The sequence below is a fragment of the Ruegeria sp. ABV4_181 genome (assembly GCF_056158465.1).
Map to the genome: position 1 here is coordinate 210,398 of NZ_JBSWTI010000002.1, position 53,771 is coordinate 264,168.

The window sequence follows — 53,771 nt, forward strand, 5'->3', positions numbered from 1 at the left end:
AATGCGCTATCGGTCCGATTTCAGCAATGGCCGCAGCGCCCGAATACCGGATGATCAGGTCGAACACATAACGCTCTGACGTCATGAATTTGTGAACGGGCGCCAGCGCCCGGATCATCTGGGGCACGGTGTTGGCCGGGCCGTTCGCTTCGGCCACATCCAGGCACGCGTTCAGCTTTTCACCGATCAGAATCTCCATCAGCGCATCCTTGTCACGGAAATGCGCAAAGAACGTGCCTTTGGCGACACCGGCGGCCTGAACGACTTCTTCAACCCTCAGCGCCTCATACCCGCCTATGGCAATCACCTCTTCGGACGCGGCCAACATGCGCGCCCGGGTCTTCAGCGTTCGTTTTTGAATGGTCTTGGCCATAGCTCTAAATTGCACAGTTTTTGACCGCGGTCAAATTTTTTATTGACCGTGGTCATTTTTTTGCCCTATAAACTGACCACGGTCAATTTTGGAGATTCCCGATGCAACAACCCAAGAAGATTCTCATCCTCGACGGACACCCTGCCGAAAGCAGCCTGTCACGTACCTTCGCCCAGACTTATGGAGACGCGGCCCGCAAGAAGGGGCACGAGGTCCGGATGGTGCACCTGAGCGAATTGCAGTTCGATCATGATTTCGGCCAGGGCAATTATCACGACTTCAAACCGCTGGAGCCCGTTCTGGAACAAGTGCTGCAGGATTTCGAATGGAGCGACCATCTGGTCCTGACGACGCCCATGTGGTGGGGCGGCCTGCCCGCCAAGCTCAAAGGGTTGATCGACCGGATGTTCATCCCCGGCCGCACCTTCGACACCCGCAACACCACGATGGCCGGCCTGCCCGCGCCGTTGCTGTCCGGGCGTACCGCGCGGGTCATCCTGACATCGGATACGCCGGGCTGGTTCATGCGGCTGTTCTATCGGCAGGCACTGATCCGTCAGATCCGGGGCCAGATTCTGGGGTTCGTCGGCTTCAAGCCGACCCGCTTCACCTATTTCGCCGGGGCCAGCACACCGAAAGCCGGCCATGTCGAGCGCTGGATCACGCAGGTGTCAAAGATCGGCGCAGCGGCGGTCTGACCGCTGCAGCTACCACATTGTTCTGGCCGCGCGCGCGCCCCATTCGTCATCATAGCGCGCGCCGCCTTCTTCGCCCCCGGTCATTTCGGCAAGTATGTCGCCTGCCGAGGGCAAGCCCGCGCTTTCATCCCCGCAGGTCCAGGTCCGGGCCCGCATCAGCGCGCGGGCGCATTGGGTATAGACCTCGGTTATTTCGATGACGATGACAGTCGCCGGGCGTTTGCCATGCTTTTCAAACCGGTCCCGCAGGGCGTCGTCCGTTGTCAGCCGCGCCGTTCCGTTCAGGCGCACGACATTGTTTGACCCCGGCACCAGGAACATCACCGAAACACGGGGGTCGCGCACGATGTTGCGCAGGCTGTCCAGACGGTTGTTGCCACGCCAGTCCGGCATGGCCAGGGTCTGCGGATCAAGCTCGGCCACCACCGGGCCGTCATCGCCGCGCGGGCTGCCGTCGACACCTTCTGACCCAACCGTGCTGAGGATGCAGAACCGCGAGGCCATGATCCACTTGCGGTAAAGCGGCGTCAGCCTTCGTGCCACTTTGCGCAGCGACGGTGCACCGGGCGTGCCATAGAGCCCTTCGAGCGTGGCGATGTCTTCAATGAACTCCATCCGGATCAAACCCCACTTCCCTCATCAGCGCATTGGACCGCGTTTCGATCACATCCTCCAGCCGACCCAGAAACGCGTCCCGCGCCACGCCCGGTTCGATCGGATCGAGGAAATCGACGATTGCCAGACCGGGCTTGCGCATAACGCCCGTGCGCGGCCAGAACACCCCGGCATTGGTGGCGACCGGCACACAAGGAAAGCCCAGGCCTTCATACAGAACAGCGGTTCCGACTTTGTAAGGTTTATGCACGCCCGGAGCGACCCGTGTGCCCTGCGGATAGATCACCAGTTGGCCGGGTTCCGTGAATTCCTTGGCCACGTCCTTGACCATCTTGGCCACCGCCGCGCCCTTCTTGCCGCGATTGACCGGGATACAGCCCAACCGGCGTGCATAAAGGCCGATGATCGGGGTCCACAGCAATTCGCGTTTCATGATGAACTTGCCGTGGGGTATGGCGTTGAAGATGATGATGATATCCAGAAAAGACTGGTGTTTGGCACCGATGACAACCTCGTCTACCGGGACCTCTCCGCGGACTTCGCTGCGGATGCCGACCATCCGGTGAGCAAGCCACAAAGTGCTGCGGGCATAGGTTTTGCACGCTTGCAGCGCACCGCGTTTTGTAAACAGGGCGTAAGGCGCGAACACGATACCCAGGATCAGCATCCATGCGTAGATCACGATCATGAAGATCAATGAGCGGGTCCACTGAAACGCAGTAGCCATCACGAAAGCTCCTTTAATTTACGGCTGGCGGCCGTCCAGGTGGCCAGAAACGCAACCGTCGCACCCAGGAAGGGTATCAGCGCCGGCAGCAGCCAGCCAAATCCCTGAAAACCAAGGCCGGTCAGAAATCCGCCCGCATCCGATGCTTCGGGCAGCAGTAGCACACCGGTCATCCCCAGCAGAACCCCCACAACCGCGCCAAAGAACGCCCGGTAGGTGAACCGCCGCACAAAGGCGCGGGCGATAAAACGGTCGCGGGCACCGACCAGGCGCAGGACTTCGATAATCTGCGCGTTGGCGGCCAGTGACGCATTCGCGGCCAGCGTGATCATTGCCGCCGTCGCGCCACCGATCAGCAGGATCGAGACCCAGCCCAACCGCCGCAGCGATTTTGCCGCATCCACCAGAGGTTCGCGCCAGCGGGTGTGATCGTCCAGTACTGCGCCCGGCACCTCGGCCCCCAGCCGCAGGCGCAACCCCGCAGCATCAAGCCCCGGTTCACCTTCGACGATTTCGATCAGTTGCGGAACGGGCAGCGTATCCAGCGGCAGGTCTGACCCGAACCAGGGGGACAGCAGCGCCGCCTGTTCCTCGGCGCTCAGCGCGCGGGCCGAGGCGACGCCGGGCGTCTGGCTCAGCACGGTCAGGGCGGCCTCGGTCTGGGCGGCACGCTGTTCGGCGGGGGCGTTTATGCGCAGTGTGGCCGCCCCGGCCAGTTCGGTGGCCCAGCGATCCGCCAGCCGCCCCGAAGCCAGCGACAAGGCGAGCGCGAACACGGCCAGAAAGGCCATCGCGCCAGATACGAACAGGGTCAGGTGCGCGGTATAGCCTGTCGGCGGAACAACCCGGTCGGCGCGCGTATCCCGTTGCAGCAGGTTGCGGATGGTTCCGGCGCTCATAGATCCGCCCCCGCCAGTTGGATCTGACGCTGTGAGATGCGCAGGACGCGGGCCTGAACCTGGCTTTTGGCGGCACGGATCAGGCTCAGGTCATGGGTGGCGATCAGGACGGTTTTGCCCATCCGGTTCAGTTCCAGCAGCAGGCGCAGCAGGCGCTGGGACATGTCCCAGTCCACATTGCCCGTCGGCTCATCGGCCAGAACGACGTCCGGCGACAGGATCACGGCCCGCGCCACGGCGGCGCGCTGGCGCTCCCCACCCGACAGTTCAGGTGGATGGGAATCCAGCCGCGTGCCCAGGCCGACCCAGTTCAGCAGTTCAGTCAGGTCTTCGCGCTGCGCGGGCTCGGCACGGCCCGACACCATCAGCGGCAGGGACACGTTTTCGGCCAGCGTCATGTGGTCCAGAAACCGGCAATCCTGATGCACCACACCGATGCGCCGGCGCAGCAGCGCCATCTGATCCCGGTCCAGCCCTGCAACATCCTGCCCGAACGCGCTCAGCCGTCCTTCGGTCGGCAACAGCGCGCCGTAACACAGCTTGAGCAGCGTCGTCTTGCCGGCACCGGACGGGCCGGTCAGAAAGTGGAATGAACCCGGTTGCAACTGAAGCGACACGTTGCTCAGCAACGCGCCACCGCCATAGGTGTAGCTGACGTTTTCCAGCTCGATCACAGGGGCCCCCGTTATTGTTGCCGCTCTTCTTGCCCGAGCGCGGTCATGGTTTCAATGCCTGCACCGGGTCGAATTGGTGACATTTGTGCCGCGAAACCGAAAACACCCTTTGCTGTCAGGTCTTAACGGAATATCATCCCTGAAAAAACTATTATCGGGTCGACATCCCGAACGGGAGGCAGCATGCGTCTTACTTGTCCGAATTGCAGTGCCCAATATGAGGTTCCAGACGAGGTCATTCCCGAGGAAGGCCGGGACGTTCAGTGTTCGAATTGCGAGAAGACCTGGTTCCAGCCCAAACACCCGGACGAGGCCGCGACCGGGGCGACAGATTCCCCGCAAGACGAGGTCCAGGCGGCTCCGGCCGAACCGGACCCTGCGCCTGCGCCGGAGACCACGGCGGAACCCGAACCAGCCCCCGCCGCAGAGGCCGAGACAGACGCACCCGACCAGCCCGCGCCACCACCCGAACCCGATCCTGAGGCGGAACCTGAGTCAGAACCTGAACCCGAGACGCCCGGGACCGAGCCTGCGGCCAGCGGAAATGTCGATCCGGCCGTTGCCAGCATCCTTAAGGAAGAAGCGGCCAGAGAACTGGAACTGCGCGCCCAGGAAGGCGGCGGGTTGGAAACCCAGCCCGATCTGGCGCTGGACAGCTCGCCCGAACCCGATCCCGAACAGGCCATCAAGGAACTGACGGCCAGCGAAACGTCGGCCGATGCGGGGCAGAAAGATGCCCTGCCGGATGTGGAGGCGATCAACTCGACCTTGCGCGGCGATGACGCGGCGGGACAGGCCGCGGCCGAGCAACCCGTTCCCGTCAAATCCGGCGGCGGTTTTCTGCGCGGGTTTGCCCTGATCGTGATTGTCGGCATCATCCTGCTGTTGCTTTACAGCAATGCCCGGCAAATCGGCGAGGCGGTGCCGCAGGCCGATCCGATCCTGAATTCCTATGTGTCCTTCGTGGATCAGGCGCGCGTGTGGCTCGAAGCGCAGACCTCGGGCGCGGCGCAGAACTGATACTTTTCGGGAACGGGCCTAGAACCGCTCAAGCAGGCGCTTGAGATATTCCAGTTCGATCTGGGGGCGTTCCGATTCACCGGTACGACGGCGGATTTCATCCAGCAATTCGCGCGCGCGCCGATAGACGTCCTCACCCTGCAACAGGTTGTCATCGGTCGAGATTGATCCGTTCGCCCCCGGGCTCCGGCCCAGCGGATCGCGGTTGTTGGCCTCCATGTTGCCATCCTGCGTGCCCTGACCCGGCTGGTTCTGCTGGTTCTGGGCCAAAGCCTCGCCCAGCGACCGCATCCCTTCGCGCAGGGCTTCCATCGCTTCGGACTGGCGGTCGATGGCTTCGGCCAGATCGTTGCCGCGCAGCGCGTCTTCGGCATCATCCATCGCACGGCCCGCGCGGCCCAGAGCGTCACGCGCGGCTTCGCCTTCGGGCGTCCCTGCACCCGGCAGATTCTGTTGCTGACGGCCCAACTCGTTGCGAAGGGCCTGCTGACGATCGGCCAGCGATCCCTGACCCTGCTGACCGTCACCCGCCTGATCCTGACCCTGTCCCTGACCGCCCTGTCCTTCGTGGCTCTGGCCGCGACCCAGACCGCCGCTGCGGCCCTCGTTGCCCTGACTTTCACCGGATTGCGCACCGGGGTTGAACTGTTCCTGCAGATCCCGGAACGCCTGATCGCTCAGGCCCTGTTGTTCCCGCAGGGTTTCCGCCAAACCTTCCATCGCCTGCTGGCCTTCGGATTGCTGACCCTGACCCTGGCCCTGGGTGACGCGCATGTTCTCCATCATCTGCTGGAATTCCTCCAGCGCCTGCTGCGCCTCGGCCATGCGGCCCTGTTCCATCAGTTCCTGAATGCGGTCCATCATCCGCTGCAGGTCGTCCTGTGTCATCTGCAGGGATTCACCATTCTGACCCTGCTGATTTTCGTCGAACTCGCCGTTTTCCTGCGCCAGACGCTGCAACTGGCGCATGTAGTCCTGCGTCGCTTCGCGCAGCTCTTGCATAAGCTCTGCGATCTCTTCATCCGTGGCGCCGTTCTGCATCGCCTCGGTCAGACGCTCCTGTGCCCGGCGCATACGCTCCAGCGCGTCGGCCAGAGTACCGTCTTCGATCCGGACCGCCAGATCCCAGAGGGCCTGTGCAATTTCTTCCTGCTGCTCCGGCTTCAGCCCATAGTCGGTGAACGTCTCCAACCGGCGCAATGCCACGCGCAGCCGCAGGTAGTTGGTGTCCGAGCGGAAGAAGTCCTCGGGCAGGTGCGATATCGCGCGCAAAAGCTGGGCCACCCGCGGTGCGTTTTCGCGGGTCCACAACAGATCGCGGCGCTGTTCGATCACGGCAGCGGCCAGAGGATCAAAGAATCGGCGGGCGGGCAAGGATGTTGCATAGGGTTCAGACCGTGCTTCCTGATCGGCCGCATCCCGCGCCATCAGGGTTATGGTGACCGGAAGATGCGCCCAGGGATGTTGCGAAAAGTTCTCGATCAGGTCCTCAGAGAAATCCGCACGGTCACCGGTGATCGGCATCGGCAGTTCGATTTCGATAACCTCGCGCTGTTCGGGCTTGGCAACCAGACCATAGCGGCGATCAACCGCCGACAGGTCCAGTTCGATCACGGCGGACCCGGACACCACCCCGTAATCATCGCTGGCGGCAAAGGGCAGCTTCATATGCCCGCCGGCCTCGGATTCGGCCGCGCCCGTGACAGCGATGCGGGGCACCGTGTCCTGAATGACCTGCAGCGCCCAGCTTTGACCGGACGGCCCGTCAATACTGAGCTGACCGGACCGTTCGACAACAACGTCCTGTTCTGGTGCGGTCGCGCCCTCGGACCCCAGCGGGGTTGTCGTTTCGGTAAGGCTGTGCGCGCCAACCTCGCCGTAGAACCGCAGCGTGATGCGGCTGCCTTGCGGCACGGCAAGCACCGGATCGGTCTGATCCGCCAGATACAGCGTCGGCAGGCCGGTATAACGGGGCGGCTCGACCCAGCCTTCCCAACTTGGGCCCTGCCCGGCCACGGCGGCACCGGGGGCCATCTCGGCCACGGAACCGATGCGCCAGAAAGACCCGAACAGAACCGCGACGACCAGCGCCAGCAAGGCCGAATAGCGCAGGGCGTAGGGATCACGTTCGGCCAGCCGCAGGTTGGGCCTGACCGGTTCCGCCGTTGCCACGCGCCGGGCCATGCGATCCTGATGCGCCTGCCACAACGCAACGGAATCAGCATCCAGCGCCCCGATGGCCTGATCGTCCATAAGGGCCTGAATCGGCCGTCCCGGCAGGGCGGCATCCAGCCGCATCAGCGCCTCGGCCCGCAACGGCAGGTGGAATCGCCGTGCCCCCAGGAACAGCGCCCCCAGCAATGCCAGCAGGGCGGCCGCGCCCACAGCCCAGACGATCTCAACCCGGACCAGATCCTGAAGGCCCAGCATCAAAGCGGCCAGAATCGCCATGGAAATCGAGAAAAACGGCCAAAACGCGCGCAAAACCTGCTCAGCCAGCATCCCCGCATGCGTCAGCCACAGGGACAGTCTTGGGATCGGCAGGGTCGGTCTTGCGGTCAAGGCGGGCCTCCTGAGCGGGCCCGCACGGTTATCGCGTCAGAGCCACACGGGTATGGTATCGCGGTTTATGATTTCGTCAAAGCTTGGGCGTTCACGAATAACTGCAAATTGATCCCCGTGGACCAGAACTTCGGGGATCAGAGGGCGGGTGTTGTATTCGCTGGACATCACGGCCCCATAGGCGCCGGCGCTGCGAAACGCGACCAGATCGCCCGGCGAAAGCGGCGGCATGTTGCGCTGCTTGGCGAAGGTGTCGCCGGTTTCGCAGACCGGGCCGACAATGTCATAGGGCTGCCGTGCCACCCCCGGTGCAGGTTCTTTGACGGCGATGATGTCGTGATAAGCCTCGTACATCGCGGGGCGGATCAGGTCATTCATCGCGCCGTCGAGGATCAGAAAGTCGCGCCCCTCGCCGGATTTCACATAGATCACCTTGCTGACCATCAGGCCCGCATTGCCCGCGATCAGACGGCCCGGCTCAATCTCGATTTCACAGCCCAGATGTCCCAGCGTTTTCCGGACCATTGCGCCATATTCAACCGGCAGCGGCGGCGCATCGTTCGAGCGGGTATAGGGAATGCCCAGGCCCCCGCCCAGATCGAGACGCCGGATATTGTGGCCTTCCGACCGCAAACGCTCAGTCAATTCTGCGACCTTGGTATAGGCCAGTTCAAACGGCTCCAGCTCGGTCAGTTGCGAGCCGATATGCACGTCGATGCCGATTACGTCGAGCCCCGGCAGGCTGGCGGCGCGGGCATAAACCTCGGAGGCGCGGGCGATCGGAATGCCGAATTTGTTCTCGGATTTTCCGGTGGCGATCTTGGCATGGGTCTTGGCGTCCACGTCCGGATTCACCCGCACGGTGATCGGTGCGATCATGCCCAGTTCCAGCGCGATAGCGTTGATCACTTCCATCTCGGGCTCTGATTCCACGTTGAACTGGCGGATACCGCCGGTCAGCGCGGTGCGGATTTCGTCCGCGGTCTTGCCGACGCCGGAAAACACGATCTTGTCGCCGGGCACGCCGGCGGCCTTGGCGCGCAGATATTCGCCGCCCGAGACCACATCCATTCCCGCGCCCGCCTGCGCCAGCGTCTTCAGGATCGCCTGATTGCTGGCCGCCTTCATCGCATAGCAGACAAGGTGGTCGGTGCCTTCCAGCGCGTCATCAAACAGCTGGAAATGCCGCAACAGAGTCGCCGTCGAATAGACATAGAACGGGGTTCCGACCCTCGCGGCGATTTCGGAGATCGGGACATCCTCGGCGTAAAGCGCGCCGTCGCGGTAGAGAAAGTGATCCATGCCTGCGCGCTTAGACCAAAAACGCCCGGCGGATCAATGGATTCTCAACGGGCCGCGATGATCCGTCAATTGCTTGTGGACACGCCCACCCGGCCGTAACCCGAGATCGATATGCCCGAGCCGCCCGTATCCGGTGCCGGTTCGGACCGCGGCTTATAGGACGGATCGCAGGCCGCAAGCACGGCAAGGGACAGGATAAGACCGATAATTTTCATAGTGATATCTTTTCAGGCTGCGGCGCAGGGCCGGGTATACGCTGCACATGGGCACAGCGCTGGCAAATTGCAAATGTTTTCAGGTTCATATCCCCAGGTAAACACCCAGACCACCGCGGCGGAGGCCAACCCCGCCGCCGACATGGGTGCCGCTGCTGCCGACACCGACATTGGCGCTCATCGTTGGCTGGATCGGTTCACCATCGGCACCGCAGGCCGCCAGCGCAAATCCGGCCGCAATCAGAAGAACCACTCGAAGTATCTGCATCACACCAGCGCCTTCCACCGCTTGATCTGGGCCCGGACCTGATCCGGGGCCGTGCCGCCATAAGACTGACGCGAGTTTACAGAATTTTCGACGGTAAGCACAGAATAGACGTCATCGGTGATATCGGCATGCACCGATTGCATGTCCTCCAGCGTCAGGTCAGGCAGGTCGCAGCCCTTGCTCTCGGCCATCGCAACCAACGACCCGGTAACATGGTGCGCGTCGCGGAACGGCAGACCCGGAACGCGCACCAGCCAGTCGGCCAGATCGGTCGCGGTCGAAAAGCCCGAGCCCGCAGCGGCAGCAAGGCTGTCGCGGTTTGCGCTCATGTCTTTGACCATGCCCTCCATCGCGGCCAGCGCCAGCATCCAGTTATCGGCGGCGTCAAACACCTGTTCCTTGTCTTCCTGCATGTCCTTGGAATAGGTCAGCGGCAGCCCCTTCATCACCATCATCAGGCCGGTATTGGCACCGAAGATCCGGCCCACCTTGGCGCGGATCAGTTCGGCGGCATCGGGGTTCTTCTTCTGCGGCATGATCGAAGAGCCGGTCGAGAACCGATCGGACAGAGACACAAAGCGGAACTGGGCCGAGGACCAGATCACCAGCTCTTCGGCAAACCGGCTGAGGTGCATGGCACTGATCGAGGCGGTGGACAGAAACTCAAGCGCAAAGTCACGGTCGCTGACGGCATCCAGCGAATTCGCGGCGGGGCGGTCAAAGCCCAGCGCTTCGGCGGTCATGGCCCGGTCGATGGGAAAGGACGTTCCGGCCAGCGCCGCCGCCCCCAGGGGGGATTCATTCATCCGCGCGCGCGCATCGCGGACACGGGACAGATCACGGCCAAACATCTCGACATAGGCCATCATGTGGTGGCCCCATGTCACCGGCTGCGCGGTTTGCAGATGGGTAAAACCCGGCATGACCCAATCGGCCCCGGCTTCGGCCTGCGCCAAAAGCGCGCGGATCAGGGCCAGCAGGCCGGTTTCCGCCGCGTCCAGTTGATCACGCACCCAGAGTTTGAAATCGGTTGCCACCTGATCGTTCCGACTGCGGCCTGTGTGCAAACGGCCCGCGGGCTCGCCGATGATCTCTTTCAGGCGTGCCTCGACATTCATGTGGATGTCTTCCAGCGCGATCGAGAACTGAAATTCTCCGTTCTGGATTTCTGACAAAACGGTGAGCAGCCCTTCCCGAATGGCCTGCGCATCACTATCAGTTATAACGCCTGTGGCAGCCAGCATGGCGGCATGGGCGCGCGAGCCTGCGATGTCCTGGGCTGCCATCCGCTGATCGAACCCGATCGAGGCGTTGATCGCCTCCATGATCGCGTCTGGACCGGCGGCAAAGCGGCCGCCCCACATCTGGTTCGAGGATTGATCGGTCATGTAAGAAAACCCGGAGTTGATATGCGCCTATTTCGTCTGATCCCCCTTTATATGGCCCTTGCGCTGGGTGCAAACGCGGCTTTGGCTGCGGATGTCGAAACTCTGAAGCCATTGCGCGACGGCACGCTGAAGCGGCTGATCCTGCACAAGGAACCCAAGCCCGTCACACCGGTTGAATTTCAGCTTGAGGACGATGGCGGCGTCGGATCGATTGAAGATTACAGGGGCAAATACGTGCTGCTGAACTTCTGGGCCACATGGTGTGCGCCGTGCCGCAAGGAAATGCCCCAGATCGCCGAATTGCAGGAAGAGTTCGGCGGTGACAAGTTCGAAGTCCTGACCCTGGCCACCGGTCGCAACACGCCCGCCGGCATCAAGAAGTTCTTCGAAGAAAACGGCATCGACAACCTGCCCCGCCATCAGGATCCCAGTTCTGCCGTCGCCCGTGAAATGGGTGTGATCGCCCTGCCGATCACCGTCATTCTGGACCCTGCCGGAAACGAAATCGCCCGCCTGATCGGGGATGCCGAGTGGAACTCGGACAGCGCCAAGGCGATTGTTTCGGCGCTGGTGGGTGGTTCCGGCTAATTCGGGGCAACTAAAACTCGCCGTAGCTTCGGCGTCATAACGTCGATCAATTCCGGCGACATGTATTCAAGTCGATCAGGGATACCCAGAACGATAACCTTTGTATCCCTGATACAGTCCCCAAACTGGTCGGATAAGCGTTTCTTTTGACGACCGTCCATTACAATGATCGCATCGGCCCATTCGATGTGCTCGGTTGAGATTTTTTCATCGGCATCCTGGCTGAGACCTGCAAAATCCGTGCGATAGCCAGGCCATTCCGCCACAATATCGGCGGCCGTGGGGCTACGCATCCGTGCCTTGCCACAAACAAATAGAATATTCTTCACGGATGCGTTCCTGGTCATTGGTTTTGCTACTTCAAAACCATATTCGTCAATCTCGTGCTATACTTGTCTCACCCTTAGTAAAAGCCCTCAACCGGGTTCAATTGAGAGGAGACTGCGATGAAACCGGTGGTTCTGCTGATCGGAAAGCTGCCAAATGTCATAGGCGACGTGGCGCGGCGTCTGGACCATATGCCGATTCAATGGCTGGGCGCGCATGATCCGGACGAGGTCCGGCGGCAACTGGATGCCGAGCCCCGCATCGTCTGCGCCATCATGGGCGCAGGTCTGGATGACAAGGTGCGCGGCGAACTGGTCGGTATCATTGCGGCGCGCAGACCGGATATCTGCATCCACCTCAAGGACAGGGCGTCCGGCCCCGACGGGCTGGTGCCATTTGTCGAACGCGTGGTGCAGCACCAAATCCTGGAACCGCTTGAAACAGGCTGACGCAACGCAACCTTTGACAGTGTCCCGACCGCTTTGCACTGTGCCGGGCGGGAGGACGGAATGCCGCTTGAAATTCTGCTGATTCTGGTGGTCGGAGGCATCGTCGGGATAACGGTGATGCTGCACCTGTCGGGAAAATCCGATTTGCGCAGCCTGACACCTGAATCGGCGCGCTCGGAATGGCTGCGCCACGCGCCTGACGACACCATCATCGACGTGACCGTCGCTCATGACGGGCATTCTGCGCTGATCCGGACGGAGACCGGCAACGGGCTGTTATGGTCGTTTGGCGCGGACACGGTGGCCCGGCACCTGCTGGATTTCGACTGGCTTGAACATCCGCAGGGCTTTGAAATTCAGTTCCACGATTTCGGTACGCCGCGGGTAATCGTCCACCTCGACGAATTCGAACGCCGCCACTGGCGGCACCTGCTGGAGCCCGCATGACCGATCAAGTTAGCTTTCCCGATGCCGTGCAATGGGCGGTTCCCTTTTTCATTGCTGCAATCCTTGCCGAGTTTCTGTGGATCGCCATCAAGGGCAAGGGCGGGCGGTATGAGACACGCGATGCGGTGACCTCGCTGGTGATGGGGGCCGGGAATATCGCCTCGGGCTTTTTGCTGGGGTTCATCGCCTATGCCTTCTTCATGTGGCTGTGGCAGATCACGCCGCTGAATCTCGGCACCTCGATCCCGGTGATCATCCTGTGCTTTGTGCTGGACGATCTGCGGTATTACTGGGTGCACCGGTTCGGCCATCGCATCCGCTGGGTCTGGGCCAGCCATGTGAACCACCACAGTTCACAACACTACAACCTGACCACGGCATTGCGGCAGACCTGGACCTACACCTTCACCTTCATGATGGTTGTGCGCGCGCCACTGATCCTGCTGGGCTTCCACCCGGCCATGGTGCTGTTCGTCGGTGGTCTGAACCTGATCTACCAGTTCTGGATTCATACCGAAGCCATCGGCAAGATGCCCCGCTGGTTCGAAGCGGTGATGAACACGCCCAGCCACCACCGCGCTCATCACGGTCGAAACGCGCGCTATCTGGACTGCAACTATGCCGGTGTCTTCATCATTTGGGACAAGATGTTCGGCACCTTCGTCCCCGAACAGGAACATGACCGCGTCGATTACGGGCTGGTCCACAACATTGGAACCTTCAACCCGCTGCGCGTTGCCTTTCACGAATGGGTCGGCATCTGGCGCGACGCAACGCAACCGGGTCTGAGCCTGCGGCAGCGTCTGGCTTATTGCTTTGCGCCGCCGGGCTACAGCCATGACGGCAGCCGGGACAGTTCCGAAGAGATCAAGGCCAAGCATCTGGCCCGCCACCCCGAAGATCGCGGATCGCCCGGATTCGAGCAATTCGGAGCCGAAGCGCCTAACCCGCAGGCAAAACAGGCCTGATTTCGCCGATCCGCCACCGGGCACGCCTTGAAAGCCGGATTTCACATTCCATATTCAGCGGGTGTGTAACGTGCGAGTAGCCGGAGGCCGACATGACCCGTTTGACAATTCTGTCCACCGTTCTTGGACTCGCGGGTGTGGTGCTGGCGATGCTGACCGCCCTGGCTGGTGGCGCTCCCGGCGTCGTGGCATTGGGTTTCGGCATGATGGCGCTGGGCTTCATGGGTGCAGTTGTCGGCGCTGCGGCGGCGTTGGGCCGCGTCTGGGAAACCGTGCGCTGAACCGGATCTGATCCGCTTTTCTTAACCGCAGATTCATAAGTTTGCCGTGAAATCTGTCCCTGACCGGCGGTGTAAGGGGCTTGGCAATCACATGCGGGACAGAAAACTGGCAGATGTGCCTGAAGGCGCGGAAAACCCGCTGAATGCGGCTGTTGCTTCCCGCGACACATCCACCGTGCAAATGGCGACCGAGGCGGTCAAACACAAGCAATGCAAACTGGCGTTCCAGCCGGTGATGCAGGCCCATCCGCCGCATGGCGTCGCCTTTTACGAAGGCTTCATCCGGGTGCTGGACGAAACCGGGCGGGTAATCCCCGCGCGGGAATTCATGCCGCAGCTGGAAAACACGCCCATCGGCCGCGAACTGGACTGCATCGCGCTTGAGATGGGGTTGCGCACGCTGGTCAGAAACCCAGATATTCGCCTCTCCATCAACATGTCCGCGCGGTCGATCGGGTATGCGCGGTGGTCCCGCGTGCTGGACCGGTTTCTGAAAAAGGATGCCGGGCTCGGCGAAAGGCTGATTCTGGAAATCTCGGAAAGCTCGGCGATGACGGTGCCCGAACTGGTGATGGATTTCATGGACCGCCTGCAACCGCGCGGCATCGCCTTTGCGCTGGATGATTTTGGTGCCAGCAATTTCAGCTTCCGCCATTTTCGCGAGTTTCTTTTTGACGCCGCCAAGATCGACGGCCAGTTCGTCCGGGGGGTCAGCGAAAACCCCGACAATCAGGCTTTGGTGCGGGCCTTGGTGGCCGTCGCGCGCGAGTTTGAAATTCTAGTCACCGCCGAATCGGTGGAAACACAGGCGGATGCTGCGTTCCTCGTGGCCAGCGGTGTGGATTGCCTGCAGGGCTTTTTGTTCGGCGCGCCCACGGTCTCGGCCCCGTGGAAAGAGGAAAAACAAAGGAAAACAGGCAGCTAATCGCGCGCGGCTTGGCGGCGCCACGCCTGAGACAAGCTGACCGTTGCTGCAAGTGCAGCGTTGCGATATTCCATGAACAGTTGGAGCGGGGGATCACGGGGCGCTCTGGTTGGGGGGTTCTGCTTTGACCTTCCGCGCCGCCACGGTTCCCACAGGACCTTGACGGTAAAGGATTGTCTAAATGACCAACGTAGTAATCGCATCCGCAGCACGAACCGGCGTCGGCAGCTTTGGCGGCTCGTTCGCAAATACGCCCGCGCATGATCTGGGCACCGCCGTTCTGGAAGCGGTTGTCGAACGCGCCGGGATCGAAAAAGGCGAGGTGAGCGAAACGATCATGGGTCAGGTCCTGACGGCCGCTCAGGGTCAGAACCCGGCCCGTCAGGCCCATATCAACGCCGGTCTGCCGCAGGAGAGCGCGGCCTGGGGCATCAACCAGGTCTGCGGCTCGGGCCTGCGCGCTGTCGCTCTGGGTGCGCAGCACATCCAGCTGGGCGATGCTGATATCGTCGCCGCAGGCGGGCAGGAGAACATGACCTTGTCGCCCCACGCCGCCGCGCTGCGCGCCGGTCACAAGATGGGTGACATGAAATATATCGACACGATGATCCGCGATGGTCTGTGGGATGCGTTCAACGGCTATCACATGGGTCAGACCGCGGAAAACGTCGCCGAGAAATGGCAGATCAGCCGCGACATGCAGGATGAATTCGCCGTCGCCAGCCAGAACAAGGCCGAAGCCGCGCAAAAAGCCGGCAAGTTCGCTGATGAGGTCATTCCGTTCACGATCAAGACCCGCAAGGGAGATATCGTGATGGATAGCGACGAATACATCCGTCACGGTGCCACCATGGAAGCAATGGCCAAACTGCGCCCGGCCTTCGCCAAGGACGGTTCGGTCACCGCGGCCAATGCCTCGGGCCTGAATGACGGTGCTGCCGCAACCCTGCTGATGTCGGCCGAGAACGCCGAAAAACGCGGGATCGAGCCTCTGGCCCGCATCGCCTCCTACGCCACTGCCGGTCTGGACCCGTCCATCATGGGCGTCGGCCCGATCTACGCCTCTCGCAAGGCGCTGGAAAAGGCGGGCTGGTCGGTTGACGACCTGGATCTGGTGGAGGCCAACGAAGCCTTCGCCGCGCAGGCCTGCGCCGTGAACAAGGACATGGGCTGGGACCCGTCGATCGTGAACGTCAACGGCGGCGCGATTGCCATCGGCCACCCGATCGGCGCATCCGGCTGCCGGGTCCTGAACACGCTTCTGTTCGAGATGAAGCGCCGCGACGCCAAAAAGGGTCTGGCGACCCTGTGTATCGGCGGCGGCATGGGCGTCGCCCTGTGTGTGGAGCGCGACTAAGTGCTTTGACAACCGCATAGAAAAGGGCGTCCGCTGGGCGCCCTTTTTTGTTACAAAGGGCCTGAACCCTAAGATGCGACGATATTGCCATCCGGAATATCAAGATTCATGACGAAACAATATTGCGCAAGACCACCTCGCAAAGTAACAGCATTACCAAGACGACTAAAATTGGAGGATTCCTAAATGGCACGTACAGCACTCGTTACCGGCGGTTCACGCGGCATCGGCGCAGCAATTTCCAAGGCGCTCAAGGCCGAAGGGTACAATGTTGCGGCCACCTATGCAGGCAATGACGAAGCCGCCGCCAAGTTCAGCGAAGAAACCGGCATCGCCACCTATAAGTGGAACGTGGGAGATTACGAAGAGTCCAAGGCGGGCATCGAAAAGGTCGAGGCCGAGGTCGGCCCCATCGACATCGTGGTGGCCAACGCCGGCATTACGCGGGACGCACCGTTTCACAAGATGACCCCGGAACAGTGGCATCAGGTGATCGACACAAACCTGACCGGCGTGTTCAACACCGTCCACCCTGTCTGGCCCGGCATGCGCGAACGGAAATTTGGCCGTGTCATCGTTATCAGCTCGATCAACGGTCAGAAGGGCCAGTTCGCGCAGGTGAACTATGCCGCCACCAAGGCGGGCGATCTGGGCATCGTGAAATCGCTGGCACAGGAAGGCGCGCGCGCCGGTATCACCGCCAACGCCATCTGCCCCGGCTATATCGCGACTGAGATGGTCATGGCGGTTCCGGAAAAGGTCCGCGAGGCCATCATCGGCCAGATTCCGGCCGGCCGCCTCGGCGAGCCCGAAGAAATCGCCCGTTGCGTTGCTTTCCTGGCCTCTGATGAGTCGCAGTTTATCAACGGCTCGACAATTTCGGCCAACGGTGCACAGTTCTTCGCCTGATACGGGTCTTCTGCAAAATAATCGGGCCGGTCCTTTCGGGGCCGGCCCTTCTTTATCCCGTAAGAACGCGCGCGCAGCGCTCAGCGGGAACCGAATAACCAGTTCAGGGCATGCTTGAAGATTTTGCCGCGCTCGGCATGGGCCCGCTGAAAGGCGCGGGCGGCTGCGGGGTTGGTCGTCATCTCGATCATGGCAGTCATCCTTTCAGTTCAGCTTTGTTTGACTTGTCTCCAATATGTGTCTTATTTCTTAAGCCGACAAACGAGCATTCTTTGGGACTCAGTTAAGAATTTCTTGTGTATAAATGAGCGACTACCTCCCGCCCCTGACCGCTTTGCGCGCCTTTGACGCAGCCGCGCGCCATATGTCCTTTGCGCGGGCGGCAGAGGAGTTGCACGTGACCCCGGCCGCGCTGTCCTTTCAGATCAAGTCGCTGGAGGAACATCTGGGCCGCCCCCTGTTTCACCGCCTGAACCGGGCGGTGGAACTGACCGAAGCGGGCCGCGCCCTGGCTCCCGGGGCAGCCGAGGGCTTTGCGGCATTGCAGGCCGCGTGGCAGGCCGCGCGGCGGCAGGGCAACGACACCAGCCTGACCGTCACTGCCGGGCCTGCGCTGACGGCCAAGTGGCTGGCTCCGCGCCTTTATGAGTTTGCGCGGGCATACCCCGAGATCGACCTGAAATTTTCGGCCACGTTGCGGAACATGGATCTGGAACGGGATGATGTGGATGTCGCCATCCGGTTCGGATACGGGCCGGATGACGGGCTATATTCCCTGCCCGTTCGCAAGGAATGGCTGACCCCCGTGATGACCCCGGACCTGGCGGAACAGTTTCCGACGCCCGACAGTCTGAGACATGCGCCTCTGATTTTTGATGACTCGATTGCGTTTTTGCAGCCGCCCAGCGACTGGCCGACATGGTTTCGCGCCGTCGGTGTCGATTTCACCCCCACGCATGGCGCGCATTTCTCGAACGCGGATCACGCGATTGATGCTGCCGTGGCGGGGGTCGGGGTGGTGCTGGGCCGGCGCGCGATGATCATCAAGGACCTGACCGAAGGGCGTCTGGTTGCACCTTTCAAGGTCGCCATCGAAACCAAAGGGCGCTTCCGCTTTCTCTGCCTGCCCGGTGCCGAAAGCAGGCCCCCGATCGCGGCGTTTCGCGACTGGTTCATGGCCGAGATCGAAAAGACGGCGCATATCTCGGACGAATTCAGGATCATCCCGGTGGAAGAGGTCCCTGCCCCATGACACGGCGCCGCGCAACGGCGATCGGCTTCGTCGCGGTTCTGTTGTGGTCCCTGCTTGCCCTGTTTACCGTCGGTTCGGCACCGACGCCGCCCCTGTTGCTGAACGCGATCTGCTTTTCGATCGGAGGCGCGCTGGGGCTGGTCTGGACCTGGGCGAGCGGCGGTCTGCGCCAGTTGCTCGCGGTGCGCTGGACCACCTATTTGTTTGGCACCGTTGGCTTGTTTGGCTATCACGCGCTGTATTTCTCGGCCCTGCGCATGGCACCGGCGGCGCAGGCCGGGCTGATCGCCTATCTGTGGCCGCTGCTGATCGTGCTGTTTTCCGGGCTGCTACCGGGCGAGCGTCTGCGGATCGGTCACATGTTCGGCGCGTGTCTGGGATTTGCAGGTGCTGCCGTGATTATCGGCGGCGGCGGCAGCGCCGGGTTTCAGGCCGATCACATTCCGGGCTATGCGCTGGCGCTGCTGTGCGCGCTGACGTGGTCAGGGTATTCTGTTTTGTCGCGCCGATTGGGGGGCACGCCAACCAGTTCAGTCGCTGTCTTCTGTATTGCGTCAGCTGTGGCCTCGGCCCTGCTGCATCTGGCGGTTGAAGATACCGTCTGGCCCAACAGCGCCTTTGGCTGGACCTCGGTCGCCGCCCTGGGGCTGGGGCCGGTGGGGCTGGCGTTTTATGTCTGGGATATCGGGGTGAAACAGGGCGACATTCAGATTCTGGGCACGGCGTCCTATGCGGCACCCTTGTTGTCGACGCTGGCATTGGTTGTGGCCGGGATCGCCGTCCCGTCCTGGGGTCTGGCGATCGCGGCCGTGTTGATCACAGGCGGCGCGGCCATCGCCGCGCGGGCCAGTATGAGCCGTTAGTTTGACAGGCGCTCGATCTCTTCCTTCAGCTTGAGCTTTTGCTTTTTGAGTTGAGCGATATGGAGATCATCGATGCCTGGCGAGCGTTGGGCTTCTTCAACTTCAAGACCGAGAGATTCGTGCTTTTTCTTCAGTTCGGTCAGATGTGCGCTCACGCTCATGGCGATACTCCTTTGTTGGTGACTGAGTTTCACGTAAGAATTTGACCACATCGTTTCCACCCTGTCACGCTGCAGACGCACAGAATCTGACATAAATCCGACAATTTCGGCTGGTTAATGCCTATTGGTTGAAAAACCCGCACAGCGCGGCCCCGTCACGCAATACGGACGAGACCTGCTGTGTGTAGTTTTCACCGTCCTTTTCGTGACGATCTCCGGCGTGCAAAATCAGCGGTGCATGCAGCTGAAACGCCGCCCGCCCGCCTTTTCTGGCGCGCAAAATCACCAGTTCGGCCTTGCGCCCGACCCGGGCGGCAAGGGGCAGAACCTCGACCGATCCCAACTGTTCGGAACAGGCCGTAATCATGTCGGGCAGACGGTCGGCTTTTTGGATCATATGCAGATAGCCGCGCGGCGCGAGACGTTTGGCCGCAGTGTCGAACCACGCGTCCAAAGATGTGTGTTCGCTCAGCGCGACACTGCGCCCCCTGTCACGGGCCGGGCTGTGGGCGCCGGCGCGGTAATAGGGGGGGTTCGCGATGACGTGATCGAATTGCCGCTGCTTCAGATCGGCTGGCAGGGCGGTAAGATCAGCCTCGATGACCTCAAGCGGGGCCTCGTTTGCGGCGGCATTTCGGCGCGCCAGATTGGCATAGGGCGCCTGCAATTCGACCCCCGCCGCACGCAATCCGGGAACGCGCGCCATCAGGCACAGGATCGCGGCCCCCGCCCCGCAGCCCAGTTCCAGCACGGTGTGACCACGTGTCGCCGGTACCGATGCCGCCAGCAACACCGGGTCCACCCCGGCGCGATAACCTGACCGCGGTTGCAACAGGCGCACGCGACCTCCAAGAAAATCGTTGCAGGTCAGGTCGCTATCAGAAAACGAATTCATCTGCCCAGCGGAATGTCGTTATCCCGCATCACCCGTTCCGCGCGGATCAGGTCGTCGGTCCGCACCATCAACCTGCGCGGGAAGATTCCGATGCCGCCTTCGAGGATGCTCATATTTACGTCCATCTGAAAGCAGTCTATATCCTCGCCTTCAAGAAGGGCGGTTGCAAAGGCCAGGATCGTCGGATCGGTGCTGCGCAAAAGTTCTTTCATGAGCAAGGATGTAAGGGCAAGGTGCGCCGGAAGTCGAGCCTTGTATCAGGGGTGTGATGGAAATCGGCACAATCTCGAAACCGCATGAACGACTGGCAGAGCTTCTGGCCGGTGAAATGGACGCGGTCAACACGCTGATCCGCACCCGCATGGCGTCGGACCACGCGCCACGCATTCCCGAAGTAACGGCGCATCTGGTTGAAGCAGGCGGCAAACGCCTGCGCCCGATGCTGACGCTGGCGGCGGCGCGACTGTTTGATTACCCGGGCGACCATCATGTGCGACTGGCCGCGACGGTCGAGTTTATCCATACCGCAACCCTGCTGCATGACGATGTGGTGGATGAAAGCGCCCAGCGCCGCGGGCGGCCAACGGCCAACCTGCTGTGGGACAATAAATCCAGCGTTCTGGTGGGCGATTACCTGTTTTCGCGCAGCTTCCAGTTGATGGTCGAGACCGAATCGCTGCGGGTGCTGGATATTCTGGCCAATGCCTCGGCCACGATTGCCGAAGGTGAGGTGCTGCAAATGACAGCGGCCACCGATCTGAGCACCAACGAGGCGATTTACCTGCAGGTCGTGCGCGGCAAGACCGCAGCCCTGTTTTCGGCCGCCACCGAAGTCGGCGGCGTGATCGCCGGTGCCTCGGAGGAACAGGTCAAAGCCCTGTTCGATTATGGCGACGCCCTTGGTATCGCGTTCCAGATTGCCGATGACCTGCTGGATTATCAGGGCGACAGCAAGGCAACCGGAAAGAACATCGGTGATGATTTCCGCGAACGCAAACTGACCCTGCCGGTGATCAAGGCGGTGGCGCGGGCGACACCGGAAGAACATGCGTTCTGGGAGCGTACAATCGGCCGGGGCCGCCAGGAAGACGGCGATCTGGAACACGCGCTAGAGTTGATGACCAGGTACGGAACCTTTGACGCCACGCGGTCGGACGCCTTCGGCTGGGCTGCAAAAGCCAAGGCGTCGCTTGAGGCGCTGCCCGATCATGAAATCCGCACTCTGCTGCGCGATCTGGCAGATTACGTGGTCTCTCGCCTCAATTGAGCTGCGTCGCGCGGCACCACCAGCCGGGATGCGCCGCTCCGATCTCATAGGCCGCAAAATGGGCCGCCTTCATCGTTGGGTAAAGCGCGAAACAGGTCGACCCTGAGCCCGACATGCGGGCCAGCAGAACCTCTTTGGTCCCGGACAACTCATCCAGTACGCGCGTGACTTCTGGCGCGAGCCCTTTGGTCGGCGGTTCCAGATCGTTGCGCTGTTGCTTCAGCCACTCGGCGCACGCGAGGGGCGTGTCGAACACCGGAAGATGCGTGGGCATCGGAGGGTTATCGCACCGCTTCAGGGCAGCAAAGACCGCGCCTGTGGGCACTTCGACACCGGGATTGACCAGCAAGGCCGGCAATGACGGCAGGCTGACCTGCTCCAATTGCTCGCCGATCCCGCGCATACGTGTTGCTTTCGCCGCCATACAAACCGGCACGTCAGCGCCCAGAGACAGCGCCGCGCCGTGCACAACATCCGCCCCCTGATCCGCAACCATGCGGAGCGTCGCGGCGGCGTCAGATGACCCGCCGCCGATACCGCCGCCATGAGGCAGCACCTTGTCCAGATTGATATGCCCGGTCCACCCGGCGGCCTCCGCGGCCTTCCAGACGAGGTTTCGGTTGTCTGCGGGAACGCCCCCCGCATGTTCACCGGAAACGGTCATCGACAGTTCAGAGCCCGACGTGAATTCCAGCCGGTCACCGACATCCGCAAATACCACAAGGGAATCCAGCAGGTGATACCCGTCGGCCCGCCTACCGGTGACATGCAGTGTCAGGTTGATCTTGGCGGGCGCGAAGGCCTCAACCTTCATTGGCAACCTTCAGGGGTTCGGCCCCTTCTTCCGCCAGAACCGCGTCCAGCCCGATCTCCAGCTTGCGGCGGATGCGGTCGGGATCTGCCTCGCCGTCAGTATCTTCGGGGTCGATGAACGACAGGGCGCGTTTCCACTGGAACTCCGCTTCGCGCGCCCGGCCCACAGCCCAGTAGACATCGCCCAGATGGTCGTTGACCACCGGATCGACCGGCATCAGCTCGACAGCGCGCTCCATATGAGCGACCGCCTCGTCATACCGGCCCAGACGGAACAGCACCCACCCCAGGCTGTCCACGATATAGCCGCTGTCAGGACGGGCCGCGACGGCGCGTTCGATCATGTCCAGCGCTTCGTCCAGCTTTTCGCGCCGTTCGACCAGCGAATAGCCCAGATAGTTCAGCACCTGCGGCTGATCGGGGTTCAGTTCCAGCGCGCGGCGGAAATCAGCCTCGGCCTGTTCCCAGTTCTTGAGCCGTTCGTGCGAGATGCCGCGCGCATAATGCAGGAACCAGTTCCCAGACGAACTGCGCTCGTTCAACTCGATCGCCCTGTCATACGAAAGGACGGCGTCCGAATAATCCTCTTCCTGGCGCTGCAGATCAGCCAATGCGACATGGACGCTGGGCAGGTCCGGGTTCTGACTGGCCAGCGTCTGCAAGACCTCTGCCGCGGCGTCCTTTTTGCCCGACCGGCTCAGGACCTCGGCACGGCCCAGTTCAGCGGCGTGATAATCGCTGCTGGTGGCCGGTACTTTGCGATAAGCCTCAACCGCCAGATCATACTGCTCCAGCTCTTCCAGCAACTCGGCGCTCAGCAGGATCGCATCGACGTGGTCCGGACGCAGGAACGCCGCGATACGGGCGTAAAGCAGAACGTAACTCTGTGCCGCTTCGCTGCTCAGCGCTGCGCCAACGGAAAAGAACACTTCGGCCATACCATCCTGCGCGGACCCGACATGGGTAAAGGGCAGGGTTTCACCAGCGGTCAGTCGGGCAACATAGCCCTCAATCGTCGGATCGCTGCCTGCGGCAAATACGTTTTCCAGAAATTGCAGCGCATCGTCGTTTCGGTCCAGTTGCGACAGAACCTCGGTCCGGGCCAAGGCCGCGCGGCGGGAAAACCGGGCTACGGCGTCGTCATTGGCGGCAAAGATCGCCTCGGCACCTTCGAAATCTCCAACAGACGCCAAGGCCAGCGCCTTGTGGTAAAGCGAGAATTCCCGCAACCCTTCCTGCGTGGCAACATCGTCGAACTGTTCCATCGCGCTGGTCATGGCACCCTGACCCATATGCGCCCATGCCAGCATCAGCCCATCGACCAGCGGCCCGACGCCCTGCGATTCCGGGTCGCGGGCAAGCAGGTCATCCAGCTTGCCTTCTGCGATCAGATTGGCGGCGATCACCATTTTCGCGGCCTGACTCGGCAGGCCCAGTTCCTCGATGGCCTGCGCCACCGGCAAGGCCCGCTGCACATCCCCCAGCGACAGCCGGGCAACAACGACGCTTTCCAGCAGCTTGTTGTTTTCGGGATCGGCGCGCAACGCCTGCGCATAATATCCTTCGGCCGCGCGATAGTCGTTCTGGTAAATTGCCTGACGTCCGGCCAGGTAGGCACCGGACCCGGTATCCGCATGAAGCGGAAGCGCAACAGACGATGTGAACAGCACAGCCAATGCCGCGCGACGAACAAGAGAAGCCACCAGAAAACTGCCCTGCTATTGTTGACTGCAGAACAAGCTAGGGCTTCGGGCAGAAAGAGGCAATGGCAGAGCCTTCACGACCCTGCCAGTGCCCGTGTTTTTGCTTACATGTTGGGATAGTTCGGCCCATCCCCGCCCTGCGGCGTGGTCCAGGTGATATTCTGGCTGGGATCCTTGATGTCGCAGGTCTTGCAGTGGACGCAGTTCTGGAAGTTGATCACGAATCGTGGACCGTCTTCATCTTCAACCATTTCGTACACACCGGCCGGGCAATAGCGCTGCGCCGGTTCATCGAACTTCGGCAGGTTCACTTTGACCGGGATATCCGGATCGGCCAGCTTCAGATGGCAGGGCTGGCTTTCTTCGTGATTGGTCATCGCAAAGGACACGTTGGTCAGGCGATCGAAGGACAGCGTGCCATCGGGTTTGGGATAGTCGATAGGCTTGTGCTTGCTGGCGTCTTCCGTCGCTTCGGCATCGTTCTTGCCGTGGCCCATGGTGCCCAGCAGCGAGAAACCCAGCGTGTTGGTCCACATGTCCATGCCGCCCAGCACGAGGCTGGCGGTCAGGCCGTATTTCGACCACAGCGGCTTGACGTTGCGCACCTTTTTCAGGTCGTCGCCAATTGCGCCTTCGCGCACATCGGTCTCATAGGTGGTCAGCTCGTCGCCCGAACGGTCGGCCTTGATGGCGTCACAGGCGGCCTCAGCCGCGGCTTTGCCTGACAGCATGGCGTTGTGGTTGCCCTTGATGCGCGGCACGTTGACCATGCCCGCCGAGCAGCCCAGCAACGCCACGCCGGGCGCGACAAGCTTGGGCATCGACTGAAGACCACCCTCGGTGATCGCACGCGCGCCGTAAGCGACGCGCTTGCCGCCTTTCAGCAGATCGGCCACCATCGGGTGATGCTTGAAGCGCTGGAATTCCATGTAGGGATACAGGTGCGGGTTCTTGTAGTTCAGGTGAACCACGAAACCGACATAGACCTGATTGTTTTCAAGGTGATAGATGAAGGACCCGCCACCCGCGTTGCTGCCCAGCGGCCAGCCCATCGTGTGGGTGACACTGCCTTCCTTGTGCTTGGCCGGGTCGATCTCCCAGATCTCTTTCATGCCGACGCCGTATTTCTGCGGCTCTTTGCCGGCGGACAGGTCGTATTTGGCGATCACTTCCTTGGACAGCGAGCCGCGCACGCCTTCCGACAGGAAGACGTATTTGCCGTGCAGTTCCATCCCCGGTTCGGTCTGCGGACCGTAGGAACCATCCGGTTCCAGGCCAAAGACACCGGCAACCACGCCCTTGACCTCGCCATTGTCGCCATAGACCAGTTCCGAACATGCCATGCCGGGGAAGATTTCCACGCCCAGTTCTTCGGCCTGTTCTGCCATCCAGCGGCAGACATTGCCCATCGAGACGATGTAATTGCCGTGGTTGTTCATCAGCGGCGGCATCGGGAAGTTGGGGATGCGGATTTTACCGGCCTCACCCAGCATAAAGAAGTTGTCTTCGTTGACCGGCGTGTTCAGAGGCGCGCCCTTTTCCTTCCAGTCCGGGATCAGCGCGTCCAGCCCGCAAGGATCCAGCACCGCGCCAGACAGGATATGCGCACCCACTTCCGAGCCCTTTTCCAGAACAACGACGTTCAGGTCGGCATCCAGCTGTTTCAGACGGATGGCCGCTGACAGGCCCGCGGGGCCTGCGCCCACGATCACCACGTCATATTCCATCGCTTCGCGTTCAATCTCGGCCATCGCGGGCTCCTTAGCTAACTTTCCGAATTGGCGCTTTCTTCATGCGGTCGGCGCAATATTGTTTCACGGCTGATTACATGGTCACAAAGACCTTGGTCAATCGAAACACGGCGTAACTACGCCGCAATGCGGCAAATCAGCTGTCCGGAGCGTCGCCCATCAGGTATCTGGGACCGCTTCCCTTGGATTTAGCCCGGTCGTCGGGGTTGTATAGCGCGCATTTCGGCAGGCTCAGGCAACCGCAGCCGATGCAGCCGTCCAGATTGTCGCGCAACCGTGTCAGGGTTTCGATTCGCTGATCCAGATGCGCCCGCAACCCGACGCTGATGTTCCGCCAGTCCTGCGGCGTTGGGGTCCGGTTTCCCGGCAGTCCCGAAAGGACATCGCGGATTTCCGGCAGGGACAGACCGAATTGCTGGGCGATCATGATGAAGCTCAGACGCCGGATATCCGCGCGCTGATACCGCCGCTGCCCGCCAGCATTGCGCCAGGGCGCGATCAAACCCTGCGCCTCATAATACCGGATGGCTGACACTGCCAGCCCGGTGCGCCGCGCCAGAGCACCAATTGCCAGCCCCTCGGATACCGCCATGTTCACCTCGTAAAAAATCTCTTGACCTAAAGTTAGGTTTAGAAATTACGGTGAGTCGGGACAAGCCTCAAATCAGAAAAGGAGATCCCATGATGGCAACACTTGAACACACCAATTTCACGGTCCGCGACCCCAAGGCGTCGGCGGCCTGGATGCAAAAGGTCTTTGGCTGGAAAACCCGCTGGGAAGGTCCGGCCATCGCCGGGGGGTACACGGTGCATGTGGGCAGCGCGCATACCTATCTGGCGCTGTACGCCCCAAGCAACCCGAAGCCGTCCGGTGAAAGCAGTTATGACATCGTCGGCGGGCTGAACCATGTGGGCGTTCTGGTCGAAGACATAGACGCCACCGAAGAGAAAGTGATCAAGGCCGGGTTCACTCCCAAATCGCACGCGGATTACGAACCGGGCAAGCGGTTCTACTTTGACGATGACAATGGCATCGAGTTTGAAGTGATCAGTTACGACTAGGCCGTAATCCGCGCGTCGCGCGGCCAAGCCCTCTTGCAATTCACGCCTCATTTGGGTCAGGTATTTGCCAACCCATCAATCGCCCCGACGCTGTCCCATGCGGCGGGGCGCATCAATTTATGCGTGGACGACAAGAATATGGAAAAGATTCCAATGACGCCTGCGGGCAATGCCTCGCTTGAGGCAGAGCTGAAGAACCTGAAATCCGTTGAACGCCCGGCCATCATCGAAGCCATTGCTTCGGCGCGGGAACTGGGCGACCTGAAGGAAAACGCCGAATACCACTCGGCGCGCGAAAAGCAGGGTTTTATCGAGGGCCGCATCAAGGAACTGGAAGGTATCCTGTCGCTGGCCGACGTGATCGACCCGGCCAAACTGTCCGGCGCGATCAAGTTCGGCGCCAGGGTCACGCTGGTCGATGAAGACACTGATGAGGAAAAGACCTGGCAGATCGTCGGGGAGTATGAGGCCAATATCGAAAATGGCCTGCTCAACATCAAATCGCCCATCGCCCGCGCCCTGATCGGCAAGGACGAAGGCGACAGTGTCGAGGTGCGCACCCCCGGCGGCGTGCGGTCCTATGAAGTCCTGAGCATCGAATACGCCTGACCGGAGCGTTTCCCATGTCCGAGCCTACGCCAGAGCCGGAAACCGAGCGACCGACTTCGCTGGGCATTTACGACAAGCCTGCGCGGCCGTCGGTGACCGGGATTGAGATCGCCGCGGTTGCGCTCAGCCTGATCTGGCTGGTGGTATCGGTCGTCTTTCTGGTCCTGCCGGATAATGTTGACGGCGGCGGGTTCATCGTCACGCTGCTGGCGGTCTTCATGCCGGTGGCGATGATCTGGGTTGCCGCCACGGCCATGCGCGCCAGCCGGATCATGCGCGAAGAAAGCGAACGTCTGCAGACCGCGATCGACGCAATCCGGCAGGCCTATGTTATCCAGCAGCAACGCGCGGCCAGCGCCTCAGAACCGGCCGTCAGCAAGAAGCTGGACGAAATCGCCCAAGCCGCGAAAAAGACCGAAAACGCGCTGGCCACATTTTCCACGAAGCGCACCGAACCCGCCCGCAACGCGGCGCAGAAGGGAACCGGCGACCAGACTCTGCTGGAACTGGGCACCCCGGCCGAAGACATCGCCCCGCCGCTGAGTACCGATGTCTTCATCCGCGCGCTGAACTTTCCCGAAACGCAGGATGACGCCGCGGGGTTCGACGCCCTGCGCCTGGCCCTGAAAGACCGCAAGACCGCGCAGCTGGTTCAGGCCTCGCAGGATGTTCTGACTCTGCTCAGCCAGGAAGGCATCTATATGGATGACCTGCGCCCGGACATGGCCCGCCCCGAGATCTGGCGGCAATTCGCGCAGGGCGCGCGGGGCCGTGCGGTCGCGGCGCTTGGCGGAATCCGGGATCGCTCGTCCCTGGCATTGACCGCGGCCAGGATGAAGCAGGACCCGATCTTCCGCGACGCCGCGCATCACTTCCTGCGCCGCTTCGATCACATGATTGTCGAGTTTGAATCCGGGGCCAGCGACGCCGACCTGACCGCATTGGGCGATACCCGCACAGCGCGGGCATTCATGCTGCTGGGTCGCGTGGCCGGGACTTTCGACTAAATCCCGAAACTGCCATAGGGCAGGAACCGGACCATGTCGCCCGGCCTTATATGGCGGGCGCCGTCCTCGATCTCAACCAGTCCTTCGGCCCAGCTGAGGCCGCTGATCCGGCCCGACCCTTCCGAGGCAAACACCTCGGCCCTGCCATCGCGGATACGGGCGCGCAGATATTCGCGGCGACCGGGTTTCTTGCGTTTTTCAAACGCGGCAGGCAGGTCGAAGCCCTGCGGTGTCTGCCATCCCTCCCCGGCCAGCAGGCCCAGCGCGGGACGGCCAAAGATCAGCGTGCACACCAGCGCCGCCACTGGATTTCCGGGCAGACCGAAGACCGGCTTACCATCCCACAGGCCCAGCGCCAGCGGCCGCCCGGGTTTCAGGGCAATCCGCCATTCCTGCATCGCGCCGGCCTGCCGCAACAATGCCGAAACATGGTCCTCGTCCCCGGCCGAAGCGCCGCCACTGGTCAGGATCACATCCGCCTTTTCCGCCGCACGGTTCAACCGGTCACGCAGGTCTTCGCGGTCATCGCCCACGCGGCCCATATCCACCGGCTGGAAACCCATTCGGCGTACCAGCGACAACAGCATCGGGCGGTTGGCGTCATAAATCTGCCCCGGCCCCGCGGGGTTCCCGGGTTCGACCAGTTCGTCCCCTGTCGACAACACGGCAACACGCAGCACCTTGCGCACCGGGACTTCGGCGATCCCTGTCGCCGAAAGCAGGGCAAGATCTGCCGGTGTCAGCCTGCGCCCGGCGGGCAGAACCAGATCGCCCTCGGCCACATCCTCGCCCGCGCGGCGAGTGTTGGCCCCCTGTTTCAGCGGGCCGTGAAAGGCGATATGCCCATCCCGCTTGGTCACGTCCTCTTCCAGTATGACCGTGTCGACGCCGGTTGGCAGCGCAGCGCCGGTCAGAACGCGCAGGGCATACCCGGCAGGCACCACACCGTCGAACGGGATCCCTGCCGCCGCCCGCCCCTCATGCAAGGGCATCACCTGTGCACCCTCCGGGGCCTGTCCGGCGAACCCGTACCCATCCACCGCCGTATTCGCCTGCGGCGGATAGGATCGCAGCGCGAGGATATCCTTGGCAAGTATTCGGTCCGCGGCCTGCATCACCGCGGCGGTTTCAACGGGTGCAACCACCGCCAGACGGTTCCGCATCAGCGCCAGCGCGTCATCCACAGGCGTCCAGTTCACCCCGGCGGGCAGGGCAAAACAATCGTTGCGCAGGGGCGGCGGCGCGATGTCCGGTTTGCTCATAATCCGACCTCCTGCAGAATGAAGTCCGCGATGGAGGCGGTGTCGTCCAGATCGAAGACCGGAACGTTCAGATCCATCGGCGTGTCGCTGGCCACTGCGCGGACCGTTTCGTTGTCCGACGCGATCAAAGGGTTTCCGGCCGCGGCGCGAAATGCCTCGATCTTGGGGTGGTCTGCGCGTTTGAACCCCTCGACCAAAACCAGATCAACGGGGGAGAGACGCGACAACAACTGCGCAAGCGACGGCTCGGGCGCGCCGCGCAACTCCTGCATCAGGGCCACGCGCTGGCCCGAGGCCAGCAGCACCTCGGACGCGCCAGCCATCCGGTGGCGATAGCTGTCGGTACCCGGCTGGTCGACATCGCCCCCGTGATGGGCATGTTTGACGGTCGAGACAGTGAACCCGCGCCCGGCGATCTCGGTCACCAGCCGTTCGACCAGACCGGTCTTGCCCGCGTTCTTCCAGCCGGTGACGCCGTAGACCCTCATGCCTGCTCCAGCAGTTTCTGCGCCCGCGCCAGATCGTCGGGCGTGTTGACGTTGAAGAACGGGTCGAACGGTTCCGCCGGAAACAGCGCCTCGCGCCCTCCGTGCCTGTCGGTCCAGAGCACCACCTTGCGCAGCCCACCGTTCAGTGCATCCCGCAGATCGTCGCGCAGCGCGACGGGCCAGAGGCCGAAGGTCGGGTGCCGGTTGACCTTACCGCCCGATTTCAACTCCGCCCCCGTGCGCGGAGTGGTGGCCAGCACCAGTGGATGGGTCTGCCCTTCGGCGGCGTCAACCAGACGCGTGACCAGATCACGAGGAAAGAACGGCGTGTCCGCAGCGGCAGTGACAATCGCATCGGCCCCCTGTTCCGCCGCCCAGTCGAGCCCGGCCAGAACACCTGCCAGAGGCCCGGCATATCCTTCTATGGTGTCAGGTAAGATGGGCAGGTTCAGGTCGGCGAACCGCTTTGGGTCGCCATTGGCGTTCAGCGCCAGCCCATCGACCTGCGGGGTGAGACGGTCGATCACACGGGATAGCAAGCTCCGCTCACCAATCTGCATCAGCCCCTTGTCACCGCCGCCCATCCGGGTGGCGAGACCACCGGCGAGGATCGTGCCAAGAGGGCGGGTCATGCGCGTTCCTCGATTTCCGGCCATTTTCTGAATTTTTCTGCCGGCAAAATGATCAAGGAACCGATACCGAAGCAGAACAGAACGCCCCAAATGGCTGTCGGAATCCCTGTAAACTCTGCAATCGAGCGGCTTAAACCGATGAGGAATGGTACAAGACAAGCCACCGCAAACAGAGTGAATGCCGATAAATAGCACCGGTACCTGAGAGCCGACTTTCTGGTTTCGTCGGGTATCTCGACGGGTTTCGGCAAGCCATGCAACAGGACCCGGTGAAGCGCAGCGTTTTGCTGTTGCGACATCAGTCTCCAAGCCTGCCAACCCGACCGAACGGGACCACGCAAATCAAATAGAGCTATATAGCCCTTCGGCATCCAGCCCAGTTGACGGAGCGTTGCAGCATCCAGTTGCGCCATCCCGTCAATGACGCCCCGTTTGCTGCGTGCGAAGTCTCGAAGCGCTAAAAAACAAAGCGGCAGAATAGCGGCAGCCAATACGAATAGCCCAAAGATTTTGAGGGTTTCCAAAATCATCCCGCACTCTTCCTGCGATGTTTCTTGTCTTCAACCGGCACCTTCGCCGGGTCCGCATCCCGCACCAGCCGGTCCTCGCCCGAGAGGCACACGAAGCGCTGCCCGCGCATCCGGCCGATCAGCGTCAGGCCGACCTCGCGCGCGATCTCGACGCCCCAGGCGGTAAAGCCCGAGCGTGACGCCAGCACCGGGATGCCCATCATCGCCGTCTTGATCACCATCTCGGATGTCAGCCGGCCGGTGGTGTAGAGGATTTTGTCCCCGGCCCCGACCCGCTCGGACAGCATCCAGCCCGCGATCTTGTCGACTGCGTTGTGGCGGCCCACATCCTCCATATAGACCAGCGGGCGATTTTGGTGACACAGAACAGTGCCATGGATCGCCCCGGCTTCAAGATAGAGCGACGGGGTGCGGTTGATCCTGGCCGCAAGGTCATAAAGCCATGAGGTACGGACCGCGACCTGTGGCAGGCGCACGCCCTCCAGCCCCTCCATCATGTCGCCGAACACGGTGCCCACGGCGCAGCCGCTGGTGCGTGTCTTTTTCTTCAACTTGTCCTCATAAGACGTCTCGCGCGCAGTGCGCACCACCACGGTTTCCAGATCGTCATCGTAGTCGACCCCGGTGATCGCGTCGTCGTCGCGCAGCATGCCCTGATTGCGCAGAAAGCCCAGCGCCAGATATTCGGGATAGTCGCCGATTGTCATCGCGGTCACGATTTCCTGAGCGTTCAGGAAAATCGTAAGCGGCCGCTCCTCGACCACCGAGATCCGGCTGACTTCACCGTTCTGATCCACGCCCTCGACCGCGCGGGTCAGCCGCGCCGCGCCGGGATCCGGGGCGATGATGTAATCCGATACGTCCGGTTTCGTGGCCAATTGCAACCCTTTCCCAAGACCGCTACTGCTGCTGCCGACACCATAGGATCTAGCCATGGCAGACACCACATCCAAGTCATACTTCTGGAAGGGTTTTCGGGACGGAACCCCGTTCATCTTCGTGGCGATCCCTTTCGGCACGCTCTTTGGCGTTTTCGCGACCGAGGCGGGGCTGGACATCGTCCAGACCATTGCTTTTTCCGCAACCGTCTTTGCGGGGGCGGCGCAGTTCACCGCGCTGCAACTGTTGCAGGACAACACCCCCACGGCGATCGTGCTGGCCTCGGCGCTGGCGGTAAACCTGCGGGTGGCGATGTATTCGGCCTCGCTGACGCCTTATCTGGGCGCCGCACCGATATGGCAAAGAGCCTGTGCGGCTTATCTGACGGTTGATCAATCTTATGCTTGCGGGATCGTCCAGTTCGAAAAAGAGCCGAAGATGACCGTGCCGCAGCGCATGTCTTATTTCTTCGGCTCGGTCACACCGATCACGCCGCTTTGGATTCTGGCAACCTATCTGGGGGCGGTGCTGGGGGCGCAGATCCCCGAAAGCTGGGCGCTGGACTTTGCGCTGCCGATTACCTTTCTGGCCATGATCGGCCCGATGATGCGCACGCTGGCGCATGTGATCGCGGCCTTTGTCGCAATCGTTGTCGCCCTGCTGACCGTGGCGGTGCCGTTCAATCTGGGGCTGCTGATCGCCGGAGCGGCGGGGATGGTGGCCGGGGCGCAGGCCGAGCTGATGCTGGAGCGGAGAAAGACATGACCCAGATCGACCCGACAACCATGTGGATCGTCATCGTCGGCCTCGCCATCGGCAGCTTTGCCCTGCGGTTCACCTTCATCGGTCTTGTCGGGGACCGGCCGATGCCGCCCTGGCTGCTGCGGCATCTGCGGTATACCGCTGTGGCCATCATTCCGGCTCTTATCGCGCCGCTGGTGGTGTGGCCGACCGCGACCGAAGGTCAGCCCGACGTGCCGCGTATGGCCGCAGCGGCGGTTGCCCTGTCGGTCGGGGTTATCACCAGGAACGTAATCGCCGCCATCTTCACGGGTGCCGCGACCCTGTACGGTCTGCTGTATCTATTGGGTTAGGCCCGCATCCAGCTGGTTCAGCCGGGCATTGTTCGTCGCCAGCCCCTTTTGCAGGTCGGCATCGTCGTTCTCGCGGTACTCAGAGGTCGCAACCCCCGGAATCTGACCGAATTGCTCGGACAGTTTGACGGGGTAAAAGGTGGTGGTAATGCCCTCGAATCCCGGCACCTGCTGCAACAGCCGTGCAGTCGAATTGGCGCAATACGCCCCGGGCACAGGGCCCATCTGCTTGGCCAGTTGCAGGGCGATCTCGGCCTGTTGGGGAGAGACTTCTATTGTCTGAATGCGCGCATAATGCGTCTCGCGCGCGTGGCTGCTGCGATAGGCGCGTTCAACATTGGGCGTGATCCCATACAGCACATCATCCCTGATCGGCACCACATCGGCACGGAACGAACCCGCAGGGTCGAATATCACCCGTTCACTGCCGCTGATCATCAGCGACGTGTGAGCACCCGAACCGGTCCGGGTGCTGATCATTGTGTAAAGTGTCAGGGTGGATGGGCCGGGGTCCCGATAGGACCGGGCCACGATTTCGGCCTGATCCGCCTGAGGTCGCTGCGATCCGGTGCAGCCTGCGACAAGCGCTGCCAGCAGGCAGGCAAACAGAATCCTGATCACGGCCGACCCCGATTATGGATTAAGAGGCAAAGACCGCCAGAAACAGGCAAAGAAAGGCGATGGCGACCACACACCAGGTGGTGGCCTTGATGAACCCTTCGAAGGTTTTGGTTTGAACGGTGATGTCCATGTCGCCGTGCTTATGTTCAGCCATGTTGCAAAGATTCCCAATTCGCGTGTTTGAGATGTTGGATAATCGAAAATAGGGGGCCTGTCACCACGTCATTCGCGCGCAGGGGGCGTTGTCTGAAACACCGAGCATCCCGGATAACCGAACCCCCAGCGCCAGGGCAGGCCGGAACAGGGGCCGCCACCCAGGCGCACGGCGGCGAACATGGCCTCGGCAGTGACAGAGTGGGCCGTTCGAATCTGATCGGGTGTCATGTCATAGCGATCGGCATCTTCTTCGGCATGATCGTCACCATGTTGTCTGACGCAGGCGCGCAGGGCTTCGTCCGCGGACAGGCGCGCGTCATAGCTGTCGTCGGCGCGCGATGCACCGCCCGCGTCATGGTAGGCGCGGTCGTGGGTCACGCAGCAATATTCCCAGGGTGGGTGTGCGTCATAGAGCGCGCGGAATTTCGGGAAATTGTCCGCCACAAAGCGCCAGCTGGCCGACAGCCCGCCGGAACATCCGTCTGTTTCGAACGGGGTCAGCGCGGCCTCGCCCTTTTGCGCGATCAATGCGCGATGGGCCGGCATTTCGATATTGCGCATGAAATCCTGCGCCATGGCCGGGAATGCCGTCAGCACAAGGACAACCGCCAGATTACGGGCTTTCATCGCGCATAGCCTCAGTGTCGACGGACATCCCGAAGGTGGTCGCCAGCCACAACAGTAACCGTTCCGCCGGGCCCATTTCCGCGCGCACGCGCAGCACTTCGTTCGCCATCGCCGGTCGGTCGGTGATCAACCCGTCGACCCCCATCGAGGCCATCGCCGACATCTGCAGCGGGTCATTCACCGTCCAGACATAGAAATCCTTGCCCGCCGCCTGCACCGAACGCACCAGACCCGGCGTCGCCATGGCTGCGTTGACGGCGACGAAATCGCCCTCAAGCCCCGACAGATCGCCCACGGCCGTCGCCGCCAGCACTCCGGCCCGCCAATCGGGGCGCAATGCCTTCATCTTCTGCACCGCGGGGTATTTCAGCGACATGGTGGCGATATCGTCCTGCATCGCCATCTCTTCGACAATCGCTGCGACCCGGTTTTCCAGATCGACGTCATGGCCGTAATATTTCAGTTCGATGATGACCCTGGCCCTGCCCTTCGCGGCCTCAAGCACATCGCGCAGCGTCGGTGTGCGTTCATCGGCATATTCGGGCGCGAACCAGCCGCCGATATCGATCTCGGCCACGTCCGCCATCGTGGCATCCCAGACTTTCAGATCGACACCTGCCAGTTTCATGAAATCGCTGTCATGGGCGACGATCACAACGTCATCCGCGGTTTCCTGCACGTCGATCTCGACCCAGTCCGCGCCGTCCTCAATCGCCTTGAGCACCGAGGCCATGGTATTTTCCGGCCGCAAGGCCGCCGCGCCACGGTGACCGATCACCTCGGCCCGGTCCGGGGCCTGCACCCGCTCCAGCAGATGCTGCCCGAACCACAGCCCCGCAAGCACGACGGCCACAGCAAGCGTGACCGCGGTGAACAGAGGTATGCGCAGACCGCCCGGTTCGGGATGTGGCGGGTCGGAGGTGCGGATCACGAAAAACCCGTCCAGCAACACGGCCAGCGCCCCCAGCGCCGTGGCCGCCAGCACCAGACCTGCCAGAGACCAGAGGCCCGCGACCAGCAGGCTGTAGATCAGCGCCAGCCGCAGATGTTCAGCCCCCTGAAGGGGCACAAGCGCAAACAAAATCCCGGCCACCCAGCCGATCGCGGCCGCGATAACCAGACGCAGGCCCAGCCAAAACGCCAGCTGGATCTTGAGACGCGCGCGGTTGCCCTCCATCCGGCTGGCGCTGACATTGAACGCATGGGCCGGATGCACGCCTTCGAACAGCACCAGATGCAGCGACAGTGCCCAGGCCGACAGCCGACGGATCAGCACCCAGGCCATGACCAGGCCCAGTGCCCCGATCAGCGCCACCGCGACCCAGAAGGACGGCGGGTGGAACGTCAGATAGTAATTGATGTCATACTCGGTCAGCGTCCACCACGCGATCACTGCGGACACCACCGCAAAGGGCAGGATCAGCAGCAGAACGCGCAGGACAAAGCGCACCGCGAACCCAAAAAGCGCGGGCAGGCGCGACAGGATCAACCCGATGGCCGCACTGCCCGCGCGCCACGGATCGCTCTCTCCCATCCGCAGAGACCCCGCCATGACAGAAAACACAAACACCTCGGCCAATAGAAACAGGCTGAGCACAACTATTGCAGCGACAAACCCCGCAGGTGACAGGATGAAAGCCGCAATGTCCTGATCGGTCAGCGCCGTCTGGTTGGAGAGCGACACCGCGAGATTCACCGACAGCGCAACGCCCGGCGCGATCACCGCGATCAGCAGCAGCCTTACGGCGACATAGATCGGCACAAAAACACGGCGGCGCGCCCATGCGCCTTTATAAGCTTTAGCAACGGCTGCAAAACTGAACACGCAACGCCCCCCGGATAATGCAGGTATTCAAGGCTGCGCAGACGTGAATTGCAAGCCGGGCGGTCAGTTCTCTTCCAGATCGGCCGCCAGCCGGAAGCCGATGCGGTTGGCGGGCTTGTCCTCGACCGATTTTGGCAGCGCGCGCAACATCACGTTCAGCTGGCTCACATGCTGCACCAGCTGGGTCCGGGCGCCGGTCGCGTCCGAACCATAGAAGGTGATGATGTCAGGATCGAAATAGCCCATGCCCTCGATCCGCATGACGCCCGCGTCGCCGCCGGTAAAGCCCATGGCGACCTCCTGATCGCCATCCAGCGCCTTTTCGAAGTTCTGGATATAGAGGATCAGCCGCTCATAGGCCCATTGCGCCGGGCTTTTCGTCTCGACCGGTTTTTGCAAAGGACCCGGCAATTCTTTTGCGCCGGACTGCGCATTCGGGTTCGCGTGCACCTCGTAGCATCTGGGCAAAGCTGCCGCTTCTGCCGCCTCAGCCGACGTTTCGATCTGGTCCTGCATGCCTTACCCCTTGCGCTGAAACTCCCATGCCCCGTCCGCGCGGCGCGTCCGGGTGACAGCTCCAATGTGGTAAAGATGGTTCAGGTGTGCAACCGCTTCGACCAGCGCCAGGCCATATTCACCCGCGCCGATCTGACGCTTGAACAGGGGAACAAAGCACTCGGCGGCGGATTTGGGTTGGTCCAGATAATCCTGCAACCGGTCCAGCGCGCCGTGGTGATTGTCGATCAACTGCTTCATCCGCAGAGGCAATCCGGCAAAGGGCAGTTTGTGCCCGCCCAGAGCGATGTGATCGGGCCGGGCCAGCCCCTGAAGCCGCTCGCAGGCCTCCAGCCATTCAGCAACCGGGTCCGCCAGCGGTTCGGTGACGTAGACGCCCAGATTGGGGCTGATCGAGCTGAGGATCTGATCGCCGGTCAGCACCAGATTGTCGTCGCGGCTCCAGAAGGTGGCGTGTTCCGGGGCGTGGCCATTGCCCATGTGCACGTCCCAGTCGCGCCCGCCCATGCGGATCACGCTGCCCTGTTTGATCCGGGTAAAGCCCAGTGGCATCGGATACACCGTGTCGCAGAAATTGAAGGGCCGTTCGGTCATCCTTTTGGCCAGAAAGGCGGCGTCCATCCCGGCGCTGCGGTAATAGTCCAGCGTTTCCTGCGGCCAGGTTTCCTGAACATCCAGTTGCAGCATCCGCGCGAACAGCCAGGCGGTGCGCGATGTCACCAGTTCCGCGCCGTGTTCTGACTGGAACCAACCCGCATTGCCGACGTGATCGGGATGGTGATGGGTCACCACCACGCGATGGACCGGCTTGCCGCCCAAAGGCCCCGCCATCAGCGTTTCCCAGATGCGCCGGGTCTTGTTCGACGACAGACCCGTGTCGATCACCGTCCACCCGTCACCGTCATCCAGCGCATAGATGTTGACGTGATCCAGCGCCATGGGCAGCGGCAGCCGCATCCACAGCACCCCTTCGGCGACTTCAACTGCCTGACCCGGCGCCGGAGGTTCGGGCCAGGGATAGCGGATGGTCAAAGGGGTGTCGCCGTCCATCAGGCCGCCAGTTCCTCGGCGCTGAGGGCATAGATGTCCTCGGCCCCGTTCTGCGCCTGCGCCAGCAGACCGGCATATTCCGGCAGCAGCGCGTTGATGTAATAGCGCGCGAGCCTGGACTGGGGTCCATCCGGTGCCGCCAGCGCAGCCTTGAGGTGGTAATGCGCGCCCAGAACACGTGCAAATGCGTGCAGATAGGGTACGGCCCCGGCGAAACGGTCATTCATGTCGGTCTGCGCCACGATCCATTCGGTTGTCTCACGCAAGCTTTCCGTCGCCTCCCAGACCGGACCGGCCAGATCCGGCATGGCCGAACGGGCCTCTTCCGCGTGATCCTCGATCTCGTCCAGCAGACGCGAGGCCGCCTCGCCGCCATCCAACATCTTGCGCGCGACAAGGTCCATGGCCTGAATGCCGTTGGTGCCTTCGTAAATCGCGGTCACCCGGACGTCGCGGTAATACTGTGCCGCGCCGGTTTCTTCGATGAACCCCATGCCGCCGTGAACCTGAACACCGGTCTCGGAGACGCGCATGCCGGTCTCGGTGCCGAAAGCCTTGCAGATCGGGGTCAGCAGGGCCGCCCGAGATACCCATTCGGCGTCGCCGGTGGCGTTCGCCATGTCGATGGCGGCCGAGTTGGCCAGCATGATGGCGCGCGCGGCAAAGGTATCGGCGCGCATGCCCATCAGCATCCGGCGCACATCCGCGTGGTCTATGATCGTCCCCGAAGGCGTCCTGCCCTGCTTGCGTTCCAGCGCATAGGCCAGCGCGTGCTGATAGGCGCCTTCGGCTGCGCCGACGCCCTGCCCACCGACACCCAGACGGGCATTGTTCATCATGGTGAACATCGCGGCCATACCGCCATGTTCCCTGCCCACAAGCCAGCCTTTTGCGCCGTCATACTGCATCACGCAGGTGGGCGAGCCGTGCAGGCCCATCTTGTGCTCCAGCGACACGACCTTCAGATCGTTGGCCACACCGGGATTGCCGTTGTCATCGGGCAGGTATTTGGGCACCAGGAACAGCGAAATGCCCTTGGTTCCGGGAACGCCGTCCGGCAGGCGCGCCAGCACCAGATGGCAGACGTTCTCGGTGAAATCATTGTCGCCCCACGAGATGAAAATCTTCTGCCCGGTCACCGAATAGGTTCCGTCGCCATTGGGTTCGGCCTTGGATGTCAGCGCGCCGACATCCGATCCGGCCTGCGGTTCGGTCAGGTTCATGGTGCCCGACCATTCGCCCGCCATCATCTTCGGAAGGTAGAGCGCCTTCAGCTCGTCGCTGGCGTGATGTTCCAGCGCTTCGATCTGGCCCTGCGTCATCAGCGGAGCCAGTTGCAACGACAGGCAGGCCGCCGACATCATCTCGTTCACGGCCGTTGTCAGGGTCATCGGCAGGCCCATGCCACCATATTCAGGATCACCGCTCATCCCGATCCAGCCGCCTTCGGCAATCGCCTTCCAGCCGTCGCCGTAACCCGGCGATGTGCGCAGGACGCCGTTTTCCAGACGTGGCGGCTCCAGATCGCCGGGGCGTTGCAGCGGGGCCATGACCTCTTCGCACATCTTGCCCGCTTCCGTCAGGATCGCGCTGACGACGTCCGCGCTGGCCTCCGAAAATTTCTCGGTCGCCGCGATCTGATCGAACCCGATCACATGGCGGAACAGAAGTTCATAATCGGAAATTGGCGCGCGGTATGGCATATCTACCCTCAGGGTTGTCTGTTCGGTTTTTCGCGGGTGGGGTTGGAAATTTCAATGCCCACCTTTATGCATCCTTGATTATTCGATTACCTAGCCAGCCAAATGTTACAAGCAATCAAAACGCGGCGTCACCACATATGATCCCTAACGGCACACAGGAGTTATCTGCCGATCCCGGTGGAATCGCGCAGGCGGCGGATCTGCTGCGGCAGGGGCTTTTGGTCGCGTTTGCCACCGAAACCGTCTATGGGCTGGGCGGCGACGCCTGCAACGGCAATGCGGTGGCCGGGATTTACGAGGCCAAGGGACGCCCCAGTTTCAACCCCCTGATCGCCCATGTCGCGTCCATCGAAGCCGCGCAGAGATTTGTCGAATGGTCAGACCGGGCCGAGGCGCTGGCCGCCGCCTTCTGGCCGGGGCCATTGACTCTGGTTCTGCCCTTGCGCGCCGGCCACGGCATTTCACCGCTGGTCACCGCCGGGCTGGACACGCTGGCCGTCCGGGTGCCCGCACATGGCACTGCCCGCGCCTTGCTGGCCGCGTTTGACGGGCCGGTCGCGGCCCCGTCGGCCAACCCTTCGGGCCAGATCAGCCCGACAACCGCCGAACATGTGCGCAGGGGGCTGAACGGGCGCATCGCCGCCATTCTGGATGACGGTCCCTGCGGCGTCGGGCTGGAATCCACCATTGTCGGACTGGCCGGAGAGCCCGCCCTGTTGCGCCCCGGCGGCGTTTCGCTGGAACAGATCGAACGCGTTCTGAACACCCGCCTGCATCATCATCAGCCCGGAGACCTGCTGACGGCGCCGGGTCAGCTGCAATCGCATTACGCCCCGGATGCGCCGGTGCGCCTGAACGCCGCAGGCCCGCAAGGCGATGAGGTTCTGCTGGGTTTCGGACCCGTCGCGTGTGACCTGAACCTGTCGGAAGACGGCGATCTGGCCGAGGCGGCGGCCAACCTGTTTTCGGCCCTGCACAGGCTAAATGGTACCGGACGCCCGATTGCGGTGTCACCGATCCCCGTTCACGGGCTGGGTGCTGCGATCAACGACCGCCTGCGCCGCGCTGCCGCGCCCCGTGACAGCTGATCAGGCCCGCCCGGCGCTGGCCGACAGGGTCAGCGGATCAACGCCCAGCGTGGCCAGCGCGGCCTCCCACTTCCCGTCGTCGGGCACGTCGAAAACCAGTTTCGAGGACGCCTCGGTCGTCAACCAGCCATTCATCGCGATCTCATCTTCCAGCTGCCCAGGCCCCCAGCCGGAATAGCCCAGCGCCAGCGTCGAGTTCAGGGGCCCGCGCCCCGAGGCCAGGTCTTCGAGCACATCCAGCGTCGCGGTCATGCTGAAATCATCCGAGATTCGCATCGAATGCAGGTTGGCATCGTAATCCGCGCTGTGCAGGACAAACCCGCGCGACATCTCGACCGGGCCGCCGAAATGGACCAGACGCTCGCCCACCACCGGGATGCGGCATGCGATGTTCAGCTGTCCCAACAGGGTTTTTATCCGCAGATCCGACGGTTTGTTCACGATCAGACCCATCGCCCCGTCATCCCCGTGGCTGCAGATGTAAACCACCGAATGGTCGAAGCGCGGATCACCCATGCCAGGCATCGCAATCAACAGTTTTCCGGTCAGGTCCATAGATTTACATCTCTTGCTGAGTCCCCCTCAACAATGACCTTGGGGCGCAGGGATTGGCAAGGGATCAGCGCATATTTCCGCAGATTTCATCCGGGTGACCGGAACGTGACTTGGAATCCCAGCCCGTACCGCGCATTTATGGGGTATGAACCGCCGTTTTAAATCCGCTGCGATTGCGCTGACCGCCTGCGTCGCCCTGACCGCCCCCGCCTGTGCGCAGGGTGTCGATGGGGTTGTCCAACTGGATATTCTCGACGGTGGGCGTACCGCTGACGGAACCTATCTGGGTGCCGTGCGGCTGACGCTGAAAGAGGGGTGGAAAACCTATTGGCGCGCACCCGGAGATGCCGGTATCCCGCCGCAGTTCGACTGGACCGGCTCTGACAATGTCGGCGAGGTGTCGATCACCTGGCCTGCCCCGGACGTATTTGTGCAGAACGGTCTGCAATCGATCGGTTACGAAGGGCAACTGGTGCTGCCGGTGGAAATCACTCCAGACAACCCCGCCAAACCCGTACGGCTGCGCGGCGACATGGATCTGGGTGTTTGCAAGGATGTCTGCATCCCCGAACGGCTGGATTTCGACCATACGCTGGACGCTGACGCGGCACGCAACCCGGCCATCGCCGCAGCGCTGGCCCAGCGCCCCTATTCCGCGAAAGAGGCCCGCGTGACACAGGCGCGCTGCCATCTGACGCCCACTTCGGACGGTATGCGGATCGAGGCCCGCGTCACCATGCCATCAGCCGGCGGGCGCGAGGTTGCGGTGATCGAACCGGGCAATCCCGCGCTCTGGGCGTCGCAGTCCGAAACCCGGCGCAAGGGCGACACGCTGATTGCCACATCCGAGGTGATCAGTGCCTCGGGCGGGCCTTTTGCGCTGGACCGGTCGGAAATTCGGATCACCGTTCTGGGCGCGAATCACGCCGTCGACATTCAGGGCTGCAGCGCGGGCTGACCCCATGATTCAAACCCCAAAGATCGGCGCGCTGGCCGTAGTTCTTCATCGGGGCCAGGTCCTGCTGGTGCAACGCGGCAAACAACCCGATGCCGGGCTGTGGGGGTTTCCCGGCGGTCATGTGGAATGGGGCGAGACGGTTCTGGACGCCGCGCGGCGGGAACTGCACGAAGAAACCTCGGTCCTTGCCGAGCCACTGCATTATCTGGACAATCTTGACCTGTTGCGGCGCGACGCACAGGGGGTTGTCCTGGCGCACTACCTTTTGGTCGGTGTGGCCTGTCAGTACCAGTCAGGCTCACCGGTGGCCGGCGATGATGCGCTGGACGCCCGGTGGTTTCCCGTCGATCAGATACGCCGCGGCGATCTGGGGATGAGCGACCGGGTCCCCGACCTGCTGGAAACCGCATTGCGCCGGGGTTAAACCGCCCGACCCTTGAGGCGCGCATAAAGCAGCCCCGATAGCGTCACGCTCAGCACCAGAATCGGAACCGCGCCCGCGACAAACGCCCCCAGACCCATCTGCAGGGCGGCAATCCCGTCTTCGCCGGCATAGAGGCCGGATAGAACACCGACCGGTACACCGGTAAGCGCGGGCCAGACCATCGTCAGACCGAACCAAACCAACAGCGCCGATCCCGTGGCCAAAAGCGCGCCCTGCACCACCCGGTCGGGGGCCCGCAGTGCCCGGCGCATCGCAGTCATCGGGCGCGACAGGTCGTTCAGAATGGCCAGCAACGCCGGCACCAGCAGCAGCACCAGCAGCATCCCGAACCCTAGCCCATAGACCAGGGTGATTACGGTGGGTTTGAGGAACTGCGCCTGTTGCGATCCTTCATACAACAGCGGAGTCAGCCCCAGAACCGTTGTCAGCGTCGTCAGCATCACCGGGCGCAGCCGGTCGGCAGCGCCTTCGACAATCGACGGCAGCAACCCGCGTTCTTGCTGGTAGGCATCGATTGTGGTCACCAGCACGATCGAGTCATTGATGATGATCCCGGTCATCCCCAGCAGGCCAACCACGGTAAACATGCTCAGAGGCACGTCCCAAAGGTAATGCCCCCAGATCGCGCCCACCAGTCCGAACGGAATGATCGCCATCACGACCAGTGGCCGCGTCCAGCTAGCAAAGACCCAGGCCAGAACCAGATAGATGCCGGTCAGGCACAGGGTCAGCCCGGTGCGCGCCTCGGTCAGGAACTCGTCCTCCTGCTCGCTCAGGCCGGCCATGCGCCATTCGACCTGCCGTTCGGTGGCGATGTTGGGCAAAATCTCATCGTTCAGGGCGCGGGCGATTTCCGCCGCACGGGCCGGGTCATCTTCGGATATGTCGCCGTTCACCGAGATCACCCGCAAACCGTTTTCACGCCGGATCGTGGAAAAGCCCGATTTGCGCTCGACCGAGACGATGTCGGCCAGGGGCACATACACGCCGTCCGGCGTGCGCATCAGCGTACGTTCCAGGAAATCGGCGGTCAGTTCGCCCTCGGGCAGTTCGACGCGAATCTCGGCGCTGCGCGGCCCGTCGGGGAAGGTCGCGGCTTCGATCCCGTTCAGCCGGTCGCGCAGCACACGGCCCAGCGTTTCGATTCTGAAGCCCAGCGCCTGACCCTGCGCGGTCAAGTCAAGGATGTACTCTTCCTTGTCGTAGGCGAGATTGTCCTCAAGCGCGGAAACCTCTGGGTATTTCGACAATTCTGTCTGCAAATCCTCGGACGCGGCCTTGAGCGTATTCACATCAGCGCCGAAAAACTGCACGTCGATCGCATCGCCGCCGGGGCCGGAACGCCAGCCGCGGAAGCTGATCAGTTCGACCTTGGGATGGCGCGGTACAAATTCCTGCAATTCACCGACGAATTCAAAGCTGGAATAGGGGCGCAGGTCGGCGTCGATCAGCTCGATGGAAATCCCGCCCAAAAGGTCCTGATCCTTACCTTCAGCGGCGGACAGGCCAAACCCGGCGCTGCCACCCACCTCGGCCAGCACGTAATCGATGGGATTGCGGCCATGACGTTCTTCGTAGATCTGGCCCAGCTCTTCAGCGGCGCGCTGCAATTCGTGCATCATCGCAAGGGTTTCGGCGCGGGTCGCGCCTTCGACCATGATGAAATTGCCGGTGACGGATCCGCGTTCGGGAGCATTGAAGAAGCGCCAGTTCACGTCCCCGCGAATGAACAGGGCAATCTGGCTGGCCAGGATCACCACCATCGCGGCCACAACCACATAGCGCGCCCAGACCACCCAGGCGATCAGCGGGCGGAACAGATGGTCCCGCATCCAGCGGAACCCGCGATTGACCACGCGGTTGGGCAGGTCGTACCAGTGCTCCTTGGCCGAATGGGCAATGGCATGGGCCATATGGTTGGGCAGGATCAGGAAACATTCGATCAACGACGCGATCAGCACCGCAATCACGGTAAAGGGGATATCGCGGATCAGCTCGCCGAACCGGCCACCGATGGCGGTCAGGCCGAAAAAGGCGATCACGGTGGTCAGCGTCGCTGCAAAGACCGGCATCGCCATCCGCCGCGCCGCCCGTTCGGCGGCCACAACCGGAGACTCACCCAGCCGCCGGGCCCGGAAATCGGCATGCTCACCCACCACGATGGCGTCGTCCACGACAATGCCCAGCGTGATGATCAGCCCGAACAGCGACACCATGTTGATCGACAGCCCGCCGATATACATCAAGGCGATGGCCGCGGACATGGCCACCGGAATACCTGCCGCCACCCAAAAGGCGATACGCGCGTTCAGGAACAGAAACAGCAGGCAAACGACCAGGCCCAGGCCGACAAGGCCGTTGTCGACCAGAATATCCAGGCGGTCGGTGATCGCCTGCGCCCGGGTGCGGATCAGTTCGACCGTGACACCTTCGGGCAGGCTGGCCTGCATCTCGGCCACCACGTTTTCGACCGTGTGCTGGATTTCGATCGCATCGCCGAGGTTCGAGCGGTCGACCCGGATCGACATGGCCGGGTTTTCGCCGACAAAATAGCTGCGGTTGCGGTCGACCCCTTCCACCTTGATCTCGGCCACGTCGCCAACAAACAGCTTGGAGCCGTCGGCGAAATTGCGCAAGGCGATGCCTTCGATCTCTTCCGGGGTGCGTTTTTCCGTTCCGGTGCGGATGCGTGCGTTGGCCCCGGTTACGTCGCCCGCCGGGTTCGCCGTGACTTCGGCTGCGATGGCCTGCGCGATTTCGGACAGGGTGATGTCATTCGCGATCAGTTGTGCGGTCGGAACCTCGACCACCACACGGGGCGCGGCAAGACCGCGGATCGTCGTGCGCGTAACCCCGACCGAAAACAGGCGGTTGATCAGTTCATCGGTAAACTTGGCCAGATGATCTGCCGCCACCGGGCCGGTGACCACGACATCGGTCACCCGATCTCGCCACGCCCCGCGCCGGATTGCGGGTTCTTCGGAATCCTCGGGCAAATTGGTGACGCTGTCGACGGCGGTTCGAACCTCTTCGACAGCGCGCGACATATCCCAGTTGGGCTCGAACTCCAGCCGGATTCTGGCCGTCCCTTCGCGGGAGGTCGAGGTTGTGCTGGATACGCCCTCGACCGCCAGCAGGGCCGGTTCCAGCACCTGAACGATGCCGTTATCCACGTCCTCGGGTCCGGCCCCGTCCCATTCGACAGTGACATCGACACGTTCAAGGATCACATCCGGAAAGAACTGCGCCCGCATGTTCGGGATGGCCGCGGCCCCCAGAACCAGCATCACCAGCAATAGCAGGTTTGCCACCGTCCTGTGGCGGGTGAAATAGCTCAGGATACCACCCGCCGCGCCGGGAATGTCGCGCATCATGGCGCCTAACCCCCTGCCCGGTTTTCAATGCTCCGCACCAGCGAGGCAGGAACCCTGGCTTCGCTCAGTTGCCCCAGAACGCGGGCCTTGACGTCGCTGGGCATGCGGTCGCTGGCTTCGACCTGCGCCACGAGCTGGGCGCGCAGTTCGTCGGACAGTTCGACCATGTCCGGTTCAGCCCCGGCATTGGCCTCGATCCGCAGCGGACGCACGCGCACACCCGAACCCAAAAGCGGTGTGCGGCCTATGACCACTTCGCGACCGACCAGACCCTGCCCCCGCAGCAGCACTTCATCACCCTGTCGACGGATCAGTTGCACCGGCAGCGCTTCGAGCCGGTCCCCGTCCCCCAGAACCAGCACGGTGCCAATTGCATCCAGAACCGAGGATGGCAGCCGCACAACGTTGTCCAGCGGCTGTTCCTGTACCGAAACGGTAACAAAGTCGCCCGGTTTGAACCCGGAGGCGTCATCCAGGCGGGCATAGATCAGGCGCCCTGTCTGCCCTTCACCGGCCGAACCGCTGTCGCGGCTGATGCGACCTTCGGCAATCAGGTCGGTGCCGGTCACCTCAAGCGAAATCGTCACCGGCGCGTCGATCAGATCGCCACCCGCGTCCAACAATCGCACATATTGCGCGGTCGAGACCCGAAAGGCGACCTCCAGCGCGTTGGGATCGACCAGCTCCGCCAGCTTTTCGTTGGCCGATACCAGCCGCCCTTCGACAAGGGTCACATCCGTCAGGGTCCCGCCAAAGCGGGCGCGGATGGTCATGTCGTCCAGATCCCGTTCTGCCGCCGCCAGCGCGATGCGGGCGCGGGCCAGCAAGGTTGTCGCCTGATCGACACGGGATTCCGCCTGCGCCAGCGCGATCCGGCGGGCCAGAACCGATTGCTGCGCTGCGGCTTCGGCCAGTTCTGCCTCTTCGACGGCTGCCGCAGCGCCGACGCCCCGGGATTGCAGATCCTGCTGGCGCTGCAACGCACGCCCGCGCAGCGCGGCCTGTGCCTCGGCCGAGTTCAGCTCATCCTGCGCCAGCAGCAACGAGCGTTCTGCGTCGCGTTCTTCGAATTGCGCGTCCAGCAGATCGGATTTCGCGCGATCCAGCGCCGATTGCGCATCCGCCGGATCAAGCTCGACCAGAACCTCTCCGGCTGTCACCGCGCCGCCATCTTCAAAATCTTCGGACAGCGCGATAACCCGCCCGCCCAGCGCCGCGCGCAATTCCAGACGGCGACGGCTTTGAACCTCTCCGAAGGCTTCAAGATAGGGCGTAACGGTTTCCAGTTCTGCCGGTTGGACACTGACGGCAAAAATCCGTTCGCGGGCCTCGGGCGGGGCCTCGTCGCGGTTCAGAACGTCCTGCACCGCGCCCGCGATCAACTGGAACGCGACGAACAGCAGGGCCAGCGTCAGAGACGCCAGAAAGACACCGACAAGGCTTTGCCGCAGAAATCGCATCTATCACTCACCCCGGTTGCGCAGGCCGCCATGCCCGAAATGTAGCCGGGCGCGAAATTTTGCCAAGCCACAAAGCGGTTATAAAGCGTTGAACGTACGACCAGTTTACTTCCGTCGCAGATGTTCGTCCAATCTGGGCATTATTTCCACGAAATTGCAGGGACGATGGCGATAATCGAACTGTTTTTCCAGAATTCCGTCCCATGCATCCTTGCAGGCGCCGGGGCTGCCGGGCAGCGCAAACAGATAGGTACCGCCCGCCACGCCACCCGTTGCGCGGGACTGGACCGCGGAGGTGCCGATCTTCTCCATCGACAGGATAGTGAAAACCGTACCAAAAGCTTCGATTTCTTTCTCATAGACGTCCCGATGCGCTTCGACCGTCACATCGCGGCCCGTCAGGCCGGTGCCGCCGGTCGTGATGACAACGTCTATTTCCGGGTCTCCCACCCACAGGCGGAGCTGCGCGGCGATCTCGGCGCGCTCGTCCCGAATGATCTTGCGGTCGGCCACCGAATGCCCTGCGCGCTCGATCCGGTCCACCAATGTCTGACCCGAGCGGTCCTCGTCCAGCGACCGCGTATCCGACACCGTCAGCACCGCAATCCGGACCGGGATGAATTCCAGCGTTTCGTCAATGCGCGACATGTGGCGTCAGGCCCTTTCCATCACGGCCAGACGCACCGCAAGCGCAGTGAAAATCCCGCCGGTCACCCACCCCATGATACGCGAGGCGCGTGCGTTCGAAATCAGGATCCGCCCCGCGCCGCCGGCAAATATGCCAACCAGACCGTTCACCACAAACCCGCCCAGCGCGATGATCAGTCCGAAAATCAGAAACTGCGCCAGAATCGAGCCTGCCGCCGGGTTCACGAATTGCGGGATGAAGGCCAGGACAAACAGGATGATCTTGGGGTTTGTCAGGTTCACCACCATCCCGTCGCGAAAGGCAAAACGGGTCGGTCTGGCAGGCGCATCCGCCGCAATTGCACCGTTCCGGATCGCACCCCAGGCGAGATAGAGAAGATAGCCAACGCCCAGCCAGCGGATCACATCGAACAGCCAGGGCATCGTGGCCACCGCCGCGCCCAGCCCCAGCCCGGCCAGCAAAACGTGAACCATCAGCCCAAAGGAAATCCCAGCGCTGGCGACCAGTGCCGGCCGCGCCCCCGACCGCAGCCCCTGACCGAAACAGAACATCATGTCGGCCCCAGGCGTGAAATTCAGGGCAATGGCCGCGGGAACAAAGGCCAGCAGCGTGACGGTTTCAATCATATGTTCACCTCGAACCAGTTTGTGCGCGGACCCAGATTGGCAACCTGCGTGCGGCCGATCGTGCCGCGATAGCCCCAGCTGTCGTGGATATGGCCGCACAGCGCGTATTGCGGCTGCAGCCGTTCAATGGCATCGCGCACGGCCACCGACCCGACCGCATCGCCCGCCGAAGTGACATCGCCATAGCCCTTGGGCGGCGAATGCGCGATCAGGATATCCGCGGCATCGCAACGGTCCAGCAACTCGGCGGCCTCTGCGTCTGTCAGGTCACAGGACCATGCGCCAAACGGCGTGACCGGGACGCCGTAGCCGAGGCCAAACAGACGCAGGCCATCCACCGTCATGCCGGTGCCGTGCAATACATGCACGCCTTCGGGCGCAGCATCCTTCAACTCTCCGGCGCTTTCGGCATTGCCGGGGATCAGCACGAGCGGCGCGGTGATCCCCGACAGCATCCCCATCGCCTCGGCCAACCCCTGCCGCATGTTGCAGTAGTCCCCCGCACCGATCACCAGATCGGCGGCGGCGCTGGCCCCGACAACCTCGGCGGCGCGGTTGCGCGCCATATGCAGATCAGAGAAGGCAAGTATCTTCATCCCACCGCCCCCAGTCGCGCCCTGAGCTCCAGCAGGTCCGCCCAGGCCTGCCGTTTCATCTGTGGCTGACGCAGCAGGTAGGCGGGGTGAAACATCGGAATGACCGGCAGATCCAGCGCCTGATCCCATTGCCCGCGCAACCGCGTGATGCCGCGTTTGCCCAGCACTGCCTGACAGCTGATGTTGCCCATCACCACCAGCACCTCGGGCTTGGCCAGCGCGACATGGCGTTCAAGGAACGGCTTCATCATCCCGATCTCTTCGGGTTTGGGATCGCGATTCTGCGGCGGCCGCCAAGGCAGGACATTGGTGATATAGACGTTTTCGCCGCGGTTCAGGTCAATCGCGGCCAGCATCCGATTCAGCAACTGTCCAGCGCGACCGACAAAGGGCTTGCCTTCGCGATCCTCATCGCGGCCCGGAGCCTCGCCAATGATCATCACCCGCGCGCCCGGCGTGCCGTCGGCAAAGACCAACTGCCGGGCTCCGCGTTTCAGCTCGCACAGATCGAATGCATCCATCGCAGCGCGCAACTGTTCCAGCGATCCGGCGGCCCGTGCCGCCGCTTGCGCCACCGCAACCGGGTCGGTCTGCGCAGGTTTTTCGGGTGCAACCTGCGCCGCGGCCGGCTTTTTGGCCCTGGGCGCGGTGTCGGGCAGCGCATAGCGATCCACCGGGGCGTCGCCGACCGCGTCGGTCGCACCCAGTTCGATCTGCCATTCCAGCAGCGCCCGCGCGGTATGATAGTCCAGAGCCGATTCCATACCCCTCAATCTAACCAGCTTTTGATCGAGGGAAAGCGAATAGGCCTTGATCGGTCCGTCCGTCGCACCGACCATCGGGATATTCATGTTGGTATTGCTGCGATTCCTTCTGATTTCCCTGCTGCTGACCACGCTCAGCGGCCCGGCCGTTGCGCAACTGTTCGACCGCAACGGCCAGTGCCGCGGCGGGCAGTTCCAGTGCGGCGCCCGGTGCTGTTCGGGCGGGCAACGGTGCAGCTTTGACGGCCACTGCATCCCGCTGGGCGGCACCTATTGCGGCGGCGGCCGCACCTGTGGTCCGTTTGAACGGTGCGTGGCCGGCGGGACGCGCTGTGCACCGGCGGGGGCCAACCGGTGCACCTCGCGCCTCGATTGTCCGGGCGGTACGTTTTGCAATGCGCGCGGCGAATGCGAGCGGATCACGCCGGAATTCGACCCGAACACCGCGACGCAGGGCCTGCCCACCCTATGCGACGATGGCCGGAACTGCGGGGCGGGATCATCCTGTCTGCCGGGCGGCGGATGTACGCGCCCCGGCTGGTTTCTGTGCGAAGACACCGGATCGCAATGCCGCCCCGGCTTCAAGTGTTCCGAACATCAGGGCTGTGTCCCGGTCAAGGCCGTCGACTGCGGCTACGGCAAGTGGTGCAAGCCGGGCGAGCAATGTCTGCCGGACGGCGGATGCGAGAAACTGCCTGAAAGCACGGAACCTTAGGTTGCCTCGGCGCGCGCGGCTTTCTATAAGCGGCCCGATTGTCAGACAGGAGCCCGCCCATGCGTTTCGCCCATCGTCACCTTCTTGGCATCGAGCACCTGTCGCAATCCGATATCACCGCTATCCTTGATCTGGCCGAAAAATATGTCGACATGAACCGTCAGTCGACCAAGCATTCGGACGTGCTGTCGGGGCTGACGCAGGTCAATATGTTCTTCGAGAACTCGACCCGCACGCAGGCCAGTTTCGAACTGGCCGGCAAGCGCCTGGGCGCGGATGTGATGAACATGGCGATGCAGGCCAGTTCGATCAAAAAAGGTGAAACGCTGATCGACACGGCGATGACGCTGAACGCGATGCACCCCGATCTGCTGGTGGTGCGACACCCGCAATCCGGTGCGGTGGACCTACTGGCGCAAAAGGTGAACTGCGCGGTGCTGAATGCGGGCGACGGGCGGCACGAGCATCCGACGCAGGCGCTGCTGGACGCGCTGACCATTCGCCGCGCCAAGGGCCGCCTGCACCGCCTGAACATCGCCATTTGCGGTGACGTCGCCCATTCCCGCGTGGCGCGGTCGAACCTGATCCTGCTGGGCAAGATGGAGAACCGCATCCGCCTGATCGGTCCGCCGACGCTGGTGCCCGGCCAGTTCGCCGAGTTTGGCGCCGAGATCTATGACGACATGAACGAAGGTCTCAAGGACGTCGATGTCGTCATGATGCTGCGGCTTCAGAAAGAACGGATGGATGGCGGATTCATCCCCTCGGAACGTGAATATTACCACCGCTTCGGGCTGGACGCCGCCAAGCTGGCGCTGGCCAAGCCTGACGCCATCGTCATGCATCCCGGCCCGATGAACCGAGGCGTCGAGATTGACGGCACGCTGGCCGACGACATCAACCGCTCGGTCATTCAGGAACAGGTCGAGATGGGTGTCGCCGTGCGCATGGCGGCGATGGAACTGCTGGCCCGCAACCTGCGAGACGCGGCATGAGCGATCTGACCGTCGCCCCCCATGAACGCGGCGTTCTGCGCCTGTTCGAACTGGACATGCGCCCGGAGGAGGCCAAGTTCCTGCGCGAACCCGGTGCCGCCGATCAGGTTCTGGGGGTCACGGGGCTGGACCCTGAACAGATCGACGTATTCCCGGTTTCCGATCTGGAGGACCTGGGCATCTTTGGTTACTTGCACGAAGGATGCGGTGTCTCTGAAGACCAGCTGGACCGGCGCGCTCTGGACGCCATGGATGGCTGGGTCATGGTGGTTCGCAGCGCCGCCTTCCGTGGGCGCGCCGCCACACTGAACCCCGGCCCAAAGGTGCGTCTGGTTAGTCTGTTCACCGAAGAGGCCACAAACTGGACCGGCGGGGCAATCGAAACCGAAAGCGCCCGGCCCTTCTCGGCCCCGCAACCTGTACCCGAAGATGACAAGCCGCGCCGCATCGGTTCGGCCGTTCTGGCTGTGGTGATCATAATGGTTATCGGAGGCGCCCTGTGGCTGATCCTGTGACCTTTTCCCCCGACAAGGGCACGTATGTCCGCACCAATACGTGGCTGGCCGCCGGGGCCATGGCCGTTGCGATGATCGTGCTGTGGCTGGTCGGCAACCCGTATATCTGGACCGGAGCACCCGCCGGTCTGGCCGCAGTCGGCGTGCGCGCGTGGTATCTGGCCTCGGAAGAGATGGCCGCCACATGGCAGATGTCGGACATCTCCCTTACCGGCCCCGGTCCGCGCACGGTCGCACTGCATCAGATCGCAGCGGTCAACACCATGGGCAGCTTCGTCCAGATCGTCACCAAAGGCGGCGACAAGCACCTGATCAAATACCAGGCGGACCCGGCCGCCACCAAAGCCGCAATCGAAAGGGCCATGGCATGCGCAACCTGATCTTTACCAACGCCCGTTTGATTGATCCGGAAAATGACACGGACCACACCGGTTGGCTGCAGGTTGCCGAAGGTCGGATTGCCGCGCGGGGCGACGGCGTCGCGCCGACTTCGGACGCGGACGTCATTGACTGCCGCGGACACTGTCTGGCGCCCGGCATCGTCGATATCGGCGTCAAGGTCTGCGAACCCGGTGAGCGCCACAAGGAAAGCTACAAATCCGCCGGTCTGGCCGCTGCCGCTGGGGGCGTGACGACTATCGTGACACGCCCCGACACCACGCCTGCTATCGACACGCCGGAAACGCTGGAATTCGTCACCCGTCGCGCGCAGGCGGATACGCCGGTCAACGTGCTGACCATGGCCGCGCTGACCAAAGGGCGCGAAGGGCGTGAGATGACCGAGATCGGGTTCCTGCAGGACGCGGGCGCCGTGGCTTTCACGGATTGCGATCATGTCGTTGCCAACACCAAGGTGTTTTCCCGCGCGCTGACCTACGCACGCTCCTGCGGTGCGCTGGTCATCGCTCATCCGCAAGAGCCCGGCCTCAGCAACGGAGCAGCCGCGACCAGCGGCAAGTTCGCCGCGCTGCGCGGCTTGCCCGCGGTGTCGCCAATGGCCGAGCGGATGGGGCTGGACCGCGATATCGCTCTGCTGGAGATGACCGGCGCTGCCTACCACGCCGATCAGATTACAACCGCTCGCGCCCTGCCCGCGCTGGAGCGCGCCAAGCGCAACGGGCTGGACATCACCGCCGGGACCTCGATCCACCATCTGACCTTGAACGAACTGGACGTGGCCGACTATCGCACCTTCTTCAAGGTCAAGCCGCCGCTGCGGTCGGAAGACGACCGGCAGGCGGTGATCGAAGCGGTGCGCAGCGGGCTGATCGAC

63 protein-coding genes (2 of these 63 running past the window's edge) are annotated in these 53,771 nt (G+C 62.5%); 26 read left to right on the forward strand and 37 right to left on the reverse strand.

Annotation, left to right across the window (positions count from 1 at the left end; translation table 11 throughout):
• A protein-coding gene (locus ACXAC3_RS01025) for a TetR/AcrR family transcriptional regulator (RefSeq protein ID WP_475154573.1) crosses the window boundary here: on the reverse strand, window positions 1–373 show its 5' portion. Its footprint begins 206 nt before the window's first position; 373 of the gene's 579 nt are visible here — the first part of the coding sequence; it begins with the start codon at window positions 371–373; its stop codon lies off the left edge, out of view.
• 101 nt (window positions 374–474) lie between these two features.
• Here ACXAC3_RS01025 and ACXAC3_RS01030 point away from each other — a divergent pair, with 101 nt between their 5' ends.
• Window positions 475–1,071 carry an NAD(P)H-dependent oxidoreductase gene (locus tag ACXAC3_RS01030; RefSeq protein WP_475154577.1) on the forward strand — a complete coding sequence of 199 codons (597 nt, stop codon included), beginning with the start codon at window positions 475–477 and terminating at the stop codon, window positions 1,069–1,071.
• A gap of 9 nt (window positions 1,072–1,080) precedes the next feature.
• On the opposite strand, the gene ACXAC3_RS01035 is transcribed toward ACXAC3_RS01030, so the two are convergent.
• From ACXAC3_RS01035 to ACXAC3_RS01050, 4 genes are read right to left on the reverse strand one after another with little or no spacing between them, the layout of a single operon-like run.
• The gene (locus tag ACXAC3_RS01035; protein ID WP_475154582.1) at window positions 1,081–1,686 is read right to left on the reverse strand and encodes a pyridoxamine 5'-phosphate oxidase family protein; all 606 of its coding nucleotides are present in this window, start codon (window positions 1,684–1,686) and stop codon (window positions 1,081–1,083) included.
• Window positions 1,673–2,413, reverse strand: coding sequence for a lysophospholipid acyltransferase family protein (locus tag ACXAC3_RS01040; RefSeq protein WP_475154588.1), 741 nt, complete (start codon window positions 2,411–2,413; stop codon window positions 1,673–1,675). Before ACXAC3_RS01040 ends, ACXAC3_RS01035 begins: the two co-directional genes overlap by 14 nt.
• Window positions 2,413–3,312, reverse strand: a complete 900-nt coding sequence (locus ACXAC3_RS01045; RefSeq protein WP_475154591.1) for a cell division protein FtsX — start codon at window positions 3,310–3,312, stop codon at window positions 2,413–2,415. The genes ACXAC3_RS01040 and ACXAC3_RS01045 overlap by 1 nt, the downstream gene beginning before the upstream one ends.
• On the reverse strand, window positions 3,309–3,986 hold the full coding sequence (locus ACXAC3_RS01050) for a cell division ATP-binding protein FtsE (protein ID WP_475154595.1): 678 nt from the start codon (window positions 3,984–3,986) through the stop codon (window positions 3,309–3,311). Before ACXAC3_RS01050 ends, ACXAC3_RS01045 begins: the two co-directional genes overlap by 4 nt.
• Window positions 3,987–4,169: 183 nt before the next feature.
• Between ACXAC3_RS01050 and ACXAC3_RS01055 the strand changes: the two genes are divergently transcribed.
• A complete protein-coding gene (locus tag ACXAC3_RS01055) occupies window positions 4,170–5,006 on the forward strand; it encodes a zinc-ribbon domain-containing protein (protein WP_475154598.1) in 837 nt (278 codons plus the stop codon).
• 18 nt (window positions 5,007–5,024) lie between these two features.
• Here the strand turns inward: ACXAC3_RS01055 and ACXAC3_RS01060 are convergent, their stop codons facing one another.
• The 5 genes from ACXAC3_RS01060 to argH all read right to left on the reverse strand — a co-directional run bounded on the left by ACXAC3_RS01060 (window position 5,025) and on the right by argH (window position 10,741).
• A complete protein-coding gene (locus ACXAC3_RS01060; protein ID WP_475154601.1) occupies window positions 5,025–7,568 on the reverse strand; it encodes a TIGR02302 family protein in 2,544 nt (847 codons plus the stop codon).
• A 36-nt stretch (window positions 7,569–7,604) separates the two neighbouring features.
• The gene (gene lysA / locus ACXAC3_RS01065; RefSeq protein WP_475154607.1) at window positions 7,605–8,870 is read right to left on the reverse strand and encodes a diaminopimelate decarboxylase; all 1,266 of its coding nucleotides are present in this window, start codon (window positions 8,868–8,870) and stop codon (window positions 7,605–7,607) included.
• Window positions 8,871–8,935: 65 nt separating this feature from the next.
• A complete protein-coding gene (locus ACXAC3_RS01070) occupies window positions 8,936–9,085 on the reverse strand; it encodes a hypothetical protein (RefSeq protein ID WP_475154614.1) in 150 nt (49 codons plus the stop codon).
• Between the two features lie 85 nt (window positions 9,086–9,170).
• Complete coding sequence (locus ACXAC3_RS01075) at window positions 9,171–9,353, reverse strand: argininosuccinate lyase (protein ID WP_475154620.1); 183 nt, start codon at window positions 9,351–9,353, stop codon at window positions 9,171–9,173.
• Window positions 9,353–10,741, reverse strand: a complete 1,389-nt coding sequence (gene argH / locus ACXAC3_RS01080; protein ID WP_475154625.1) for an argininosuccinate lyase — start codon at window positions 10,739–10,741, stop codon at window positions 9,353–9,355. Before argH ends, ACXAC3_RS01075 begins: the two co-directional genes overlap by 1 nt.
• A gap of 21 nt (window positions 10,742–10,762) precedes the next feature.
• On the opposite strand from argH, the gene ACXAC3_RS01085 reads away from it, so the two are divergent.
• A complete protein-coding gene (locus tag ACXAC3_RS01085; protein ID WP_475154628.1) occupies window positions 10,763–11,329 on the forward strand; it encodes a TlpA disulfide reductase family protein in 567 nt (188 codons plus the stop codon).
• Here the strand turns inward: ACXAC3_RS01085 and ACXAC3_RS01090 are convergent.
• On the reverse strand, window positions 11,326–11,658 hold the full coding sequence (locus ACXAC3_RS01090; protein ID WP_475154631.1) for a phosphotyrosine protein phosphatase: 333 nt from the start codon (window positions 11,656–11,658) through the stop codon (window positions 11,326–11,328). The genes ACXAC3_RS01085 and ACXAC3_RS01090 overlap by 4 nt on opposite strands.
• Before the next feature lie 117 nt (window positions 11,659–11,775).
• Here ACXAC3_RS01090 and ACXAC3_RS01095 point away from each other — a divergent pair, with 117 nt between their 5' ends.
• The 9 genes from ACXAC3_RS01095 (at window position 11,776) to yddG (ending at window position 19,107) form a co-directional block, all read left to right on the forward strand.
• Window positions 11,776–12,105: a hypothetical protein gene (locus ACXAC3_RS01095; protein ID WP_475154635.1), complete on the forward strand. Its 330-nt coding sequence runs from the start codon at window positions 11,776–11,778 to the stop codon at window positions 12,103–12,105.
• 60 nt (window positions 12,106–12,165) lie between these two features.
• Window positions 12,166–12,552, forward strand: a complete 387-nt coding sequence (locus tag ACXAC3_RS01100) for a hypothetical protein (RefSeq protein WP_475154638.1) — start codon at window positions 12,166–12,168, stop codon at window positions 12,550–12,552.
• Window positions 12,549–13,520, forward strand: a complete 972-nt coding sequence (locus ACXAC3_RS01105; protein WP_475154641.1) for a sterol desaturase family protein — start codon at window positions 12,549–12,551, stop codon at window positions 13,518–13,520. Before ACXAC3_RS01100 ends, ACXAC3_RS01105 begins: the two co-directional genes overlap by 4 nt.
• Window positions 13,521–13,612: 92 nt before the next feature.
• Window positions 13,613–13,801, forward strand: a complete 189-nt coding sequence (locus ACXAC3_RS01110) for a hypothetical protein (protein WP_475154646.1) — start codon at window positions 13,613–13,615, stop codon at window positions 13,799–13,801.
• 91 nt (window positions 13,802–13,892) lie between these two features.
• Window positions 13,893–14,726, forward strand: a complete 834-nt coding sequence (locus ACXAC3_RS01115) for an EAL domain-containing protein (RefSeq protein ID WP_475154653.1) — start codon at window positions 13,893–13,895, stop codon at window positions 14,724–14,726.
• A gap of 181 nt (window positions 14,727–14,907) precedes the next feature.
• Window positions 14,908–16,083, forward strand: coding sequence for an acetyl-CoA C-acetyltransferase (locus ACXAC3_RS01120; RefSeq protein WP_475154656.1), 1,176 nt, complete (start codon window positions 14,908–14,910; stop codon window positions 16,081–16,083).
• Window positions 16,084–16,269: 186 nt separating this feature from the next.
• Window positions 16,270–16,992 (forward strand): acetoacetyl-CoA reductase, encoded by a 723-nt coding sequence (gene phbB, locus ACXAC3_RS01125; RefSeq protein WP_475154659.1) that lies wholly within the window; start codon window positions 16,270–16,272, stop codon window positions 16,990–16,992.
• A gap of 304 nt (window positions 16,993–17,296) precedes the next feature.
• Complete coding sequence (locus ACXAC3_RS01130) at window positions 17,297–18,244, forward strand: transcriptional regulator GcvA (protein WP_475154662.1); 948 nt, start codon at window positions 17,297–17,299, stop codon at window positions 18,242–18,244.
• A complete protein-coding gene (gene yddG, locus ACXAC3_RS01135) occupies window positions 18,241–19,107 on the forward strand; it encodes an aromatic amino acid exporter YddG (protein WP_475154665.1) in 867 nt (288 codons plus the stop codon). The genes ACXAC3_RS01130 and yddG overlap by 4 nt, the downstream gene beginning before the upstream one ends.
• Here the strand turns inward: yddG and ACXAC3_RS01140 are convergent.
• The 3 genes from ACXAC3_RS01140 to ACXAC3_RS01150 form a co-directional block, all read right to left on the reverse strand.
• Window positions 19,104–19,268 carry a YdcH family protein gene (locus ACXAC3_RS01140; protein WP_475154672.1) on the reverse strand — a complete coding sequence of 55 codons (165 nt, stop codon included), beginning with the start codon at window positions 19,266–19,268 and terminating at the stop codon, window positions 19,104–19,106. The genes yddG and ACXAC3_RS01140 overlap by 4 nt on opposite strands.
• Before the next feature lie 121 nt (window positions 19,269–19,389).
• Window positions 19,390–20,163, reverse strand: coding sequence for a tRNA1(Val) (adenine(37)-N6)-methyltransferase (locus tag ACXAC3_RS01145; protein WP_475154677.1), 774 nt, complete (start codon window positions 20,161–20,163; stop codon window positions 19,390–19,392).
• Window positions 20,160–20,375 carry a putative signal transducing protein gene (locus ACXAC3_RS01150; RefSeq protein ID WP_475154682.1) on the reverse strand — a complete coding sequence of 72 codons (216 nt, stop codon included), beginning with the start codon at window positions 20,373–20,375 and terminating at the stop codon, window positions 20,160–20,162. Before ACXAC3_RS01150 ends, ACXAC3_RS01145 begins: the two co-directional genes overlap by 4 nt.
• A gap of 56 nt (window positions 20,376–20,431) precedes the next feature.
• Between ACXAC3_RS01150 and ACXAC3_RS01155 the strand changes: the two genes are divergently transcribed.
• Window positions 20,432–21,430 (forward strand): polyprenyl synthetase family protein, encoded by a 999-nt coding sequence (locus tag ACXAC3_RS01155; protein ID WP_475154685.1) that lies wholly within the window; start codon window positions 20,432–20,434, stop codon window positions 21,428–21,430.
• Here ACXAC3_RS01155 and ACXAC3_RS01160 read toward each other — a convergent pair.
• The 4 genes from ACXAC3_RS01160 to soxR form a co-directional block, all read right to left on the reverse strand.
• Window positions 21,423–22,244, reverse strand: a complete 822-nt coding sequence (locus tag ACXAC3_RS01160) for a 4-(cytidine 5'-diphospho)-2-C-methyl-D-erythritol kinase (RefSeq protein WP_475154691.1) — start codon at window positions 22,242–22,244, stop codon at window positions 21,423–21,425. The two genes, ACXAC3_RS01155 and ACXAC3_RS01160, sit on opposite strands and share 8 nt — an antisense overlap.
• Window positions 22,234–23,946 (reverse strand): tetratricopeptide repeat protein, encoded by a 1,713-nt coding sequence (locus tag ACXAC3_RS01165; protein ID WP_475154694.1) that lies wholly within the window; start codon window positions 23,944–23,946, stop codon window positions 22,234–22,236. The genes ACXAC3_RS01160 and ACXAC3_RS01165 overlap by 11 nt, the downstream gene beginning before the upstream one ends.
• Before the next feature lie 104 nt (window positions 23,947–24,050).
• Window positions 24,051–25,697: an electron transfer flavoprotein-ubiquinone oxidoreductase gene (locus tag ACXAC3_RS01170; protein ID WP_475154696.1), complete on the reverse strand. Its 1,647-nt coding sequence runs from the start codon at window positions 25,695–25,697 to the stop codon at window positions 24,051–24,053.
• A gap of 136 nt (window positions 25,698–25,833) precedes the next feature.
• Window positions 25,834–26,289: a redox-sensitive transcriptional activator SoxR gene (gene soxR / locus ACXAC3_RS01175; RefSeq protein ID WP_475154699.1), complete on the reverse strand. Its 456-nt coding sequence runs from the start codon at window positions 26,287–26,289 to the stop codon at window positions 25,834–25,836.
• An 89-nt stretch (window positions 26,290–26,378) separates the two neighbouring features.
• On the opposite strand from soxR, the gene ACXAC3_RS01180 reads away from it, so the two are divergent.
• The 3 genes from ACXAC3_RS01180 to ACXAC3_RS01190 all read left to right on the forward strand — a co-directional run bounded on the left by ACXAC3_RS01180 (window position 26,379) and on the right by ACXAC3_RS01190 (window position 28,375).
• On the forward strand, window positions 26,379–26,759 hold the full coding sequence (locus ACXAC3_RS01180; protein WP_475154702.1) for a VOC family protein: 381 nt from the start codon (window positions 26,379–26,381) through the stop codon (window positions 26,757–26,759).
• Between the two features lie 138 nt (window positions 26,760–26,897).
• Window positions 26,898–27,368 carry a transcription elongation factor GreA gene (greA, locus tag ACXAC3_RS01185; protein ID WP_475154708.1) on the forward strand — a complete coding sequence of 157 codons (471 nt, stop codon included), beginning with the start codon at window positions 26,898–26,900 and terminating at the stop codon, window positions 27,366–27,368.
• A gap of 14 nt (window positions 27,369–27,382) precedes the next feature.
• Window positions 27,383–28,375: a hypothetical protein gene (locus tag ACXAC3_RS01190; protein WP_475154710.1), complete on the forward strand. Its 993-nt coding sequence runs from the start codon at window positions 27,383–27,385 to the stop codon at window positions 28,373–28,375.
• Here the strand turns inward: ACXAC3_RS01190 and ACXAC3_RS01195 are convergent.
• From ACXAC3_RS01195 to ACXAC3_RS01215, 5 genes are read right to left on the reverse strand one after another with little or no spacing between them, the layout of a single operon-like run.
• Window positions 28,372–29,637 (reverse strand): molybdopterin-binding protein, encoded by a 1,266-nt coding sequence (locus ACXAC3_RS01195; RefSeq protein WP_475154712.1) that lies wholly within the window; start codon window positions 29,635–29,637, stop codon window positions 28,372–28,374. The two genes, ACXAC3_RS01190 and ACXAC3_RS01195, sit on opposite strands and share 4 nt — an antisense overlap.
• Entirely contained in the window at window positions 29,634–30,125 is a 492-nt protein-coding gene (gene mobB, locus ACXAC3_RS01200; protein WP_475154718.1) for a molybdopterin-guanine dinucleotide biosynthesis protein B, read from the reverse strand. Before mobB ends, ACXAC3_RS01195 begins: the two co-directional genes overlap by 4 nt.
• A complete protein-coding gene (mobA, locus tag ACXAC3_RS01205; RefSeq protein WP_475154722.1) occupies window positions 30,122–30,757 on the reverse strand; it encodes a molybdenum cofactor guanylyltransferase MobA in 636 nt (211 codons plus the stop codon). The genes mobB and mobA overlap by 4 nt, the downstream gene beginning before the upstream one ends.
• Entirely contained in the window at window positions 30,754–31,287 is a 534-nt protein-coding gene (locus ACXAC3_RS01210; RefSeq protein WP_475154726.1) for a hypothetical protein, read from the reverse strand. Before ACXAC3_RS01210 ends, mobA begins: the two co-directional genes overlap by 4 nt.
• Entirely contained in the window at window positions 31,284–32,171 is an 888-nt protein-coding gene (locus tag ACXAC3_RS01215) for a formate dehydrogenase accessory sulfurtransferase FdhD (protein ID WP_475163315.1), read from the reverse strand. Before ACXAC3_RS01215 ends, ACXAC3_RS01210 begins: the two co-directional genes overlap by 4 nt.
• Window positions 32,172–32,220: 49 nt before the next feature.
• On the opposite strand from ACXAC3_RS01215, the gene ACXAC3_RS01220 reads away from it, so the two are divergent.
• Both ACXAC3_RS01220 and ACXAC3_RS01225 read left to right on the forward strand, forming a co-directional pair.
• Window positions 32,221–32,931, forward strand: coding sequence for an AzlC family ABC transporter permease (locus tag ACXAC3_RS01220; RefSeq protein ID WP_475154731.1), 711 nt, complete (start codon window positions 32,221–32,223; stop codon window positions 32,929–32,931).
• Window positions 32,928–33,260, forward strand: coding sequence for an AzlD domain-containing protein (locus ACXAC3_RS01225; protein ID WP_475154736.1), 333 nt, complete (start codon window positions 32,928–32,930; stop codon window positions 33,258–33,260). The genes ACXAC3_RS01220 and ACXAC3_RS01225 overlap by 4 nt, the downstream gene beginning before the upstream one ends.
• Here the strand turns inward: ACXAC3_RS01225 and ACXAC3_RS01230 are convergent.
• The 7 genes from ACXAC3_RS01230 to ACXAC3_RS01260 form a co-directional block, all read right to left on the reverse strand.
• Window positions 33,249–33,881, reverse strand: a complete 633-nt coding sequence (locus tag ACXAC3_RS01230) for a hypothetical protein (protein WP_475154742.1) — start codon at window positions 33,879–33,881, stop codon at window positions 33,249–33,251. The genes ACXAC3_RS01225 and ACXAC3_RS01230 overlap by 12 nt on opposite strands.
• A gap of 19 nt (window positions 33,882–33,900) precedes the next feature.
• Complete coding sequence (locus tag ACXAC3_RS01235; RefSeq protein WP_475154746.1) at window positions 33,901–34,035, reverse strand: aa3-type cytochrome c oxidase subunit IV; 135 nt, start codon at window positions 34,033–34,035, stop codon at window positions 33,901–33,903.
• Between the two features lie 68 nt (window positions 34,036–34,103).
• Window positions 34,104–34,664, reverse strand: a complete 561-nt coding sequence (locus tag ACXAC3_RS01240) for a hypothetical protein (RefSeq protein ID WP_475154752.1) — start codon at window positions 34,662–34,664, stop codon at window positions 34,104–34,106.
• Window positions 34,651–36,489, reverse strand: a complete 1,839-nt coding sequence (locus tag ACXAC3_RS01245) for a glycerophosphodiester phosphodiesterase family protein (RefSeq protein ID WP_475154759.1) — start codon at window positions 36,487–36,489, stop codon at window positions 34,651–34,653. Before ACXAC3_RS01245 ends, ACXAC3_RS01240 begins: the two co-directional genes overlap by 14 nt.
• 63 nt (window positions 36,490–36,552) lie before the next feature.
• Window positions 36,553–37,005, reverse strand: a complete 453-nt coding sequence (locus tag ACXAC3_RS01250; protein WP_475154764.1) for a DUF6173 family protein — start codon at window positions 37,003–37,005, stop codon at window positions 36,553–36,555.
• A gap of 3 nt (window positions 37,006–37,008) precedes the next feature.
• The gene (locus ACXAC3_RS01255) at window positions 37,009–38,055 is read right to left on the reverse strand and encodes an MBL fold metallo-hydrolase (protein ID WP_475154770.1); all 1,047 of its coding nucleotides are present in this window, start codon (window positions 38,053–38,055) and stop codon (window positions 37,009–37,011) included.
• On the reverse strand, window positions 38,055–39,758 hold the full coding sequence (locus tag ACXAC3_RS01260) for an acyl-CoA dehydrogenase (protein ID WP_475154775.1): 1,704 nt from the start codon (window positions 39,756–39,758) through the stop codon (window positions 38,055–38,057). Before ACXAC3_RS01260 ends, ACXAC3_RS01255 begins: the two co-directional genes overlap by 1 nt.
• Window positions 39,759–39,895: 137 nt before the next feature.
• On the opposite strand from ACXAC3_RS01260, the gene ACXAC3_RS01265 reads away from it, so the two are divergent.
• A complete protein-coding gene (locus tag ACXAC3_RS01265; protein ID WP_475154781.1) occupies window positions 39,896–40,846 on the forward strand; it encodes an L-threonylcarbamoyladenylate synthase in 951 nt (316 codons plus the stop codon).
• Here the strand turns inward: ACXAC3_RS01265 and ACXAC3_RS01270 are convergent, their stop codons facing one another.
• Window positions 40,847–41,401, reverse strand: a complete 555-nt coding sequence (locus ACXAC3_RS01270) for a YqgE/AlgH family protein (protein WP_475154785.1) — start codon at window positions 41,399–41,401, stop codon at window positions 40,847–40,849.
• Between the two features lie 145 nt (window positions 41,402–41,546).
• On the opposite strand from ACXAC3_RS01270, the gene ACXAC3_RS01275 reads away from it, so the two are divergent.
• Together ACXAC3_RS01275 and ACXAC3_RS01280 are read left to right on the forward strand one after the other, a co-directional pair.
• Window positions 41,547–42,359, forward strand: a complete 813-nt coding sequence (locus tag ACXAC3_RS01275) for a protein-disulfide reductase DsbD domain-containing protein (RefSeq protein ID WP_475154790.1) — start codon at window positions 41,547–41,549, stop codon at window positions 42,357–42,359.
• A 4-nt stretch (window positions 42,360–42,363) separates the two neighbouring features.
• Complete coding sequence (locus tag ACXAC3_RS01280; RefSeq protein ID WP_475154792.1) at window positions 42,364–42,783, forward strand: NUDIX hydrolase; 420 nt, start codon at window positions 42,364–42,366, stop codon at window positions 42,781–42,783.
• On the opposite strand, the gene ACXAC3_RS01285 is transcribed toward ACXAC3_RS01280, so the two are convergent.
• From ACXAC3_RS01285 to ACXAC3_RS01310, 6 genes are all read right to left on the reverse strand, one after another.
• A complete protein-coding gene (locus ACXAC3_RS01285; RefSeq protein ID WP_475154794.1) occupies window positions 42,780–46,178 on the reverse strand; it encodes an efflux RND transporter permease subunit in 3,399 nt (1,132 codons plus the stop codon). The two genes, ACXAC3_RS01280 and ACXAC3_RS01285, sit on opposite strands and share 4 nt — an antisense overlap.
• 5 nt (window positions 46,179–46,183) lie before the next feature.
• Window positions 46,184–47,638: an efflux RND transporter periplasmic adaptor subunit gene (locus ACXAC3_RS01290; protein WP_475154796.1), complete on the reverse strand. Its 1,455-nt coding sequence runs from the start codon at window positions 47,636–47,638 to the stop codon at window positions 46,184–46,186.
• A gap of 105 nt (window positions 47,639–47,743) precedes the next feature.
• Complete coding sequence (gene moaB / locus ACXAC3_RS01295; RefSeq protein WP_475154798.1) at window positions 47,744–48,286, reverse strand: molybdenum cofactor biosynthesis protein B; 543 nt, start codon at window positions 48,284–48,286, stop codon at window positions 47,744–47,746.
• 6 nt (window positions 48,287–48,292) lie between these two features.
• On the reverse strand, window positions 48,293–48,913 hold the full coding sequence (locus tag ACXAC3_RS01300; protein ID WP_475154801.1) for a LysE family translocator: 621 nt from the start codon (window positions 48,911–48,913) through the stop codon (window positions 48,293–48,295).
• The gene (locus tag ACXAC3_RS01305; RefSeq protein WP_475154803.1) at window positions 48,910–49,509 is read right to left on the reverse strand and encodes a metallophosphoesterase family protein; all 600 of its coding nucleotides are present in this window, start codon (window positions 49,507–49,509) and stop codon (window positions 48,910–48,912) included. The genes ACXAC3_RS01300 and ACXAC3_RS01305 overlap by 4 nt, the downstream gene beginning before the upstream one ends.
• The gene (locus ACXAC3_RS01310; protein WP_475163316.1) at window positions 49,506–50,273 is read right to left on the reverse strand and encodes a uracil-DNA glycosylase; all 768 of its coding nucleotides are present in this window, start codon (window positions 50,271–50,273) and stop codon (window positions 49,506–49,508) included. The genes ACXAC3_RS01305 and ACXAC3_RS01310 overlap by 4 nt, the downstream gene beginning before the upstream one ends.
• Window positions 50,274–50,358: 85 nt before the next feature.
• On the opposite strand from ACXAC3_RS01310, the gene ACXAC3_RS01315 reads away from it, so the two are divergent.
• The 5 genes in view from ACXAC3_RS01315 to pyrC are tightly spaced (at most 59 nt apart) and all read left to right on the forward strand, a layout consistent with a single transcriptional unit that may run on beyond the window.
• Window positions 50,359–50,988 carry a scavenger receptor class F, member 2 gene (locus ACXAC3_RS01315; protein WP_475154806.1) on the forward strand — a complete coding sequence of 210 codons (630 nt, stop codon included), beginning with the start codon at window positions 50,359–50,361 and terminating at the stop codon, window positions 50,986–50,988.
• Window positions 50,989–51,047: 59 nt separating this feature from the next.
• Window positions 51,048–51,983, forward strand: a complete 936-nt coding sequence (locus tag ACXAC3_RS01320; RefSeq protein WP_475154808.1) for an aspartate carbamoyltransferase catalytic subunit — start codon at window positions 51,048–51,050, stop codon at window positions 51,981–51,983.
• On the forward strand, window positions 51,980–52,498 hold the full coding sequence (locus ACXAC3_RS01325) for a hypothetical protein (protein WP_475154813.1): 519 nt from the start codon (window positions 51,980–51,982) through the stop codon (window positions 52,496–52,498). Before ACXAC3_RS01320 ends, ACXAC3_RS01325 begins: the two co-directional genes overlap by 4 nt.
• Entirely contained in the window at window positions 52,483–52,878 is a 396-nt protein-coding gene (locus tag ACXAC3_RS01330) for a hypothetical protein (protein WP_475154818.1), read from the forward strand. The genes ACXAC3_RS01325 and ACXAC3_RS01330 overlap by 16 nt, the downstream gene beginning before the upstream one ends.
• Window positions 52,866–53,771: the 5' portion of a dihydroorotase gene (pyrC, locus tag ACXAC3_RS01335; RefSeq protein ID WP_475154822.1), read on the forward strand. 375 nt of this gene lie beyond the right edge of the window; 906 of the gene's 1,281 nt are visible here — the first part of the coding sequence; the start codon lies at window positions 52,866–52,868; its stop codon lies off the right edge, out of view. The genes ACXAC3_RS01330 and pyrC overlap by 13 nt, the downstream gene beginning before the upstream one ends.

Coding starts and splice junctions, on each gene's coding strand:
- ACXAC3_RS01030 (WP_475154577.1), top strand. CDS start 475: ATGCAACAACCCAAGAAGATTCTCATCCTCGACGGACACCCTGCCGAA.
- ACXAC3_RS01035 (WP_475154582.1), bottom strand. CDS start 1,686: ATGGAGTTCATTGAAGACATCGCCACGCTCGAAGGGCTCTATGGCACG.
- ACXAC3_RS01040 (WP_475154588.1), bottom strand. CDS start 2,413: ATGGCTACTGCGTTTCAGTGGACCCGCTCATTGATCTTCATGATCGTG.
- ACXAC3_RS01045 (WP_475154591.1), bottom strand. CDS start 3,312: ATGAGCGCCGGAACCATCCGCAACCTGCTGCAACGGGATACGCGCGCC.
- ACXAC3_RS01055 (WP_475154598.1), top strand. CDS start 4,170: ATGCGTCTTACTTGTCCGAATTGCAGTGCCCAATATGAGGTTCCAGAC.
- lysA (WP_475154607.1), bottom strand. CDS start 8,870: ATGGATCACTTTCTCTACCGCGACGGCGCGCTTTACGCCGAGGATGTC.
- ACXAC3_RS01070 (WP_475154614.1), bottom strand. CDS start 9,085: ATGAAAATTATCGGTCTTATCCTGTCCCTTGCCGTGCTTGCGGCCTGC.
- ACXAC3_RS01075 (WP_475154620.1), bottom strand. CDS start 9,353: ATGCAGATACTTCGAGTGGTTCTTCTGATTGCGGCCGGATTTGCGCTG.
- argH (WP_475154625.1), bottom strand. CDS start 10,741: ATGACCGATCAATCCTCGAACCAGATGTGGGGCGGCCGCTTTGCCGCC.
- ACXAC3_RS01085 (WP_475154628.1), top strand. CDS start 10,763: ATGCGCCTATTTCGTCTGATCCCCCTTTATATGGCCCTTGCGCTGGGT.
- ACXAC3_RS01095 (WP_475154635.1), top strand. CDS start 11,776: ATGAAACCGGTGGTTCTGCTGATCGGAAAGCTGCCAAATGTCATAGGC.
- ACXAC3_RS01100 (WP_475154638.1), top strand. CDS start 12,166: ATGCCGCTTGAAATTCTGCTGATTCTGGTGGTCGGAGGCATCGTCGGG.
- ACXAC3_RS01105 (WP_475154641.1), top strand. CDS start 12,549: ATGACCGATCAAGTTAGCTTTCCCGATGCCGTGCAATGGGCGGTTCCC.
- ACXAC3_RS01110 (WP_475154646.1), top strand. CDS start 13,613: ATGACCCGTTTGACAATTCTGTCCACCGTTCTTGGACTCGCGGGTGTG.
- ACXAC3_RS01115 (WP_475154653.1), top strand. CDS start 13,893: ATGCGGGACAGAAAACTGGCAGATGTGCCTGAAGGCGCGGAAAACCCG.
- ACXAC3_RS01120 (WP_475154656.1), top strand. CDS start 14,908: ATGACCAACGTAGTAATCGCATCCGCAGCACGAACCGGCGTCGGCAGC.
- phbB (WP_475154659.1), top strand. CDS start 16,270: ATGGCACGTACAGCACTCGTTACCGGCGGTTCACGCGGCATCGGCGCA.
- ACXAC3_RS01130 (WP_475154662.1), top strand. CDS start 17,297: ATGAGCGACTACCTCCCGCCCCTGACCGCTTTGCGCGCCTTTGACGCA.
- yddG (WP_475154665.1), top strand. CDS start 18,241: ATGACACGGCGCCGCGCAACGGCGATCGGCTTCGTCGCGGTTCTGTTG.
- ACXAC3_RS01140 (WP_475154672.1), bottom strand. CDS start 19,268: ATGAGCGTGAGCGCACATCTGACCGAACTGAAGAAAAAGCACGAATCT.
- ACXAC3_RS01145 (WP_475154677.1), bottom strand. CDS start 20,163: ATGAATTCGTTTTCTGATAGCGACCTGACCTGCAACGATTTTCTTGGA.
- ACXAC3_RS01150 (WP_475154682.1), bottom strand. CDS start 20,375: ATGAAAGAACTTTTGCGCAGCACCGATCCGACGATCCTGGCCTTTGCA.
- ACXAC3_RS01155 (WP_475154685.1), top strand. CDS start 20,432: ATGGAAATCGGCACAATCTCGAAACCGCATGAACGACTGGCAGAGCTT.
- ACXAC3_RS01160 (WP_475154691.1), bottom strand. CDS start 22,244: ATGAAGGTTGAGGCCTTCGCGCCCGCCAAGATCAACCTGACACTGCAT.
- ACXAC3_RS01170 (WP_475154696.1), bottom strand. CDS start 25,697: ATGGCCGAGATTGAACGCGAAGCGATGGAATATGACGTGGTGATCGTG.
- soxR (WP_475154699.1), bottom strand. CDS start 26,289: ATGGCGGTATCCGAGGGGCTGGCAATTGGTGCTCTGGCGCGGCGCACC.
- ACXAC3_RS01180 (WP_475154702.1), top strand. CDS start 26,379: ATGATGGCAACACTTGAACACACCAATTTCACGGTCCGCGACCCCAAG.
- greA (WP_475154708.1), top strand. CDS start 26,898: ATGGAAAAGATTCCAATGACGCCTGCGGGCAATGCCTCGCTTGAGGCA.
- ACXAC3_RS01190 (WP_475154710.1), top strand. CDS start 27,383: ATGTCCGAGCCTACGCCAGAGCCGGAAACCGAGCGACCGACTTCGCTG.
- ACXAC3_RS01195 (WP_475154712.1), bottom strand. CDS start 29,637: ATGAGCAAACCGGACATCGCGCCGCCGCCCCTGCGCAACGATTGTTTT.
- mobB (WP_475154718.1), bottom strand. CDS start 30,125: ATGAGGGTCTACGGCGTCACCGGCTGGAAGAACGCGGGCAAGACCGGT.
- mobA (WP_475154722.1), bottom strand. CDS start 30,757: ATGACCCGCCCTCTTGGCACGATCCTCGCCGGTGGTCTCGCCACCCGG.
- ACXAC3_RS01210 (WP_475154726.1), bottom strand. CDS start 31,287: ATGATTTTGGAAACCCTCAAAATCTTTGGGCTATTCGTATTGGCTGCC.
- ACXAC3_RS01220 (WP_475154731.1), top strand. CDS start 32,221: ATGGCAGACACCACATCCAAGTCATACTTCTGGAAGGGTTTTCGGGAC.
- ACXAC3_RS01225 (WP_475154736.1), top strand. CDS start 32,928: ATGACCCAGATCGACCCGACAACCATGTGGATCGTCATCGTCGGCCTC.
- ACXAC3_RS01235 (WP_475154746.1), bottom strand. CDS start 34,035: ATGGCTGAACATAAGCACGGCGACATGGACATCACCGTTCAAACCAAA.
- ACXAC3_RS01240 (WP_475154752.1), bottom strand. CDS start 34,664: ATGAAAGCCCGTAATCTGGCGGTTGTCCTTGTGCTGACGGCATTCCCG.
- ACXAC3_RS01250 (WP_475154764.1), bottom strand. CDS start 37,005: ATGCAGGACCAGATCGAAACGTCGGCTGAGGCGGCAGAAGCGGCAGCT.
- ACXAC3_RS01255 (WP_475154770.1), bottom strand. CDS start 38,055: ATGGACGGCGACACCCCTTTGACCATCCGCTATCCCTGGCCCGAACCT.
- ACXAC3_RS01260 (WP_475154775.1), bottom strand. CDS start 39,758: ATGCCATACCGCGCGCCAATTTCCGATTATGAACTTCTGTTCCGCCAT.
- ACXAC3_RS01265 (WP_475154781.1), top strand. CDS start 39,896: ATGATCCCTAACGGCACACAGGAGTTATCTGCCGATCCCGGTGGAATC.
- ACXAC3_RS01270 (WP_475154785.1), bottom strand. CDS start 41,401: ATGGACCTGACCGGAAAACTGTTGATTGCGATGCCTGGCATGGGTGAT.
- ACXAC3_RS01275 (WP_475154790.1), top strand. CDS start 41,547: ATGAACCGCCGTTTTAAATCCGCTGCGATTGCGCTGACCGCCTGCGTC.
- ACXAC3_RS01280 (WP_475154792.1), top strand. CDS start 42,364: ATGATTCAAACCCCAAAGATCGGCGCGCTGGCCGTAGTTCTTCATCGG.
- ACXAC3_RS01285 (WP_475154794.1), bottom strand. CDS start 46,178: ATGATGCGCGACATTCCCGGCGCGGCGGGTGGTATCCTGAGCTATTTC.
- ACXAC3_RS01290 (WP_475154796.1), bottom strand. CDS start 47,638: ATGCGATTTCTGCGGCAAAGCCTTGTCGGTGTCTTTCTGGCGTCTCTG.
- moaB (WP_475154798.1), bottom strand. CDS start 48,286: ATGTCGCGCATTGACGAAACGCTGGAATTCATCCCGGTCCGGATTGCG.
- ACXAC3_RS01300 (WP_475154801.1), bottom strand. CDS start 48,913: ATGATTGAAACCGTCACGCTGCTGGCCTTTGTTCCCGCGGCCATTGCC.
- ACXAC3_RS01305 (WP_475154803.1), bottom strand. CDS start 49,509: ATGAAGATACTTGCCTTCTCTGATCTGCATATGGCGCGCAACCGCGCC.
- ACXAC3_RS01310 (WP_475163316.1), bottom strand. CDS start 50,273: ATGGAATCGGCTCTGGACTATCATACCGCGCGGGCGCTGCTGGAATGG.
- ACXAC3_RS01315 (WP_475154806.1), top strand. CDS start 50,359: ATGTTGGTATTGCTGCGATTCCTTCTGATTTCCCTGCTGCTGACCACG.
- ACXAC3_RS01320 (WP_475154808.1), top strand. CDS start 51,048: ATGCGTTTCGCCCATCGTCACCTTCTTGGCATCGAGCACCTGTCGCAA.
- ACXAC3_RS01325 (WP_475154813.1), top strand. CDS start 51,980: ATGAGCGATCTGACCGTCGCCCCCCATGAACGCGGCGTTCTGCGCCTG.